The sequence below is a fragment of the Streptomyces sp. AC555_RSS877 genome (genome assembly GCF_019049245.1).
Classification (GTDB): Bacteria; Actinomycetota; Actinomycetes; order Streptomycetales; family Streptomycetaceae; genus Streptomyces.
In genome coordinates, this window is sequence record NZ_JAGMUK010000040.1 from 469,942 (window position 1) to 527,612 (window position 57,671).

At 70.2% G+C, this 57,671-nt stretch carries 47 protein-coding genes and 4 pseudogenes (1 of these 51 running past the window's edge); 19 read left to right on the forward strand and 32 right to left on the reverse strand.

Annotated features, from left to right (window positions below; genetic code table 11):
- Positions 1-724, forward strand: the 3' portion of a protein-coding gene (locus KUM49_RS19490) for an RNA polymerase sigma-70 factor (RefSeq protein WP_217238129.1). 200 nt of this gene lie to the left of the window's left edge; only the last 724 of its 924 coding nucleotides appear in the window; its start codon lies off the left edge, out of view; its stop codon occupies positions 722-724.
- An 81-nt stretch (positions 725-805) separates the two neighbouring features.
- Here the strand turns inward: KUM49_RS19490 and KUM49_RS19495 are convergent, their stop codons facing one another.
- Together KUM49_RS19495 and KUM49_RS19500 are read right to left on the reverse strand one after the other, a co-directional pair.
- A complete protein-coding gene (locus KUM49_RS19495; protein ID WP_217238130.1) occupies positions 806-1,996 on the reverse strand; it encodes an MFS transporter in 1,191 nt (396 codons plus the stop codon).
- A gap of 80 nt (positions 1,997-2,076) precedes the next feature.
- On the reverse strand, positions 2,077-3,135 hold the full coding sequence (locus tag KUM49_RS19500) for a helix-turn-helix domain-containing protein (RefSeq protein ID WP_217238131.1): 1,059 nt from the start codon (positions 3,133-3,135) through the stop codon (positions 2,077-2,079).
- A 261-nt stretch (positions 3,136-3,396) separates the two neighbouring features.
- Between KUM49_RS19500 and KUM49_RS19505 the strand changes: the two genes are divergently transcribed.
- A complete protein-coding gene (locus KUM49_RS19505) occupies positions 3,397-4,023 on the forward strand; it encodes a hypothetical protein (protein ID WP_217238132.1) in 627 nt (208 codons plus the stop codon).
- On the opposite strand, the pseudogene KUM49_RS19510 reads toward KUM49_RS19505, so the two are convergent.
- From KUM49_RS19510 to KUM49_RS19520, 3 genes and pseudogenes are all read right to left on the reverse strand, one after another.
- A pseudogene (locus KUM49_RS19510) lies at positions 4,013-4,868 on the reverse strand (flotillin domain-containing protein); the annotation flags it as partial. The gene KUM49_RS19505 and the pseudogene KUM49_RS19510 overlap by 11 nt on opposite strands.
- A gap of 211 nt (positions 4,869-5,079) precedes the next feature.
- Positions 5,080-5,613 carry a TerD family protein gene (locus tag KUM49_RS19515; protein WP_217238133.1) on the reverse strand — a complete coding sequence of 178 codons (534 nt, stop codon included), beginning with the start codon at positions 5,611-5,613 and terminating at the stop codon, positions 5,080-5,082.
- Between the two features lie 152 nt (positions 5,614-5,765).
- On the reverse strand, positions 5,766-6,329 hold the full coding sequence (locus tag KUM49_RS19520; RefSeq protein ID WP_217238134.1) for a GNAT family N-acetyltransferase: 564 nt from the start codon (positions 6,327-6,329) through the stop codon (positions 5,766-5,768).
- Positions 6,330-6,504: 175 nt separating this feature from the next.
- Here KUM49_RS19520 and KUM49_RS19525 point away from each other — a divergent pair, with 175 nt between their 5' ends.
- Together KUM49_RS19525 and KUM49_RS19530 are read left to right on the forward strand one after the other, a co-directional pair.
- On the forward strand, positions 6,505-7,380 hold the full coding sequence (locus tag KUM49_RS19525) for a universal stress protein (RefSeq protein WP_217238135.1): 876 nt from the start codon (positions 6,505-6,507) through the stop codon (positions 7,378-7,380).
- A gap of 174 nt (positions 7,381-7,554) precedes the next feature.
- Positions 7,555-9,924, forward strand: a complete 2,370-nt coding sequence (locus KUM49_RS19530) for a glycoside hydrolase family 65 protein (RefSeq protein ID WP_217238136.1) — start codon at positions 7,555-7,557, stop codon at positions 9,922-9,924.
- A 101-nt stretch (positions 9,925-10,025) separates the two neighbouring features.
- On the opposite strand, the gene KUM49_RS19535 is transcribed toward KUM49_RS19530, so the two are convergent.
- From KUM49_RS19535 to KUM49_RS19545, 3 genes are all read right to left on the reverse strand, one after another.
- Positions 10,026-10,316: a hypothetical protein gene (locus KUM49_RS19535; RefSeq protein ID WP_217238137.1), complete on the reverse strand. Its 291-nt coding sequence runs from the start codon at positions 10,314-10,316 to the stop codon at positions 10,026-10,028.
- A gap of 427 nt (positions 10,317-10,743) precedes the next feature.
- Complete coding sequence (locus tag KUM49_RS19540) at positions 10,744-11,406, reverse strand: hypothetical protein (RefSeq protein WP_217238138.1); 663 nt, start codon at positions 11,404-11,406, stop codon at positions 10,744-10,746.
- Between the two features lie 437 nt (positions 11,407-11,843).
- A complete protein-coding gene (locus tag KUM49_RS19545; RefSeq protein WP_217238139.1) occupies positions 11,844-12,671 on the reverse strand; it encodes an NAD(P)H-binding protein in 828 nt (275 codons plus the stop codon).
- A 127-nt stretch (positions 12,672-12,798) separates the two neighbouring features.
- Here KUM49_RS19545 and KUM49_RS19550 point away from each other — a divergent pair, with 127 nt between their 5' ends.
- The 3 genes from KUM49_RS19550 to pgm all read left to right on the forward strand — a co-directional run bounded on the left by KUM49_RS19550 (position 12,799) and on the right by pgm (position 15,536).
- Positions 12,799-13,185, forward strand: coding sequence for a helix-turn-helix domain-containing protein (locus tag KUM49_RS19550; protein ID WP_217238140.1), 387 nt, complete (start codon positions 12,799-12,801; stop codon positions 13,183-13,185).
- Positions 13,186-13,314: 129 nt separating this feature from the next.
- The gene (locus KUM49_RS19555) at positions 13,315-13,755 is read left to right on the forward strand and encodes an OsmC family protein (RefSeq protein ID WP_217238141.1); all 441 of its coding nucleotides are present in this window, start codon (positions 13,315-13,317) and stop codon (positions 13,753-13,755) included.
- Positions 13,756-13,895: 140 nt separating this feature from the next.
- On the forward strand, positions 13,896-15,536 hold the full coding sequence (gene pgm, locus KUM49_RS19560; protein ID WP_217238142.1) for a phosphoglucomutase (alpha-D-glucose-1,6-bisphosphate-dependent): 1,641 nt from the start codon (positions 13,896-13,898) through the stop codon (positions 15,534-15,536).
- 96 nt (positions 15,537-15,632) lie between these two features.
- On the opposite strand, the gene KUM49_RS19565 is transcribed toward pgm, so the two are convergent.
- Both KUM49_RS19565 and KUM49_RS19570 read right to left on the reverse strand, forming a co-directional pair.
- Positions 15,633-16,493 carry a glycoside hydrolase family 16 protein gene (locus KUM49_RS19565; protein WP_254401412.1) on the reverse strand — a complete coding sequence of 287 codons (861 nt, stop codon included), beginning with the start codon at positions 16,491-16,493 and terminating at the stop codon, positions 15,633-15,635.
- Positions 16,494-16,797: 304 nt separating this feature from the next.
- Entirely contained in the window at positions 16,798-17,115 is a 318-nt protein-coding gene (locus tag KUM49_RS19570; protein WP_217238144.1) for a hypothetical protein, read from the reverse strand.
- 236 nt (positions 17,116-17,351) lie between these two features.
- Here KUM49_RS19570 and KUM49_RS19575 point away from each other — a divergent pair, with 236 nt between their 5' ends.
- Positions 17,352-17,915 (forward strand): snapalysin family zinc-dependent metalloprotease, encoded by a 564-nt coding sequence (locus KUM49_RS19575; RefSeq protein ID WP_217238145.1) that lies wholly within the window; start codon positions 17,352-17,354, stop codon positions 17,913-17,915.
- A 227-nt stretch (positions 17,916-18,142) separates the two neighbouring features.
- Here KUM49_RS19575 and KUM49_RS19580 read toward each other — a convergent pair whose 3' ends face one another.
- The 8 genes and pseudogenes from KUM49_RS19580 to KUM49_RS19610 form a co-directional block, all read right to left on the reverse strand.
- Positions 18,143-19,102, reverse strand: coding sequence for an N-acetyltransferase (locus tag KUM49_RS19580; RefSeq protein WP_217238146.1), 960 nt, complete (start codon positions 19,100-19,102; stop codon positions 18,143-18,145).
- A 289-nt stretch (positions 19,103-19,391) separates the two neighbouring features.
- A pseudogene (locus tag KUM49_RS50720) lies at positions 19,392-20,171 on the reverse strand (alpha/beta fold hydrolase); the annotation flags it as partial.
- Between the two features lie 491 nt (positions 20,172-20,662).
- A complete protein-coding gene (locus KUM49_RS19590) occupies positions 20,663-21,463 on the reverse strand; it encodes a hypothetical protein (RefSeq protein WP_254401413.1) in 801 nt (266 codons plus the stop codon).
- A gap of 514 nt (positions 21,464-21,977) precedes the next feature.
- Positions 21,978-22,052: a hypothetical protein gene (locus KUM49_RS50725; RefSeq protein ID WP_374200178.1), complete on the reverse strand. Its 75-nt coding sequence runs from the start codon at positions 22,050-22,052 to the stop codon at positions 21,978-21,980.
- 12 nt (positions 22,053-22,064) lie between these two features.
- Positions 22,065-22,697: a zinc-binding dehydrogenase gene (locus tag KUM49_RS19595; protein WP_254401414.1), complete on the reverse strand. Its 633-nt coding sequence runs from the start codon at positions 22,695-22,697 to the stop codon at positions 22,065-22,067.
- 276 nt (positions 22,698-22,973) lie between these two features.
- Positions 22,974-23,384 carry a (4Fe-4S)-binding protein gene (locus tag KUM49_RS19600; protein WP_217238147.1) on the reverse strand — a complete coding sequence of 137 codons (411 nt, stop codon included), beginning with the start codon at positions 23,382-23,384 and terminating at the stop codon, positions 22,974-22,976.
- A 39-nt stretch (positions 23,385-23,423) separates the two neighbouring features.
- Complete coding sequence (locus KUM49_RS19605) at positions 23,424-23,732, reverse strand: GNAT family N-acetyltransferase (RefSeq protein ID WP_217238148.1); 309 nt, start codon at positions 23,730-23,732, stop codon at positions 23,424-23,426.
- 112 nt (positions 23,733-23,844) lie between these two features.
- Positions 23,845-24,311, reverse strand: a pseudogene (locus KUM49_RS19610) (MarR family winged helix-turn-helix transcriptional regulator).
- Positions 24,312-24,850: 539 nt separating this feature from the next.
- Between KUM49_RS19610 and KUM49_RS19615 the strand changes: the two are divergent.
- On the forward strand, positions 24,851-26,590 hold the full coding sequence (locus tag KUM49_RS19615) for a pyruvate dehydrogenase (RefSeq protein WP_217238149.1): 1,740 nt from the start codon (positions 24,851-24,853) through the stop codon (positions 26,588-26,590).
- A gap of 222 nt (positions 26,591-26,812) precedes the next feature.
- On the opposite strand, the gene KUM49_RS19620 is transcribed toward KUM49_RS19615, so the two are convergent.
- From KUM49_RS19620 to KUM49_RS19630, 3 genes are all read right to left on the reverse strand, one after another.
- Positions 26,813-27,991 (reverse strand): DSD1 family PLP-dependent enzyme, encoded by a 1,179-nt coding sequence (locus KUM49_RS19620; RefSeq protein ID WP_308406665.1) that lies wholly within the window; start codon positions 27,989-27,991, stop codon positions 26,813-26,815.
- Positions 27,988-28,992, reverse strand: a complete 1,005-nt coding sequence (locus KUM49_RS19625) for an ornithine cyclodeaminase family protein (RefSeq protein WP_308406666.1) — start codon at positions 28,990-28,992, stop codon at positions 27,988-27,990. Before KUM49_RS19625 ends, KUM49_RS19620 begins: the two co-directional genes overlap by 4 nt.
- 409 nt (positions 28,993-29,401) lie before the next feature.
- Positions 29,402-31,204: a galactose oxidase early set domain-containing protein gene (locus KUM49_RS19630; RefSeq protein ID WP_308406667.1), complete on the reverse strand. Its 1,803-nt coding sequence runs from the start codon at positions 31,202-31,204 to the stop codon at positions 29,402-29,404.
- Positions 31,205-31,865: 661 nt separating this feature from the next.
- Here KUM49_RS19630 and KUM49_RS19635 point away from each other — a divergent pair.
- Complete coding sequence (locus tag KUM49_RS19635) at positions 31,866-33,785, forward strand: Dyp-type peroxidase (protein WP_254401415.1); 1,920 nt, start codon at positions 31,866-31,868, stop codon at positions 33,783-33,785.
- Between the two features lie 83 nt (positions 33,786-33,868).
- On the opposite strand, the gene KUM49_RS19640 is transcribed toward KUM49_RS19635, so the two are convergent.
- From KUM49_RS19640 to KUM49_RS19675, 8 genes are all read right to left on the reverse strand, one after another.
- Entirely contained in the window at positions 33,869-34,669 is an 801-nt protein-coding gene (locus KUM49_RS19640) for a bifunctional 2-polyprenyl-6-hydroxyphenol methylase/3-demethylubiquinol 3-O-methyltransferase UbiG (RefSeq protein WP_217238151.1), read from the reverse strand.
- Positions 34,666-35,862 carry a cytochrome P450 gene (locus tag KUM49_RS19645; RefSeq protein ID WP_217238152.1) on the reverse strand — a complete coding sequence of 399 codons (1,197 nt, stop codon included), beginning with the start codon at positions 35,860-35,862 and terminating at the stop codon, positions 34,666-34,668. The genes KUM49_RS19640 and KUM49_RS19645 overlap by 4 nt, the downstream gene beginning before the upstream one ends.
- 21 nt (positions 35,863-35,883) lie before the next feature.
- Positions 35,884-37,143 carry an acyl-CoA dehydrogenase family protein gene (locus tag KUM49_RS19650; RefSeq protein WP_217238153.1) on the reverse strand — a complete coding sequence of 420 codons (1,260 nt, stop codon included), beginning with the start codon at positions 37,141-37,143 and terminating at the stop codon, positions 35,884-35,886.
- Positions 37,140-37,547 (reverse strand): hypothetical protein, encoded by a 408-nt coding sequence (locus KUM49_RS19655; RefSeq protein WP_217238154.1) that lies wholly within the window; start codon positions 37,545-37,547, stop codon positions 37,140-37,142. The genes KUM49_RS19650 and KUM49_RS19655 overlap by 4 nt, the downstream gene beginning before the upstream one ends.
- Positions 37,544-37,990 carry a hypothetical protein gene (locus tag KUM49_RS19660; protein WP_217238155.1) on the reverse strand — a complete coding sequence of 149 codons (447 nt, stop codon included), beginning with the start codon at positions 37,988-37,990 and terminating at the stop codon, positions 37,544-37,546. The genes KUM49_RS19655 and KUM49_RS19660 overlap by 4 nt, the downstream gene beginning before the upstream one ends.
- Before the next feature lie 62 nt (positions 37,991-38,052).
- Positions 38,053-39,690 (reverse strand): type I 3-dehydroquinate dehydratase, encoded by a 1,638-nt coding sequence (locus tag KUM49_RS19665; protein WP_217238156.1) that lies wholly within the window; start codon positions 39,688-39,690, stop codon positions 38,053-38,055.
- On the reverse strand, positions 39,681-40,427 hold the full coding sequence (locus KUM49_RS19670) for a nitroreductase (RefSeq protein ID WP_217238157.1): 747 nt from the start codon (positions 40,425-40,427) through the stop codon (positions 39,681-39,683). The genes KUM49_RS19665 and KUM49_RS19670 overlap by 10 nt, the downstream gene beginning before the upstream one ends.
- Positions 40,414-41,940 carry a hypothetical protein gene (locus KUM49_RS19675; RefSeq protein WP_217238158.1) on the reverse strand — a complete coding sequence of 509 codons (1,527 nt, stop codon included), beginning with the start codon at positions 41,938-41,940 and terminating at the stop codon, positions 40,414-40,416. Before KUM49_RS19675 ends, KUM49_RS19670 begins: the two co-directional genes overlap by 14 nt.
- 738 nt (positions 41,941-42,678) lie before the next feature.
- Between KUM49_RS19675 and KUM49_RS19680 the strand changes: the two genes are divergently transcribed.
- The 3 genes from KUM49_RS19680 to KUM49_RS19690 all read left to right on the forward strand — a co-directional run bounded on the left by KUM49_RS19680 (position 42,679) and on the right by KUM49_RS19690 (position 45,676).
- Positions 42,679-44,076, forward strand: a complete 1,398-nt coding sequence (locus tag KUM49_RS19680; RefSeq protein ID WP_217238159.1) for a glycoside hydrolase family 43 protein — start codon at positions 42,679-42,681, stop codon at positions 44,074-44,076.
- A 125-nt stretch (positions 44,077-44,201) separates the two neighbouring features.
- Entirely contained in the window at positions 44,202-44,735 is a 534-nt protein-coding gene (gene cpt / locus KUM49_RS19685) for a chloramphenicol phosphotransferase CPT (RefSeq protein WP_217238160.1), read from the forward strand.
- Between the two features lie 200 nt (positions 44,736-44,935).
- Positions 44,936-45,676, forward strand: coding sequence for a hypothetical protein (locus tag KUM49_RS19690; protein ID WP_217238161.1), 741 nt, complete (start codon positions 44,936-44,938; stop codon positions 45,674-45,676).
- Positions 45,677-45,782: 106 nt separating this feature from the next.
- Here KUM49_RS19690 and KUM49_RS19695 read toward each other — a convergent pair whose 3' ends face one another.
- On the reverse strand, positions 45,783-46,730 hold the full coding sequence (locus tag KUM49_RS19695; protein ID WP_217238162.1) for a hypothetical protein: 948 nt from the start codon (positions 46,728-46,730) through the stop codon (positions 45,783-45,785).
- 601 nt (positions 46,731-47,331) lie between these two features.
- On the reverse strand, positions 47,332-48,537 hold the full coding sequence (locus tag KUM49_RS19700; RefSeq protein WP_254401416.1) for a PP2C family protein-serine/threonine phosphatase: 1,206 nt from the start codon (positions 48,535-48,537) through the stop codon (positions 47,332-47,334).
- A gap of 352 nt (positions 48,538-48,889) precedes the next feature.
- On the opposite strand from KUM49_RS19700, the gene KUM49_RS19705 reads away from it, so the two are divergent.
- The 5 genes and pseudogenes from KUM49_RS19705 to KUM49_RS19725 form a co-directional block, all read left to right on the forward strand.
- The gene (locus KUM49_RS19705) at positions 48,890-50,083 is read left to right on the forward strand and encodes a glutamate--cysteine ligase (RefSeq protein WP_217238163.1); all 1,194 of its coding nucleotides are present in this window, start codon (positions 48,890-48,892) and stop codon (positions 50,081-50,083) included.
- Between the two features lie 299 nt (positions 50,084-50,382).
- Complete coding sequence (locus tag KUM49_RS19710; RefSeq protein ID WP_217238164.1) at positions 50,383-52,167, forward strand: N-acetylglutaminylglutamine amidotransferase; 1,785 nt, start codon at positions 50,383-50,385, stop codon at positions 52,165-52,167.
- Positions 52,140-54,407: a prolyl oligopeptidase family serine peptidase gene (locus KUM49_RS19715; RefSeq protein ID WP_254401417.1), complete on the forward strand. Its 2,268-nt coding sequence runs from the start codon at positions 52,140-52,142 to the stop codon at positions 54,405-54,407. The genes KUM49_RS19710 and KUM49_RS19715 overlap by 28 nt, the downstream gene beginning before the upstream one ends.
- A 137-nt stretch (positions 54,408-54,544) precedes the next feature.
- Entirely contained in the window at positions 54,545-54,991 is a 447-nt protein-coding gene (locus KUM49_RS19720; protein ID WP_217238267.1) for an SPW repeat protein, read from the forward strand.
- 108 nt (positions 54,992-55,099) lie between these two features.
- A pseudogene (locus KUM49_RS19725) lies at positions 55,100-55,363 on the forward strand (ornithine decarboxylase); the annotation flags it as partial.
- Between the two features lie 295 nt (positions 55,364-55,658).
- Here KUM49_RS19725 and KUM49_RS19730 read toward each other — a convergent pair.
- The gene (locus KUM49_RS19730; RefSeq protein WP_217238165.1) at positions 55,659-56,660 is read right to left on the reverse strand and encodes an aldo/keto reductase family protein; all 1,002 of its coding nucleotides are present in this window, start codon (positions 56,658-56,660) and stop codon (positions 55,659-55,661) included.
- Between the two features lie 288 nt (positions 56,661-56,948).
- On the opposite strand from KUM49_RS19730, the gene KUM49_RS19735 reads away from it, so the two are divergent.
- Positions 56,949-57,395, forward strand: coding sequence for an SRPBCC family protein (locus tag KUM49_RS19735; RefSeq protein ID WP_217238166.1), 447 nt, complete (start codon positions 56,949-56,951; stop codon positions 57,393-57,395).
- Positions 57,396-57,671: the final 276 nt, after the last annotated feature.

Below are 57,671 nucleotides of genomic sequence, written 5' to 3' on the forward strand. Positions count from 1 at the left end.
CGCACGGGTGAGGCGGGAGGAGTACGTCGGGCCGTGGTTCCCCGAGCCGCTGCTCGCCGATCCCTATCAGGATCCGGCACGCTCGGCGGAACTGGCCGACTCGGTGTCGATGGCGGCGCTGCTCCTCCTGGAACGGCTCAGCCCGCTGGAGCGGTCGGTGTTCGTGCTGCGGGAGGTGTTCGGCTTCGGCTTCGACGAGATCGCCTCGGCGGTGGGGCGGTCGGAGGCGGCGTGCCGTCAACTGCTCGTCCGCGCCCGGCGGCACATGCAGGCCGGACGGCCACGGTTCGAAGCGAACCGTCAGGAACGGCAGGAGCTGGCCACCCGGTTCTTCGACGCCCTCCGCGAAGGCGATGTCACCGGCCTGCGGGACCTGCTCGCCGCCGACGTGTCGATCGTCGGGGACGGCGGCGGCAAGGCCCCGCAGCTGGCCAGGGCCGTCACCGGCGCCGAGAACGTGGCACGGCTGCTCGCCTCCGTCTTCCCCTGGATGGCCCGGATCGACGTGACCTTCGAGCCGCACGAGGTCAACGGCCAACCCGGAGCGATCTTCCGCGACCGGGACGGCAAGGTGCTCAACACCATGGTCCTCGACGTACTCGACGGGCAGATCCAGACCATCCGCTCGGTGATCAACCCCGACAAGCTCGGCCACCTCGGGCCGGTCGCCGACGCCTGGGCCCTCGACCGCGAACTGAAGCAGACCCGCGGACAGTCGAGGTGACCTCAGGACCCGGCGTGGGTCGGTGCGTTCACCGTCGGCTCCTGTCGGCCGCCCCGGGGGCGTCGCGCCCCCGAGGCGCGCTCACGTCCTCGCCGGCACCGGCCGCCGGAGCAGGTAAAGGGCCGCGATCGAGACCAGGACGGCCATACACGCGATGAACACCAGACCGGCGCCCTCCAGACCGATCGGACCCGTCAGTACCCCCACACCGATCACCGGCACCGAGATACCCGCGTAGGCCACGACGAACAGCGTCGAGATCACCGCCGCGCGCCGGTCCTCCGGAGACGCCTCGGCGACTGCGGACAACGCACCGCGAAACGCCAGCCCCTGTCCCGTCCCGCCGACGACCGCGCTCAGCACCACCAGCGGCAGCAGGTTCCACCACAGCGCACCGGCGAGCAGTGCCAGCCCCACGAAGAGCCCGGCGCAGCCCAGCGGCAGCGACCGCCGCACCCCGACTCGGCCGACGGCCAACTGCCCGGCGGTCGAGGAGAAGAAGGCCAGGGCGACGATCAGCCCGCCCACGGCATGGTTGTGCACGTTCAGGGACTGGGCAAGGAACGCCGGGCTCACTGACGTGAACACGCCGAACAACGCAAACCCCACGAAGGAGGCGGTCGCCGCCGGCCCGAACACCGCCCGCACCTCCGCGGGCAGGCCCGGCCTTTGCGGCCGTACGGTACTCAGTGGCCGCCGCTCCCGTACGGTCTCCGACAGCCGCAGCAGAACGGCGGCCGAGCAGGCCACCAGGGCCAGGTGTACGGCGAACGGCAGATGCAGCGGCCAGGCGGCGTACTGAGCGAGTGCTCCGGCGAGCAGTGGACCGCAGCCCAGCCCGCCCATGTTGGCGGCGGTCGCCACGAACGTGGCCCGGGAGGCGCCGCCGTACGGTGCCAACTCCATGACGTAGGCCGTGGCAGCCCCGGTGAACAGACCGGCCGACAGCCCCGACAGCAGCCGGCCCGCATAGAGCCAGCCCAGCCCTTCCGCGCACAGGAAACAGACGGCGCTCGCCGCCGCGAAACCCAGGCCCCACAGCAACACGGGCCGTCTGCCCAGGGCGTCCGAGGCGTTGCCCGCCAGCAGCAGCACGCCGATGACCCCGAAGGCGTACACGGCGTACACGATGGTCACCGTCAGCTCGGAGAACCCGAACTTCTCCTGGTACAGGCCGTAAAGCGGAGTCGGCAGCGTGGTGCCGGCCATGCACACGGCGAACACCGCCCCGCTGAGCAAACACTGGCGCCACCCTCGGCGATCACCGTCCATGCCGCCGACCGTAACCCCGCAGGCCACACCGGTCCGGCCAGGCGTGCCGGACGAGCCGCCGGCACCGGCCGGCCGAAGGGTCAGAGGTCCTTGGCGGGCCAGTCCAGCAGGCGAGCACCGATGACCGCCGTCTGGAGCATGTAACGGTGGGTGGCATCGGCCGGGTTGGCGCCGGTGAGTTTGTGGATGCGTTCCAGGCGGTACGTCAGCGCACGCACGCTGAGGGTGAGACGGCGGGCGGCCTCCGCGGCCACGCAGCCGGAGTCGAAGTACGCCGTGAGCGTGTCGAGGAGGGGCTGGGCGCCGCCGCGGGCCGTCGTGAGCGGGCCCAGGGCGTTCACGACGAGGTCGGCCATGGCCTGCCGGTCGCGGGTGAGGACGGGGTAGACGAGCAGGTCGGCGGCGCGCAGTACCGGGTCGTCGAGATCGAGTCGCTCGGCCAGTTCGAGGGCGTTGAGTGCCTCCTCGTAGGAGTGGACGACGCCGCCGGGGCCGGGCTGGGGGCGGCCGACGGCGACCCGGCCGCCGCCGGTGGCGGCGTGCGCCTGCTGGGCGAAGTACGTGAGGACCTCGTCCTGGTGGCCCGGGGCGATGCACAGCAGGCGGCCGTTCTTGGTGGTGAGCAGGACGTTGCGGTCGCCGAAGCGGGCGATGAGGGCGCGTTCCACCTGCCGGGGCACGGGGTCGCCCTCGTCGTAGGCGGCCGGGCCCTGCGCGACGGCGACGGCGTGGGCGTGGGAGAAACGCAGGCCGAAGCGTTCCGCGCGCTCCGCGAGGCGGCCCAGATCGCTGCGGCCGTACAGGAGGTCGTCGATGAACTCGCGGCGGGCGGCCTCCTCTTGACGCACGGCGAGGCGCTGGGCGCGTTCGTAACCTTCGGCGAAGGCGTCGATGACCTGCTGTACGGCGGCAAGCGCGCTGTCGGCCGAGCCCGACGTGCTCGGCCAGGCCGTGCGAGCGGCGGTCAGGTGGGCGCTGACGAGGGTGCGCAGCCCGTGACCGGCCTCCGCGGCCTGTTCACCCAGGGCCCGACGCGAAGCGATCTCGTCACGGGTGAGGCGCCGACCCGTGGCCGCTACGTCGGCCAGAATGCGGTCGTAGCCCTCGAGATACTGCTCGGGAATCTCCCGTACCACCACGTCGTCCCCCCGGATCGCTGACGTGCCAGTGACGATTCATTGACCGCGACCGGCATGCAGACCCTATGGAACACTGCCGGGATCCGGCAATGCGTGGCGGGGATCCGATCGGGCAGCATGGTCCGCGGGGAGCACGGATGATTCCCGGTGCCGGACACCGGCAGGTGCCGGCACCGGGAATCGAGACCGGTTCGCGTGCCGCGGGACGCGTCTCACGGGGGCCGTGGACGGAAGGCGCGGGGGTGGGGCATGCGGGTCTTCGTGACAGCTGCCACGGGCCTGCCGACGATCCTGCTCACCGCCGCTCTCGTCGTGATCGTGTGCTTCTGGCTGCTGGTCGCCGTGGGCGTCGCCGCCACCGACACCTTCGACGCTGACGCGGATCTCCGGGCGTGGGGCATGGGCGGAGTCCCTGTGTCGGTCGCCTTCTCGGTGCTGACGGTGCTCGCCTGGTCCTCGAGTGTCGCAGGGGCGGTCGTCGCGGCCGTGTTCATGTCCCCAGGACCTGGCGCCGAACTGCTGCGCATGACCGTGCCGTTCGCCGCGCTGCTCGTCGCCTGGCGATCGACCAGCTTGCTCGTACGGCCCCTCCGCCGCCTCTTCCCCGCCGGTCCCGGCCCGGACCCGCTCTCCGAGGCCCGCATCGGCGAGGCCGGTGTGCCGCCGGGTGCCGATCACGAGGGTCAGGATCCCTTGCAGGGCGCGCCGTACGACGACGGCGGCCCGGGTGTTGTCGTCACCCCCGGCCCACTCGCCGACCGCGTGGCCGCCGTCGAGCCGGCGAACAACCGCCCAGCCGGCCCGCGCCGCCGAGTCGTGGGGCGGGCCCGGGCGGTCGGAGGACCGTCCGGGCCCGCTGCGCCACTCGACGTCGACGTCAGCCGGTGACCTCGATCTTTCCGTTGGCGGCGGCGGATGCCGTGGTCGCGCCCTGCGCGCCGCCGGTCCGTCGGGTGATGTTCCTCAGCAGTTCGGCAAGGTCGACTCCCGTGGTGGAGCGGAGGAGTTCGACGCCCTGGGCGACGTTGTCGGCGACGGTCCGCGACAGCTGGCTCGCGCCGTCCGTCGAGATCACCGTCATCTTGTCGATGGCGCTCAGCGGCTCGGACGCCTTGGCGACGACCTGCGGCAACACCTCGACGAGCATCTGGAGCACGGCCGCGTCGCCGTACTGGGCGACGCGTCGGCCTTCTTCTGCATCGCCGCGGCCTCGGCGGCACCCTTCGCCCCGATCGCGGCGGCCTCGGCCTCACCCTCGAGGCGTACCGCGTCGGCGAGCGCGGCGCGGTGCGCCTTCTCGCCCTCACCGGTCAGCCTCGACCGCTGGGCGTCCGCCTCGGCCTGCTTGACCAGGGCGATGCGGCGGGCCTCGGCCTCCTGCTCGGCCTGGTAGCGGGCGGCGTCGGCGGGCTTGCGGACCTTCGTGTCCAGCTCGCGGTCGGTCAGAGCGGCCTGCCGCTCGGCGACCTTCTCCTGCTCGGCGAGGACCTCCTGCGACCGCTCGGCCTCGGCCAGCGGACCGCGGCCGCGGCGCGCGCGGCGGCCTCGTCGGTCTCGGCCTTGATCTCGGCCTGCTTCAGCGCGAACGTCCGCTGGGCGACGGCGATCTCCTCCTCGGCCTTCAGCCGCGCCTGCTCGGCAGCCCGCCGGGCCACCGCCTCGGCGATGTCGGCTTCCTGCTTGGCGCGGGCGGCTTCCGGGCGGCCGAGGTCCTCCGGGTAGGAGCCCTCGGTGGGGAAACAGAGTCACCAATCTTCACCCCCTCGCGGTCGTTGCCGACACGCCGTGGGGATGGTCCCATGTGCCCACTGCACCGGTCATTGCCGGATTCCGGCAGCCTTTACGCGCTTTTTATGCCTGCCTTGCGCGTCTGCGGACCGCGTCCCGAGTCGCTTCGGGCGCGGACGGCGACATCGGCTCAACACGCCCCTGAAGGCCACCTGCTCACAGCCGCGGGGCGTTGCCCATCTCGACGGCGAACACCATCGGGTCACAGTCGAAACCGCGGATCATTTCGTGGAACTCCCACCTGCCGGAGGCATCCTTGGTGAACTCCGCGACCGTCGTGGCGGTGGATCCGGCGACTTGCGCGAAGTCGTCCTTCAGAAGCTCCGTATAGCCGTCGAGGACCAGAACTCCCGCATTCGATAGGTCACCGAACGTCTTGGGACCGCTGTTCTGATGGATGGCCACCCCCACGACCACCCGGGCGAAGGAGGGCGCCAGGCGGTCGAACTCCAGCATCATCGCCTCAACGAAGCCGAAGCCCTGGCCGGTCTGGCTGTGCCGGCTCATGTTGATGGTGCCGTCCGGTGCGCGGCTGTCGAAGTGGACGACGTACACCGGCTGTCCGTAGGGCTCGTCCGATGAGTACGTCGTGGCGATGATGTCGAGATGATGAGGCGGCCGGTTCCAGTCGCTCGGGTCCCACTTGAGTTTCACTTCGGCCTTGCCGAGTCCCCTGCTGACGCTGCCCACTGGCCGCTTCCTCTCTCGCACCATGCCACCACGGGACGATTCCCCCGCACTGTCAAGTATGGCTCCCGGTCAGCCCGTTGAAGCCCCTGATCCCGCTTCCCGCGCATGCCGTCGCGGTGTCGTGCGGCCCTGAGCCCGCCCTGGACGACTGCCTACGCCGTTCCGCCAAGGCCCGGACCGGTCGGCACCCTCGGACTGCCCTCGAGGATCTCGCCGGCCTCCCTTGCCGGGTCGGGCGGAACGAGGAACTCCAGCTCGGGACGGTCCCACACCACGGCGGGCGGGTTCGCGGCCGCGGTCCCGGTGCGCACCGCACCCACGCTGCGGTAGAAGCCCTCGGCGGGAGGATGCGAGACCACTCGGACGTGGTCGAGCCCGGCGGCGCGGGCCTCGGCCTTCATGTGCGTGACGAGCAGCCGTCCGATGCCACGTCCCTGTGCTCCGTCGGCGACGAACATCAGGTCGAGCTCCGGCGGGGCGAGGACGAGCGAGTAGAACCCGAGGACACGGCTCTCGTGTTCGTCGTCGGCGACGGCCACGAAGACACGGTGGGTCTCGATGTAGTCGGGACCCACCCGGTAGGCCGCCACCATGGCCGCGTACTGCCCTTCATAGGCCCGCGAGCCACGCACGAGGCGTGTGAGCCGTTTGGCGTCCCGCGCGACGGCCCGCCGTATCGTGATCGGCCCGCTCCCAGGCGTAACGCTCGAATTCATTGGGAGAGTATTACGTACCGGGGAGTGGCTTCCCGCAGCGGGTCCCGCTCAGGCAGATCATTCCCCGGAAGAGTGCCGGGTCACCCCCTCCCTCCCGCCCGGTCGCGGTGCGACGCTGACGGTAGAGCCCCTTGGCTGTGAGACCCACGCAGCCGTACGAAAGGCGGTGGGGACGATGGAGCTGCCCCTGATCGTAGGCGTCGACGGATCGGACTCCAGCCTCCTGGCGGTCGACTGGGCGGTGGACGAAGCGGCCCGGCTCGGTCTGCCGTTGCGGCTCGTCCATGCCTCCAAGTGGGAGCGCTATGAAGGTGCCGCTTCGCCGGGCACCGTGGATCGGCCCTCCGCGCAGGCGATGGCGCAGAACATCGTCGGATCCGCCGCCGAACGTGCCAGGCGCCGCAACCCGGGCGTGCCGGTGTCGGCCGAGCTGCTGGCGGACGAGGCCGTGGACGCACTACTGCGTGCGGGCCACAACGCATCCGCCCTGGTGACGGGGGCACGCGGCCGTGGCGGGCTGAAGGGAGTCCTCCTCGGCTCGGTCGGCCTCGGAGTGGCGGCCCGTGCCACCTGCCCGGTGATCGTGGTCCGCGGGGACAAGGCGGCCCTGGAGGGCGCCCACGAGCGCATTCTGTTCGGTGTGGGAGAGGCCGACACGTGCGGTGAAGCGGTGCGGTTCGCCTTCCGGGAGGCCGCGGCCCGCAAGTCCACTCTCGATGCCGTGCGCGCCTGGCGTTGCCCCGCACACGTCAGCATGGGCCGTCCCCCGCCCGCCGGCGAAGCGGAGCGCTACCACGAGGAGCGGGCATCGGCCCTGCTCGACGCGGCCCTCCAGGACGCGGAGACGGAGCACCCGGGTGTCGAGGTACGGAGGACCACGGTCGAGGGCCCGGCCCGCAAGATCCTGCTGCACCGGTCGGCCGCCGCGGACCTGGTGATCATCGGGGCCAGACGCAGGCATGGCTACTTCGGTCTCCAGTTGGGCCGAGTCGGCCACACCCTGCCCCATCACGCGGACTGCCCGGTGGCGATCGTGCCGCAACGGGACTGACCCACATCGGCGCCGGAAAGGTGCGGCCGGCGGGCAGCGGGCCGTAGTGGTGGCTTGGCTCTCCTCGTCGGCGTGGACCGCGCCGCCGGCTCCGACACGAGAGAGACTGCTGCGGCACGGTGCCGACATCGTGGTACGCGATCTGAGCGAGCCGCTCGCGGGAGGTACGCCGAAGTGACGCACTGGATCTGGGAGTACGACGGCTACCTCCCCGCGGAGGAGAGGCTTCGGGAATCCCTGTGCACCTTGGGCAACGGTTACTTCGCCACCCGCGGAGCGCTGCCCGAATGCGACGCGGACGACGTGCACTACCCGGGGACGTACGCGGCCGGCTGTTACAACCGGCTCACCTCCGAGGTCGCGGGCCGCCAGGTCGAGAACGAGGACATGGTCAACCTGCCCAACTGGCTGCCACTGCGCTTCCGCGTCCGCGGCGAGCAGTGGCTCGTCCCCGACACGGCGGCCGTACTCGAGCACCGACAGCTCGTCCATCTGTCGTCGGGGATGCTGGAACGCATGACGCGGTACGACCTCGGGAAGGGCCGCACCCTGGCCGTGCGCCAACTGCGCATCGTGCACATGGCGGACCCCCACCTGGCCGCGCTGCGCACCGAGTTCACCGCCGAGGACTTCTCCGGAGAGGTCGACGTCGAGGCGGCCCTCGACGGAGCCGTCACCAACGCGGGAGTGGCGCGCTACCGGGAGCTGGACGGCCGCCACCTGACCCACGTGCACACCGGCACCGCCACCCCGGACACCGTGTGGCTGCGCTGCCGTACCCGTATGTCGGACATCCGCGTCGGCATGGCGGCCCGCCTGACCACGGACGAGCCCGCATCGAACACTCACGCATCCGAGTGCGCCGTCCAACGGGTACGCCTGCGCCTGACACCGGACCGTACCGTCACCGTCGACAAGACCGTCGCCCTGCACACCTCGCGCGACCCGGCGATCAGCGACCCGCTGCGGGCCGCGATCGACCGGGTGAGCGGCGCCCCGGGCTTCGACGACCTGCTGGAGTCGCATCTCACGGCCTGGGACCAGCTGTGGCGCCGCGCGGAACTCGACGTGCCCGGCGACGCGGGTGCCATTCTGCGGCTGCACCTCTTCCACGTGCTGCAGACGCTCTCCCCGCACACCGCCGACCTCGACGCTGGGGTACCGGCGAGGGGACTGCACGGCGAGGCCTATCGCGGACACGTCTTCTGGGACGAGCTGTTCGTCCTGCCGTATCTCAACCTGCACTTCCCCGAGGTGTCCCGGGCCCTGCTGCACTACCGTCACCGGCGCCTCGGGCAGGCCCGCGCAGCCGCCAGGCGCATCGGCCGCCAAGGCGCGCTCTACCCCTGGCAGAGCGGCAGCGACGGCCGTGAGGAGACCCAGCAGCTCCATCTCAACCCACGCTCGGGGCGCTGGCTGCCCGACCACACCCACCTGCAGCACCACGTCGGGTCGGCGATCGCGTACAACGTGTGGCAGTACTGCGAGGCGAGCGGGGACGCCGAGTTCCTGCACACCAAGGGCGCCGAGATGCTGCTGCAGATCGCCCGCTTCTGGGCCGACTCCGCCACCTACGACGACCGTCTGGGGCGGCACCGCATCCGGGGCGTCGTCGGCCCGGACGAGTACCACGATGCCTGTCCCGGCGCGTCACAGCCCGGCCTGGACGACAACGCCTACACGAACGTCACGGCGGCCTGGGTCCTCACCCGCACCCTGGACGTACTGGACGACCTGCCCGAACCGCGCCGACGCGAACTCGTCGAGCGGACGGGGCTGGACGGTGGTGAACTCGAACGGTGGCAGGACGTCTCCCGCACGCTCCACGTGCCCTTCCACGATGACGTCGTCAGCCAGTTCGCCGGTTACGGCGACCTCGCCGAGCTCGACTGGGACGGCTACCGCGAGCGGTACGGGGACATCCGCCGCCTGGACCGGATCCTGGAGGCGGAGGGGGACACCGTCAACCGCTACCAGGCGTCCAAGCAGGCGGACGTACTGATGCTCGGCTATCTCTTCTCACCGGCCGAACTGCAGGGCCTGTTCCACAGACTGGGCCACCGGCTCGACGAGGACACCTGGCGGCGCACCGTCGACTACTACCTGGCCCGCACGAGCCACGGCTCCACACTCAGCGGGCTGGTGCACGGCTGGGTGCTGGCCCGGGCCCGGCGGGCCGAGGCGTGGACGTTCTGCCAGGAGGCACTCAAGGGTGACATCGCCGATCTCCAGGGCGGCACCACGGGCGAGGGCATCCACTTGGGTGCCATGGCTGGCACCCTCGACCTCGTCCAGCGCGGACTGACCGGGCTGGAGACCCGCCGGGGCGCTCTCTGGCTGGACCCGGTGCCGCTGCCGGAGCTGTCCTCCTACGGATTCGCCCTCCAATACCAGGGGCACTGGGGCGTGCGACTGCGCATGGAGCGAGGGAGTCTGGAGATCGCGGTCCCGTCGTCCGGCCGGTCACCCATCGACATCCGGCTGCCCGACCGCTCGGTCTCGGTGCAGCCGGGGGAGACATGCCGACTGCTGCTCCCGGACTGACCTGAGACCGCCCGGGTTGATGCCACAGGCGGTGTCCTGAGGGCTTGCGGAACTGCTCGATCATCGCTGCGTAGCTGTTGCCGCCGTGTTCGATGGTCGCGTCAAAGGCCGGGTATGTGCCGCCGTGGACCTGCTGCGCGTAGTCGTACAGCGTCGTACAGCCGGCCGGTCACGGTCTCGATGCCCTGCTTGGCTGGCGGGACGAAAGCCGCGGCGTCCACGCCCGCCGCGCCCAGCAAGGCGGCGCCCTGCAGGAAGCCGTTCCCGATCCCCCACATCAGGGCCCAGCACGTCGTTCCCGCGCCGAGGCTCCGCAGGGTCTGCCCGTGCAGGTCGAAGGCCGACCGGCTCCCGCTGTAGACGATGACGGCGTCCGCGGCGCCGATGCTCACGGGCCTGCGCCGTGGTGCCCGAGGTCAGGTTCACCAGGACCCGGCCGTCGAGGACATCGCCCAGCGGACGGAGGAGTGCGCACCTCGAGCCCTGCCCCGAGCTCCTGACCACTTTGCGAGCTCGCCTGAAAGGGCTGGACGAACAGATCGACCTGCTCGTCCGCTCGCGCCAGGTCCTCCACGACTGCATCGATGCCACCGAACCCCATGCGGCGCGGCAGTAACGGAGGGGGCAGGCCAGGTCCACGGATGGGAGCTGCGAGATCCGTCCCTCCAGGCGACACGACAGGCGACGAAGCTGCGTCGGTGTCCGGACGGACCATGCGCACGTGGTCCCGAAAGTCGTCCGGACAGCATGGTGCCGATACGCGGCGGCGGTCAGGACCAGGCGGATCACCGACCGCCTGCGCGGATCGGCGGTGTCGGCTCAGGCGTCGGCTGAGGCGGGCTGCTTCTTGTCCTTCGGCGATGCCGCCTGCTCCGACGCGTCGGGCGCGGTGTAGTAGACGGACGCACCCTGCTTGCTGCGCTGCGCCTGGGTCCTGGCGACCAGCCCTTCGAGGGTGGTACGCACCACGGTCGTCTTGATGTTGCGGTCGGGATGGCTCTGGCCGAGGGCCGTGGCGATCTCGGCCGCCGAGCGGGGTTCGCTCTGTTCGGCGAGGTGGCTGCGGACCAGGTCGACCAGGGTCGGCTGTGCGGTCTTGGCGGCTTCGGTCGTGTCTGCGCGCTTCTCGGCGGCCGGCTTGTCCGTCGCGGCGCGAGGCTTGGAGGCGGTCTTCGTCGTCCGGGCGCGCTTGCCCGGGCCGGACTTGGCGGCGGTCTTCTTGGCGGTGGTCTTCTTCCGGGGAGCGGGCACCGCGACACTGTCCGACGGGGCCACAGGCTTGGCCGAAGGCGGCTCGGTGCCGATGGCGCGCTGGATGCTGACCAGCACCTCGTGGTCGCGCTGCAGGGCTGTCAACTGCTCCTGCAGGGCGGCGATCTCCGCGCCGACTCGTTCCTGCTCCTTGGTGTTGCGCTCGAGGTCGGCACTCACCTGAGCGGTGTACTGCGATGACAGTTCGGTGGCGGAAGCGTTCTCAGACATGGGACGCACAACCTTTCCTCGGCCGAAGGCCGAAGTCGACGGGCCTGACACAAGCGTGTGCTGTTGTCCTGGGGTATGTCTGCGGAGGGCAGTCATACCCCATGCACAGTGCCCTGCCGTAGCGATAGTACGGACAACCGGAAGCCGGGTGTCCTCCCTTGAACAGTCTGAGACGAGTTCACCCCTCACCGTGGACCGCCTCAAGCCTGCGGTCGGCGAGCCATGTGTGCTCCTGAGGGACGGTGCCGTGACTGTGTCTGCGGCACCCAAATACCCTACTCGGAGCGGGAGTTGACGATGAGCCGATGTCAGTGGCGGATGTAGGCCTGGTGTCGAGTGGGCATCACGACGGGTGTGACAGCAGATGCCGTGAATTGACAGAGGCGGACGTGTGGACGGAACCTCAATACGGGCACATCACCGATGGGCGCCGTCATCTACTTGAAGGCTGCGATGTTGCGGGCAGCCCATTCGGTGAACGTGCGGGGCGGCCGGCCGAGGATTCGCTCGACGTCGGGGCTCACCCGCTGCTCCGTGGCTTTCGGCATGCCCAGGATGTCAAGGGTGGCTTCCACGACGGGCTCGGGCATGAACCGCAGCATCTGCGCCCGGGCTTCCGCTCGGCTCTGCTCGACGTACCGCACCGGTTCCCCCAGCACCTCGGCGATGGCCATGGTCTGCTGCCGAGGCGAGATCGGTGCCGGCCCGGTCAGCTCGTAGGCCCCGCCGACATGACCGCCGTCCAGTAACGTCACGGCGGCGACCTCGGCGATGTCGGCCGGGTCGATGGTCGGCAGCGCGACATCACCGAACGGTGCGCGGACCACCCGTTGGGTGCGGACCATGTCGGCCCACTGCAAGGTGTTGGAGTCAAACCCTCCCGGCCGCAGCAGGGTCCATTCCAGATCCGACTGCGTCACCGCGTCCTCAAGCGTCGCAGGGTGGCTTCCCGTGGCGACACCCTGGGAGGACAGCAGCACAACGCGGCGGATCCCCCCTGCCCGCGCGACATCGAGGACGCCGCTGACACTGCCGCCGGCGGATACGAAGTCGCCCGAGGTGAGCAGGAACAGCGCGTCAGCACCAGCGAGAGCGGGCGCGAGGCCGGCCGGCTCGGCCAGGTCGGCCTGATGGTGCCGTACCCCCGGTGGCATGTCCCGCGCGGAGATCCCTCGGGACACCGCGGTCACCTGTTCACCAGCCGTCACGAGCGCCCGCACCAGCGGCTGCCCGACGTTGCCCGTGGCTCCAGTCACCACAATCATGTTCGCTCCCGTTGTCGGTTCTTCTGTGGACACACGGAAGCTAGCAACGCGGGGATAGTAGGTACCTAGAGGAAAGTAATGGAGAGAAGGGCTCACTGTGACCCACAACACAACTCCGGTTGCTCGTATGGACGTTGTCGACGTCGCCCCCGAACAGGCATGCCCGATCGCCCCGGTGGTCGACATCGTCTTCAGCCGGTGGACCACTCCGATCCTGTGGGCGCTGCACACCTACGGGCGGCATCGATTCGTGGAGTTGGAGCGCCGCATCACCACCATCACACCCAAGGTGCTGACGGACCGGTTACGGCAGTTGGAACGCGACGGGCTTGTCGTGCGCACCTATCACCCCGAGGTTCCACCGCGGGTGGAGTACGAGATCAGCGAACTGGGCCGCGGCCTGGCCCCGCTCTTCGCGGCCCTCGCCGACTGGTCGGTCAACCTGGGCGAGGTGGAGCAGGCCCGGCAGGAGTACGACGCCAAGGAACGGCCTCGCGGCCGCCGCACCCGCTGACAGCCGGCGCGGCTTGCGCCGAGTTCGCCGCCTGTGCGGCGATGTACGGCCACCGTAGGGGCCGGGGCCGTTGTGGCGGAACAAGCGACCGTCCAGCGCTCGGCTGACTCGCACTCTAGTGTCGGCGGCATGACCGACGACTCTCTGCGCTCCGTCACCATCGAGCGAACCAGCACCGGCCACTTCACCGCGACGAACGCTCGCGGCGGCACGATCAGCTTCGGCACCGGCTCCGATCCTCACGCGGACGCCGAGTTCACCCCGGTCGAGCTGTTGCTCGCCGCGCTCGGAGGCTGCACGGCGGTGGACGTCGATGTGGCCACCAGCCGGCACGCGGAGCCCCTCAGGTTCTCCGTCGCGGTCACCGGCCACAAGACCAGTGACGAGTTCGGCAACCGGATGACCGATCTCGCGGTCACCTTCTCCGTCGCCTTCCCGGACGTCGACGGCGCGGATCGTGCCCGAGCGATCCTCCCGCGGGCGGTCAAGACCTCGCACGACCGGCTCTGCACGGTCAGCCGCACGGTGGAGATCGGCACGCCCGTCACCGCGGCGGTCGAGGACGCCTGACGTCAGCCTGGAGTGGCCCTGGACGCGCCCGCTGTCACTGCGGGCCGCGCCTCTCGGGGCCCGCCGCCATGGCGAGAACCACGCGCGACGAGGAAAGATGGGACGTCGAGCGTCGGAGCAAGTTATGCGGAGGAACGGACATGCAGCATGAACGAGCGGGTCGGCCGGCCGGTCCGGAGGACCTCGTCGACATCGCGCGGCTGGTCACCGCGTACTACTCGCTGCACCCTGATCCGGCCGACCCGGGGCAGCGGGTGGCGTTCGGTACGTCAGGACACCGCGGGTCGTCCCTGAACACGGCGTTCAACGAGGACCACATCGCCGCGACCAGCCAGGCCATCTGCGAGTACCGCAGCGCTCAGGGCACCGACGGGCCTCTCTTCCTCGGCGCCGACACGCACGCCCTGTCCGAGCCCGCCCGGGTCACCGCGCTGGAGGTGTTCGCCGCCAACGACGTGACCGTGCTCATCGACGTCGCCGACGGCTACACGCCCACCCCGGCCGTGTCGCACGCCATCCTCACCCACAACCGCGGCCGCGGCACCGGCCTCGCGGACGGCGTGGTCGTCACCCCCTCGCACAACCCGCCCGCCGACGGCGGCTTCAAGTACAACCCGCCCAGCGGCGGCCCCGCCGGCTCCGAGGCGACCTCCTGGATCCAGGACCGCGCCAACGAGATCATCGCGGCGGGAATGAAGGACATCCGCCGCATCCCGTACACCCGGGCCGTCAGCGCCGCCGGCACCGGCCGCTACGACTTCCTCGGCAGCTACGTCGCCGACCTGCCCGCAGTCCTGGACCTGGACGTGATCCGGTCCGCCGGCGTCCGTGTCGGCGCCGACCCGCTCGGCGGGGCGTCCGTCGCCTACTGGGGCCGGATCGCCGAGGAGCACCGGCTCGACCTGACCGTGGTCAACCCGCTCGCCGACCCCACCTGGCGCTTCATGACGCTGGACTGGGACGGCAAGATCCGTATGGACTGCTCGTCGCCGTACGCGATGGCCTCCCTCATCGATCAGCGCGACCGCTTCCAGATCGCCACGGGCAACGACGCCGACGCCGACCGGCACGGCATCGTCACCCCGGACGCGGGCCTGATGAACCCCAACCACTACCTGGCCGCCGCCATCGCCTACCTGTACGCCCACCGGGAGCAGTGGCCCGCCCACACAGGTATCGGCAAGACCCTGGTGTCCTCCTCCATGATCGATCGCGTCGCCGCCGACCTCGGCCGGCGCCTCGTCGAGGTGCCCGTCGGCTTCAAGTGGTTCGTGGACGGTCTGGTCGACGGCTCGCTCGGGTTCGGCGGAGAGGAGTCGGCCGGCGCGTCGTTCCTGCGCCGCGACGGCTCGGTGTGGACCACCGACAAGGACGGCATCATCCTGGCGCTGCTCGCCTCCGAGATCACCGCCGTCACCGGGAAGACCCCGTCGGAGCACTACGCCGCCCTGACGGCCCGCTTCGGCGATCCCGCCTACGCCCGCATCGACGCCCCGGCGACCCGCGAGGAGAAGGCGCTGCTCGCCAAGCTCTCGCCCGCGCAGGTCACGGCGGACACCCTGGCCGGTGAGGCGGTCACCGGCGTCCTCACCGAGGCTCCCGGCAACGGGGCGGCCATCGGCGGCATCAAGGTGACCACCGAGAACGCGTGGTTCGCCGCCCGCCCCTCGGGCACCGAGGACGTCTACAAGATCTACGCCGAGTCGTTCCAGGGACCCGACCACCTGCGCCGGATCCAGGAGGAGGCCAAGGACGTGGTGATGGCGGCCCTCGGCGGCTGACCGCCTGGACGCGGGCGGGCTTCAGGCGACGGCGCAGCGGAACGCGCCGGCGCCCCCGCCCGGCGTCAGCCACACCTACCGCTCCTGCCCGGCACCTCACTTCCAGTCGTACGCGTAGGCCGCGACCCAGGTGATGTCGAGCTGCGCGCTGCTGCCCGGAGCCGCGCCGGGCCCCTGCAGTGCGCTTTCGTTCTGCAGCACCCAGGACAGCGGGTGATCCGGCACCTTGCGGGTGTCGTGGCCCGTCTGCCGGCCGTCGACGAAGAACCGCACGTTGCCGGGGGTCCACTCGGTGGACACGGTGTGCCACTCGGTCCAGTCGTCGCTTCCCGGGAAGTAGCCCTGCTTGCCGCCACCGCACGGATGGTGAAAGGCGGTGAGGGGGCCGGTCCACTCGCCTTCGGGGTGGTCCATCTCGCAGCCCCGGCCGTAGTGCAGCCAGGCGGACTTGTAGCCCGGAGCCAGTGTCGTCACCTTGATGCGGGCGCTGTACTTGCCGTACTTCATCTGCATGACCGCACGTGGCACCACCGCGGCGGCATGCACCGGGCCTCCGTTGCCGGGTCGCCACATCCGTATGAACATCCTCCCGTCGCCGTTCGCCGCAGGGCCGACGCTCACGGTGTCTTCCGGGTGGTAGACACCCACCACATCCCGGCCCCGACTGTGGGCCGTGTCAGGCCAACCCGTCGGATAGGCCCACCAGTTGTCGCGGAACTCCCCGCTCAGCCCGCCGCAGTAGGCGGCGGAGGTGTCGACGTGGTGATCGCAGTCGCTGAACGCGCCCAGCGGCACCCGGTCGCCGTTGAAGTCCTCCGCGAGGACCTGCCAGAAGGGACCGCAGTCGCCGCGGGGCAGACTCGCGCCCGTACTGCGGCAGGCATCGGTCGCGGCGGGCGCCGCGTCGGCCCGTGGGAACCCCAGGACCGCGGCCACGAGCATGAGCCCCACGGACATCAACAGAATTCGCTTGCTGTGAGGGTGTGGCGCTGCGTGTGAACCCATCCCAAGGCTCCCTCGAGGTTCAGCTGCCGGCCGTCGTCCGTCGTCCCCGCAACGGGCTCCGGGATACGGTCCGGAACCGCGCGGGGCCGCACTCCGCGAAGGAGCAATCCTCGCCCGCGGGTCCGTGCGGCGCCACCCCGTGAACGAGCCGTGAACCGGACGGCCATGCTCCGTCGTGGCCGTGCCTGAGGGGCAGCGAGCCTCGGGGGTCTCACGTTGTCCGGGACGGCCCGGAACCTCCCTTCAGGACACCGCTTCAGAACTCGCGGTCGATGCCGGTCACGATCGCCGCGCCCAACGCGGCGTCCTCCTCTGCGAAACCACTGTCCCGCAGGGCCCGGGAGACCAGCCGCACCGCTTCGTCCTCGGCTCCCGACTGATCGGCGGCCTCGACCTCGACCCGGGCGGCGAACATGCCGTCCTCCTCCACCGTCAGCAGACGCAACTCCTCGCTCTCCCCGAGATCGGTGTTCCTGGGGTCCTGAGGTCGAAGCCTGCGCTCGATCTCTGAGCGGACGTCGCCCGGAACTCCTCGGAGGAACGTGCCAGGGACGGTGATGACATAGGTGGTCACCGGGACTCCTTTCGGCTCTGTAACTCGCGTCCTCTTGACCCTTCCGCACCCTCAACCGTCACATACTCCCTGCGCGTCTGCCCGGTCCGCGGCCGTGAATACATGACGTAGAGCCACGGCTCGGCGAGTCGGTGGAGGTGCGGTTTGACGGAATGAGGCCTGTGCCGTGTGGGCAGGGAGCTGGCAGTGTGTGGCATGAGCATGACTTCCTCAACTCCCCCCACAGGAGGCCGACCATGTACTCGCGCGCGTTCGTCCATGGCTTCACCGCTGCCTTGACGGCGGCTCTCACCCTGGCCGGTGGCCAGGCCTACGCGGCCGCGCCGGGCTCCGGCGATCAGCTCCTCGCGGCCCGTGTCGTCACCTACGACGCCGGCGCCTCGGCCGAGTTCAGGACCGCCGTCGAACGGGGCGCGGCGATCTGGAACGAGAGCGTGGACACCGTCGAGCTGCGCCCGGCGGCCGCCGGGCAGCGCGCCAACATCCGGATCCTGGCCGACAACGGCTGGCCCCGGGCCCAGACGACCTCGCTCGGCAACGGAACGGTCTACATCGGACGACAGGCCGTCAACGAGGGCTACGACACGGTCCGGATCTCAGCGCACGAACTCGGCCACATCCTCGGCCTGCCGGACCGCAAACCCGGCCCCTGCAGCAGCCTGATGTCGGGTTCCAGCGCCGGCGTCGCCTGCACCAACCCATACCCGAACGCGGCCGAGAAGGCGGAGGTCGAGGACAACTTCGGTACCGCGCTTGCCGGCCCGGGACGGGCTGCCCGCAACGTGCTGGTCGTGGACTGATCCAGGGACGTGCGCGGGGACGGGAACGGGGACAGCCCGTCGCCGCGCACACCGGTCGATGACTGCGGTCACTGCCGCCCTGACCCAACTGCCGCCCTGACCCTGGGCGGCTGCCTGGCGTCGGTGCCTTGGTGGTCGGGCTGTGCGGGTTGTTCGGGCTGCTCGATACTCACCGTCCGAAAACATGCGACGGTCGCCCGGCCCGTGACCGCCCGAACGGCCAGTCCTCAGCCCGTCGTCGTGGTCGTGGTCTTGATGAGCGGCGCGTCCCGCGTGAGTTCCCGGAACCCGACGCTGTAGTACAGCCCGCGCGCCTGGGGATGCCCCGGAGCCCCCAGGCAGGCGACCGTCGTATGAGTGGCCCCTGCCGCCCGCACCAGACGCATCCCGTGCAGAAGCATCGCCCTTGCCAGCCCCAGACGCCGGTAGTCCGGATGCGTCCCGACCGGCTCGAACTCAGCGGTCCTGTTCACTTCGTCGAGCCACATGATCGTCGAAGATGCCATCGTTCCGTCCGGCGCCTCCACCAGGAGGTGCAGGTCGCCGCGATACGCCGCCGTCTGCCGGACGCCCTCGTAGGCCTCGGCCGTGTACGGCGAGGGAGCCCAGGCGTCCAGATGGGCCTGGACCGCGGCCTTCGGCCCGGCCTCGTCGGCGGTGCGGAACCGAAAGCCGTCTGGCAGTACCGGCTGTTCCACGTCGGTGAGGTCCCGCTCGTTGAGCTGAGTCCAGGACCCGGTGTCACCGAAGGAGGCCGGGTCGGCCTCGTAGCCGTGCGCCGCCCATCGCTTGAGGGCGAACTCATCGGCGGCGCTCGGCATTACCGTGCGCTCGATGCCCGCCGCCGTGCCGTCGTACCAGTCGATCACCTCGTCAACCAGTCCGGCGTGGTCGGGATGGACCTGATACGCCAGGTAGGCGCCCGTGACGTCCTTCACGGACCCGTCGCTTCGCCACACCCGGTGCGGAAGGTGGGCCCAGCCCCATGCCACGAGTTCCCCGCCGGAGAACCACAGTTGACGTGGCCGGCTTGCCCCGTCGACGGCGTGCCCCTTGCCCCAGTTCCAGGCCAGCTCGCCGAACGTCGCGTCGCTGTTCAACAGGTCCGGGCGGGTGGCGGTGACACGCTGTGCCAGACCTTGCATGAGGTGTACGTCCGCGGCGGTCACCCGCTCGACATTCGCCATAGTGCGCCACTGTGTCAGGACTCCGCAGGGCAGTCGAGCCGTTTTCGACGTGGGTCACGACCCACAAGGCGCGAACATCGCCTGCCACGGCCCACGACGGAGGACACCGGCTAAGGAGCCGGGCTGACGGCGCCTTTCTCGTCCATGTCGAAGCGGCCTCGGTCTTGCCGTCGACCCTCATGTGCTTGAGCCAGAACTTCGACAGGTCGTGAAGGTTCTTGTGCTGCCCTTCCCAGGGCAGCGAGTGTCCGGCGCAGGCCATCTTCACCAACAGCTTGCGGGACCCCGTGATGGCGTCGTAGAGCGCGGGGACGGAGAAGTTGAGCGCGGGGTTGGAGCTGGGCGGAGTCGTGTTGGCGGTGGTGTCGTGTTCGCCGTACACGATCAGTACGGGCACACTTCCGCCGAGGGTGCCACCCTGCCCCGCGGTGGTGCGGTTCCAGCCCCAGTTCAGACCGTTCCGGAACCGGCTGACGCCCTCTGGCCTCCCGGACGGAAGGATCTTTCCCCAGGTACGGCCGATCGGGTCGTTGTCCATGAGGGCCTTCCACACCACGTCGACCATGCCGGGCTCGCGCTGGGTCGTGCAGCGCACCTCGTCGTCCCAGCCGTCCTCGAAGCCCTTCCGCGTGAGCAGGTGGGTGGGGAAGCTGGGCGTCGGCGTCGTGGTCGGCGGATTCGAGTTGCCCTGGGGAGGGAAGATCGGCGCGAGCAGGAGCAGGCTCTCCACCTTCGTGGGATTCTTGACCGCGTACGGCCCCATCGAGAAGGCGGCGGCGGACCAGCCGACGAAGGCGACCTCCGGGACGTTGCGCAGGTCCCGGATGTACTCGACGACGGTGCTGAGCTCGTCCTGTTCACACTGGTTGTTTTGGGCGTCAGCACGGTCGTGTGGAGGGCGGGATTGGCGTTGCAGGGGTCTCTTGCAAGGGCGCGGCGACCGGCCCGAACCCTGGAGATCCATCATGAAGACGTCGTAACCGGCCTGGGCCACCGCCTCGGCCCACCCGTACGAGGAGTGCTGGAGATCGAAGCCCGCCAGCACCGGCACGCTCCTGCCGTGCAGCATGAGGACGACCTTGCGGGCCGACGGGGGGCCGGGGGGAGTGCCGTCGTGTTCCCGTACGAAGAGCTCGACCTGCTGGTCCTTCGTGGCGGAGAGGGTCGACTTGTGTGTGACCCAGTGGTCGGTCGTGGTGACGGCAGCCTGAGCGTCCTTTCTGCCGGCCCGTTCGCAGGTGAGCTCGCCGACACCCCGGTCCGAGTCCAGGTGCTGTGCCCCGGCGTTGTGGCAACGGAGTGGAACAGCGGCGCCGGCCACAGCATCCCCTGGGCGATGACGCCCGAGGACGTGGCGTCGGCAAGCCTTGCCGGGCTGCGCCTGGGGGGACCGTCTGTGCCCCTGGTCTGGAGGGTCAGGACTCCGCGCTGGAGGCCTTGCTCACGGCGGAGACCGCGTTTGTCACGGGCGGCAACCAGCCCACACTCGCGGCTCGCTACACGGGTCCGCGAGTCTAGGAAGGTCATGGGGTGCGCCCTGCCGAAGGGGCCAGCCTGTCATCACGCACCACGGGCGGTACTCGCCCTCCGGTGCCGGTGGAGCAGCCGGGCCGTGCACGCCACGACCGGTACGGCGATGGTGGGCACGATCCACGACGGGACGCCGAGCCACACGGCGGGCAACCCCACGGCAGCACAGGTGACCACCATGGTGATGAGCAGCGGTTTGCCGTAGGGGCGCCAGGTGAAGGGCTCGTGGCCAATGGGCCTGGCCATCCGGACCCCGCCGAACCAGAGCCCCATCACCGCCAGGAGACCTAGGAACGTGCCGACGGCGACTGCCATCTGAGGCTCGTTGCGTGGTTCTTCGGAGGTACTCTGCCGGACGTCTCCCTTGCTGACCGTCATGACCTGCCCGCGCCAGACGGTGGCGGTGACCCGGTCCGCCGGGCGAAGTCGCTCCAGCAGCGGTCCTTGATCGCCGAAGGCCACGGTTCCGTTCCAGAAGGGTGTGCCGGACAAGGCCGCCTGGTAGCCGCCGCTTCTGCCCCGCTCGATCTTCGTGCTCCCGACGGTGAACGAGACCGTGCGCAGGCAGTCCTCCCACGCTTCCGCCGACGCGCGGTCAGGGCACGGCTCGGCCGCCGCGTAGTCCTGGTATCGCTTCGTTTCGGAGGGCAGCCACGCGGTGAACACGAGATAGCAGCCCAGTGCAGGGATCAGGGACAACATGACCAATGCCGCGCCCACGAGCCGCGGCCCGCCCGGTGACCGTGGGGCGGGCAGGTGCAGGTCAGCGCCCGGCGGAGGCAGCGGCGGCCCTGCCGTCCCGTGGGTGCCGTCCGTGCTTGGCACTGTCATCGCTCACCTCTCCTGGCCGGGCTGAAAAAGGCCCCTCCGCCGAAGTGGCGCTGCAGACCCGTCGCCATAGCTTCGTCCAGTCAGAAGCAGGCGGACAACGAGGAGATCAGGCAGCCTGAGCTCGTCCTTCCTTTCCGCAAGCGGGCAATCCCGTGGTCGGTCCCGGCCCCGGCCGCGCAGGCCCGACTGCCTGGCCTGGTCACGGTGGACCGCACTTCACCCAGCCCTGCTCCGCCCTGGGCACGAAAAGCGTCCCGCCGGCCACGACTTCGGGGCACCGCGGCGCCGAGAGACCAAGGCATGGACCGTCGTCGCTGCGGTGCTCGACGCCGGACTGCGTTACGAGGGCCGTGAACCGTGCGGCTGCGGCAAGGAACCCAAGTTCCGCCCCCGCACCAGAGCGCAGGTGCGTGCACGTCGCATCGCGGCGGCACGAACCGGTACTCCGCTCGCCGACATGTTGGGACGAGCGGATCCACAGGCATCCGGCTTCTGACGCGACTGGGGCATGCGACTAGGGCAACAGCACGATCTTGCCGCCGACGTGACCCGTACGGCTCAGGTCGAGTGCGGCGGCTGCCTCCTCCAGGGGGTAGGTGCGTCAGACCGGGACTTGCAGCCGGCCTTTTCCGATGAGAAGGAGGATGTCGTGCAAGGCCCGGACGCCGTTGCCGCTCGGGCCGTCCGTGTGGACCTGGATGCCCAGGGGTGCGGCGTCGAAGGCCACGAGGGTGAGGACGCGTTCGGGGCCTCCCGCGAGCTCGATGGACAGCGGGATCTCGCCGCGGCCGGAGGCGTCGAGTACGGCGTCGACTCCCTCGTGGGCGATCGCCCGTACCTGACCGGCGAGGTCCTCGCCGTGGCCGACCGGCAACACGCCGAGCTCGCGCAGCCGTTCGTGGTTGGCCTGGCTCGCGGTGCCGATCACGCGCGCACCGCGGGCCACGGCGAGCTGGGCGGCGAACGTGCCGACTCCACCGGAAGCGGCATGGATCAGCAGCGTCTCGCCCTGGACGGCCTTGAGACGTTCGAGGACCGTCCACGCGGTTCCGCCCGAAACCGCAAGAGCTCCGGCGACCTCCCAGGGAATGGCGGGCGGCTTGGCGACCAGCGCGCCCGCGCCCGCGTCGGCGACCGCGGCCTGGGCGTAGGCCGGAGTCAGTGAGGTCCCGAGGACCTCGTCACCGACGGCGAAGTCGGTCACTCCGTCCCCGACCTGGTCGACCACTCCCATATGTCCGACCCGAGGCCCGCTGGAAGATCGAGGGGCATCATCTGCCGCATGAACCCCTGTATGACCTTCCAGTCGAACGGATTGACGCCTGCCGCCCGTACCGCGAGCCGGACTTGTCCAGGGCCCGGGGCGGGCGCCGGAACGTCCACGACGCGCGGCACTTCGCCGCTGCCGTATTCGGAGAACTGCACAGCAAGGGACATCCTTGTTCCACGCCATGTCTTGCCTGGGCAAACGGTTCGGGAAAACGGGGGGAGGCGGCGGTCACCGCCGATGTCACTGGCCGCAGGGGCCGGAGTGATCGCAGTGCGGCTGGAGCCGGCTGCTTCCGCAGCCGCACAGCACGGCCCTGGTCTCGGCGCGTGTCCCCTCCTCCGTGTCCAGCGACAGTTCGCCGCGAACGAGCAGTTGTCCGGCAGGGGTCCGGGTGATCCGGGTGGGCCGGTCCGGGGTCTCTCTCCCGCCCTCCGCCAGTTCGTACTGGAGCGCCCCCGACGGGCAGTGGCGTACCACCTCGGCCAGCCGATCGGCCGGGGCGGCATCGGGCTGAATCCACGGACGCCGGCTCGCGTCGAAGACCTCGGGCAGGCCCCTGATGCACTCGGTGGCGTGCAGACAGCGCCTCGCCTCGAAGGTGACGGTGATCTCCGGCGCCTCGTAGGCCTTCTTCTCGGGTTTGCCGCTCATACCGATCTTCCTCACTGCTTCAGGGGGCCAGCGGCCGGGTCAGTCGCTGACCTTGCTCCGGGACTGGTACAGCAGGTCGGCATACTCGGGGTGGCGACCGATCCAGGCTGCGTAGAAGGGGCAGGTAGCCAGCACCCGCAGACCTGCGCCGCGTGCCTCGTCCAGGGAGGTCCGAACCAGCGCGGAGCCGACCCCCTTGCCCTCGAACGCCGGATCCACCTCCGTGTGCAGGAAGGCGATCAGTTCCGATGTGCGAAGGTACTGCGAGAAGCCCGCGACCTCGGTTCCACCGTCCACGGTGGCCTCGTAGCGGCGTGCTTCAGGTACGTCGATCACCTTGACGGTCACTTTTCCTCCTAAAGTTGATATATCAACAAAATACCGAATGGAGTTTGATGTGTCAACGTTCGACCGGTGAGGTTGGCGAGCGGAGGGGCGTGCCGCATATCGCGTTACTTGCTCACCCGCAGTCCTTCTCCAGCCCTTCGAGGACGAGACCGGAGATCTGGGCGAGCATCGCGAGCTCCGCCGGGCTGAGCGGGTCGATGAACAGGCGGCGGACTGCGTCGACATGCCGGGGGGTGGCCGTCGCGAGGGCTTCGCGGCCGGCGGGGGTGACGACGACGAACGCCACGCGTGCGTCGGTGGGGCAGTCCTCCCGCAGGCAAGGCCGCGCTTGGCCATCCGGTTGATGTGGTGGGACATCCGGCTCTTTTCCCACTCCACCGCCCTGGCCGGCTCCAGGACGCGCAGCCGTCCCTCGGGGGCCTCGGCGAGGTGGACGAGTACTCCGCAGTCCGCGGCGGACAGGCCGGACTCGGCCTGCACCCCGCGGCCCAGTCGGTCGACGAGCTTGTCCTGCATCCGCACGAAGCTGCGCCAGGCATGCTGCTCCGGCTCGGTGGGCCAGCGCGGGGTCTCGGTCATACGTGCCAGTGTAATCGGATTGTTGACGCATCACCTGTAGTCATGCCTGGGCAGGGGGTGGCACCCTGCCGGTCGTCGAGCGGGCCGAGAGGGCGAACGAGCAGGGTGAACGGGTAGGCATGTCGGACCACGTCGCCCGTGGTCATTGCTCGGAGCCGGACGGTTCGGCGCCGGTCTGGCGGTCGATGCGGCAAGGGTCGTCCGCTGAGGCGTTCATTCAGGCGGTCACCGCATCGCATATCGCGCCGCGACCCCCCGGGGGTGAATGCCGATGCCGTCGTCCTCGCCGCCTGCGTGCAATGCTGTCCCTGCCCGCCATTCCCGTGGCCGAGCCGCGACTTGGCCGGCCGATCGGCATCGCGGCCGAGGCCACCCTCCTGGAAGGAAGGGGGTCGTGCACCCACGACGCCGAGTTGGTCGAAGGTACGGGTGACGATGGACTGGGTGACGTTCACCCGGCAAGCGGGCTCGTCGCCCCTCCCGCTTCCACGACCCAACGGGGACCGGAACTGTCGAGAAACCGTTCGAGGAGGACCCTGGTGCGTAACCCGACCGTGGCACAGCAACTGATCGACGTCCTGCGACAGGCAGGGGTGGAACGGATCTATGGCGTCGTCGGCGACAGCCTCAATCCCGTCGTGGACGCGATCCGGCGTACCGACGGCATCGAGTGGATCCATGTGCGCAACGAGGAGGCGGCGGCGTTGGCCGCTGCGGCCGAGGCCCAGGTGACGGGACGGCTCGCGGTGTGCGCGGGCAGTTGCGGCCCGGGCAACACCCACCTGATCCAGGGCCTGTACGACGCGAACCGCTCCGGCGCTCCGGTGCTCGCGATCGCCTCACACATCCCGTCGAAGCAGATCGGCACCGGGTTCTTCCAGGAGACGCACCCGGAGCGGCTGTTCATCGAGTGCAGCCAGTACTGCGAGATGGTGAGCCAGCCGTCGCAGATGCCGCGGATGGTGCGGATCGCCGTACAGCGCGCGCTGTCCGACCACGGAGTGTCGGTGCTCGTCATGCCCGGCGACCTGTCCCACGCGCCCGCCACCAACCCCACCGGCTCGAGCAACTTCGTCACCGCCCGCGGCCGGGTCGTCCCCCCCGCCGAACAGGTGCGGCAACTCGCGGCGAAGCTCGACGCGGCCGAGAAGGTGATGTTCTTCTGCGGAGCCGGCGTCCGGGACGCGCACGCCGAGGTGATGGAGCTCGCGAGCCGGGTGAACGCGCCGGTCGGGCACACACTGCGCGGCAAGGAGTGGATCCAGTACGACAACCCCTATGACGTCGGCATGAGCGGACTGCTCGGCTACGGCGCCTGTTACGACGCCATGCACGAGGCCGACCTCGTGGTGCTGCTCGGCACCGACTTCCCGTACGACGACTTCCTGCCCCAGGCTCGCACCGTACAGATCGACCACGACGCGGGGCGGATCGGGCGGCGGACCGTGCTCGAGCTGGGCGTGCACGGCGACGTGGGCGAGACGGTACGCGCGGTGCTGCCGCTGGTCGAGGCCAAGGGCGACCGCTCATATTTGGACCGGACGCTGCGCCACCACGCCAAGTCCCTGGAGAACGTGGTCTCCGCCTACACCCGCAACGTCGAGCACCACGTACCGATCCACCCCGAATACCCGGCCGCTGTCCTCGACGAACTCGCGGACGACGACGCGGTGTTCACCGTCGACACCGGCATGTGTAACGTGTGGGCGGCCCGTTACATCACGCCCAACGGCCGCCGCCGTGTGATCGGTTCATTCCTGCACGGCACCATGGCCAACGCGCTCCCGCACGCCATCGGCGCCCAGTTCGCCTACCCCGGCCGTCAGGTGATCTCGATGTCGGGAGACGGCGGACTCGGCATGCTCATGGGCGAGTTGCTCACGGTGAAGCTGCACAACCTGCCGGTGAAGACGATCGTCTTCAACAACTCCTCCCTCGGCATGGTCAAGCTGGAGATGATGGTCGACGGCCTGCCCGACTACCAGACCGACCACGAGGCCGTGGACTACGCCGCCATCGCCGCGGGCGTCGGAATCCACTCGATCCGCATCGAGAAGCCCGGGCAGATCCGCGAAGGCCTGAGGGAGGCGCTGTCGTACGACGGACCCTGCCTGGTGGATCTGGTCACCGACCCCAACGCCCTGTCGATCCCGCCGCACATCTCCGGCGAACAGGTCAAGGGGTTCGCCTTCTCGGCAGGACGCACCGTGCTCAACGGGGGCGTAGGGAAGATGCTCGATCTGGCCCGGGCCAACCTGCGCAACGTTCCGCGGCCGTAGACCCGCGCGACGGGTCCGCTCGTGTGGCTGGACCACACGGGCGGGCCCGTCGGCTTCGTCGACGTGGCGTGCGACGGACGTCCGCGTAAAGACTCAGGCCGTCCGCGCCGGGCGCGAATCCCGTCCCTCACCTTCGCCGGACACCGTCCTTGGCGCGGTCGTCGCCGCCGTCTCGGGAAGGCTCTCCTAGTTGGCCGCCATTCACGTCGCCGCCCCGTTCGGTCACCAGCCGGTGACGCGTTCCCAATAGGCCTGGATCGCCGGCGCGGTGTCCGTGGTCCGCGTTCCGTCGATGACGTGGTAGCCGTGGTGCTGGGCCGCGGTGGCGCAGGCGTGGTTGGGCAGGATGCGCAGGCGGGTGCCGATCCGCAGCTCGGGAAGGCGGGCGCCGTCGCGGGCGGTGAGGGTGCCGTGTTCCTGGCTTGCGGCCGTCATGACCAGACCCGGGATGAGGTTGCCGTCCAGGTCGGTGACCAGGCCGTAGCCCTGGTCCTGCGCCTGGGCCGCGGTGCCGCGGTCGCGGGACATGGCCATCCAGCCGCCGTCGGTGATGATCCACCCGTGTTCGGGACGGTGCCCGATGACGGTGACGACGACCGACAGCGCGAGGTCCTCGATGTGGCAGACGCCGAGGCCGGCCATCACCAGGTCGAAGAAGACGTAGTTTCCCGCGCGCAGTTCTGTGACTCCGGTGAGGTCGTCGACCGCGTGGGCGGTGGGGGTGGAGCCGACGCTGACGGTGGCCACGGGCAGGCCGGCCGTGCGCAGGCGCTCCGCCGCCGCGACTGCGGTGTCGCGTTCGTTCTTCGCCGCCAGGCGCTGTTCCTCGGCGGTGGTGGCGAAGTACGACTCGCCCGCGTGGGTCAGCACGCCGTCCAGGCAGCCCGCGTCGTGCAGGATGCGGCCGATCTCGGGGAGCGCGGGGGCGTCGGGCCTGACGCCCCCGCGGTGCCCGTCGCAGTCGATCTCGACCTGGGTGGGGATGGGAAGGCCGGCCTGGCGGGCGGCTTCGGCGACGAACGCGGCCTGCTCGGTGCTGTCCAGCAGGACGCGCAGGGTGACGCCGCGGCGCAGCAGTGCGAGGACGCGCGGGAGTTTGTGGGGGTCGATTCCGACGGCGTAGGTGATGTCCGTGTAGCCGCCGTCGGCGAACGTCTCGGCCTCGGCAAGGGTGGAGACGGTGACCGGGCAGGGTGTGTCGTCGTGCAGGAGACGGGCGACGTCGAGGCTCTTGGCCGTCTTCACGTGGGGGCGCAGGGCGACCCCGAGCCGGTCGGCCCTGGCTGCCAGACGCTCGACGTTGCGCCGGGTCTTGTGGATGTCGACGACGGCGAACGGGGTGTCGGGGTCGGCCAGAGTCCCTGCGAGGTCAGGGCAGTTGGCGCTTGCGGGGATGTTCACAGGGTGATGTCCATCTTCTTCAGGAGGGCCAGGCCCAGAAAAAGGTCCTGCAAGCCGATTCCGGAGCTGTCGAAGAGCGTGATGTCGCTGTCGGCGGTGCGTCCCGTGGCCCGGTGGGTGAGGACCTCGCCGAGTGGGGTGAGGACCGTCTCCGCGGGGGCGTGCTGGCTTTCGCCCATGCGGCGGGCCTGCTCGGGAAGGTCGCAGAAGACGCGGGCGCGGCTGAACAGTTCGGGTGGGAGTTCCCGCTTGCGGGGGGCGTCGGAGCCCATGCAGGAGATGTGCGTACCGGGGCGGACCCACGCGGCCTCGAACAGCGGCGGGGTGTCGGTCGTGGCGGTGGTGGCGGTGACGATCACATCGGCCTGGGCGCAGGCTTCCTCGGCGCCGACGCCACGGGCGTCGTGTCCTTGCGCACCCAAGGCCGCGGTCATCCGCTCGGCACGCTCGGCGGTGCGTCCCACGACCAGGACCTTGCCGATGGGCCGGACGCGGCTGACGGCCCGCACCTCGTGTGCCGCCTGGTGCCCGGTGCCGAAGACCGCCAGGGTGGTGGTGTCGGCGCGGGCCAGCAGGTCGACCGCGAGAGCGTCGGCCGCGGCGGTCCGGTAGGCGTTCGCGGTGCCGACCTCCAGGACGGCCGCGATCCTGCCGATCGTCTGGTCGAAAAGCAGCAGGGTGGAGTGGTGGCGCGGCAGTCCGTGCTCCGCGTTGCCCGGCCAGTAGGTACCGATCTTCACCCCGGCGTGCGTCGCGGACGCGGACGGCTTGAGGGTGAACCGGTTGCGGGGGTCGGACCCGTGCACGGCGAGACCGGGAAAGAGCGTGCCGTCCACCGTCGCGGCAAAGGCGGCGCGGGCCGCTTCAAAGGCCAGCTCCTCGTCCACGAGCGCGGCGGTCCGCTCCTCGGTGATGTGCAGCAGGCGGCGCGCAGCCGGTGGCGGGCCGGAGCCGGACAAGGGAGCGGGTGCGGGGTCGGTGGTCGGTCCGGCGGCGGTCACGAAACGTCCTTCACTTGGTGTGGTGTAGGGCGGTCACCCGGGACACGCCGAGCAGGTCCGCGATGGTCCATGGCGGTATCGCGGCATCCCGCGAGTCGAAGTGGCCGTCCTGGTGCGGCTGCCGTGCGAGTACGAGTGCCTTCTTGTCCGCCCTGCTCAGCGACCGGGCGGCCGTGATTGGATAAATAGTCCAGCTCTGGAAAATGAGTCTAAGTTGCCTTCCCGGTGGTTGTCCAGGGGGTCGATCGACGAAGCGACCCGGAAGTGGCAGTGACGGCTGTGCCGAGTCAGGGTGGACGGGACCCTGCCGTCGCGACGGCAGGGTCCCCGGGAGCGGTTCAGGTATGTCCGGCTCAGCTCCTGCGGCCGGTACGGCCGGCTGCCGGGGCGAGGTCCGGGTGGGGAGCCGTTAGTGGTTGCCCGACGCGGCCGTGCCCCGGGCGGGCTCGAGCTTCACCCACTTCGCGACGCTCGGCACCCCTCGCTCGTCCAGCAGGAACAGCATGTGCCACCCGGGCGGGGCGTCGGCCGCCGTTGCCGGGGTCTGCAGGCTCAGCGTGTTGCCGTCACGGTTGTTGATCTTCAGCTTCAGGTGGCGCTGACTGGGGTTCGTCGAGTGGGTGGCGGTCGTCGGCGCCACCAGGACGGCACTGGCGACCCGTCGCGGCGTGGAGGTCTGCACCGTGAAGGCGGAGTCGTAGTGCAGCGCACCGGCCGGGGCCCTGTTCAGCTGGGGCCGGTTGCCGACGTGCAGGTACCACGGCTCGAACATCTCGATGCTGCCGTGCATGTCGTCCTTGATGTCCGGGTCGTTGGCGATCTGCTGGGCCTCGTCGCCGGTGACCAGGATCCGCCCGTCGGGCATCAGGACCGCGTTGGAGTGGTAGCCGCGCGGCAGTCGCTGCACCGGACCGAGCGTCCAACTGCCGTTGTCGTCGCGCGATTCGGTGTGGCGGTACTTCGGCAGGGCGTTGGGGTTGTACAGGCCGTTGCCGTAGTTGCGGATGTGGAAGGAGCCGTTGACGGTGAACAGCTTGCCGTCCGGCAAGGTGAGGGTGCTGTCGTTCGCCCGGCCGAAAGCCCGGGGTTCGCGCTTGTTCCAGCTCTTCCCCTTGGTCAGCTCGTAGGTGTTCGCGTCGTCCCGATTGCCGCCGAGGACCAGGACCGAGTCCGGACCCCGGAAACCGTTGGGGAGGGCTACCGCGGAGCCGTAGATGCGCTCGGGGTTGCAGCCCTCACCGTTGCCGTCCCTGGTGTCCTTGCAGGGGACGTTGGGCCGGTCCGGCAGCTTCGCGCGCGTCTCCGTGTCCAGGTCGAAGACGTACTGTTCGTCGAGCATCCGGCCGAGGCCGTGGACTTTGCCGTCGCGCAGCGTGAACAGGTGCGGATAGTCCTTGGTGAAGGGCGCCCGGGCGCGAAACGTGTCGACCGGTACGTTCGCGGGCACGTCGCTCTTCTGCCACGGCACGGGGTGCGACCTGGCGGGGAAGCGCTCGACGACGGGTGTGGGGGTGCCCCAGCCGAGCTCCGACTGGCCAGACATGATGAGCAGCCGGCCGTCGGGGCCCTCCACGACTCCGGGGTACCACCGGCCGACCGACATGTCCGCGTTGCGGTGCCAGGTCTCGGTCCAGGGGTCGAAGACGAGTGACAGCTTGGCACCGCTGCCGCCGTTGCCGCCCAGGTTGCCTCCGAACACCCCCAGCATGCCGTTGGGCAGAAAGGCGTGGCCGGAGCAGAAGAACGGTGCCGGGCGCGCCTCGTTCTTGCCGTCCGGCATCACGACCATCGGCGGGGGGACGTTCTTGAACGCGTCGCGTCCCGTGCCCTTGGCCGGATCCCACAGGTAGGCGCGGCCGGCGTTCTCCTTGCCGATGACGTCGGTGGGGGCGGTCTCCTTCTGGGGGTTGTCCTCGACCGGTTCGAAGGAGAAGAGCAGCACCTTGCCGGTGGGCAGCATGGCGATGTGGTCGCCGTAGTCCGGTGAGGGGAAGTACTCCGCGAACCGGCCGAACTTCTCGGGTGCGTACCGCTTGTTGGTCTCCGCCTGGGACTCGGTCAGCTCCTTCAGCCTCGCCGTGCGGGTCGACTGGGGGTACTCGCCCAGCGCCTTGGCCGTGACCCGGAGACGGGCGTGCTCCTTCGCGTGCGCCTCGCCCAGGGTGGCGGCCTCGTCGTCTCTCATCTCCTTCTTGACCTGCCGCTCGGTCACACGGACCTTCTCGGATTCGCCCGCGTCGGTGCCTTCGCTGTGATGGGCACCGTCATGTGCGTACGCGGATGGCGCGGTCAGCACCGTCGCGGCGGTTACCGCGCAGACGACTGCGCGCGCCAAAAACGCCGCAGAAACTTTTTGTGGGGACATGGTTCTCCTTGCCGTCCGAGGGCGTGAGGGAACGGAATGCAGTGAAGAGAAAGCGGAAAGGTGGAGCGGAGAATCCGAAACGGAGAATCCGAAACGGAGAATCCGAAACGGAGAATCCGAAACGGAGAACGCGAAGCAGGGAACGCGTAACGCGGGACTCGAAACAGGGCACGTGAAACCGGGGAGAGAAAGGCGAAGGTGAACGAGCCCGGCGGGCATGCCTGAAGGGGCATTACCCAGCCTTTCCATCAATCGGCCCGCAGTAACATCCGAAAACGCTTGCGAGTCGTCACTCACTCCTTGCGCAGGAGTGTGTCACTACGGCTCAGTTGGTGGTGAATCGAGGCATCGGGGCAGGTGAGTGGGTGCGTGACGACCATGCGCTCCGCCATACAGGTGAACCCTGGGGGTTTTTATGGGGTCGATTAGAGCGCTTCCCTATCGTCAATTTCGACGGGGCAGCAGGAGTCGACATCGTTCCGCCGAATTCTCCGGAGGAAGTGCACGCATGGCCACAGCAACGACCGACCCCCACAACCTTTTCCTGCGCGAGGACGCCGAGACTCAGGGCGACGTGCTCGCCGGGTTCAAGAAAGACCACATGCAGCTGCTGTTCCTGCGGTTCGAGAGCCAGGAAATGGCTCGTACCTGGTTGAAGCAGTTGCGGCCGCTGATCGCCACGACCAAGCAGGTGGCGACATTCAACAGGGAGTTCTCCCGGGCCCGCTCGTACTCGGGCGGCGACGACCCGCGGAACCTGAACGCGCTCTGGTACGGCCTCAGTCTCACCTTCGAAGGCCTGAAGTTCCTCACCGGCCACAACCCGCTGCCCGGCGTCGACGGCAACAGCACCGACGGCCCGCTCAAGGCCTTCGTCGAGGGGCCGGCCAAGCGGGCGGCGGTGCTCGGTGACACGGGTCAGAACGCCCCGCAGAACTGGCTCTTCGGCAACTTCGGCGACGGACGGGTCCACGCGGTGCTCACCCTCGCCGCCGACCAGGCGCACGTACTGCGGGCCACTCTCGGAGACGTCCGGCAGGATCTCGCCCGCGCCGAGATCGTCACCGTCTACGAGCAGGAGGGCGCCACCCTGGAAGGCCCCCGCCGGGGCCGTGAGCACTTCGGCTTCAAGGACGGTGTCAGCGAGCCGGCGATCAAGCACCTCGATGAGCCCGACCCGGAGAACCCCGTCTACGAGAAGGGCCATCCCGGCACCATCCTCGTCAAACCCGGCGAGTTCGTCGTTGGGCTGGAGCGGGAGCGCCCGCACCCCCTGCCGTACCCGGAGTGGGCGCAGCACGGCTCTTTCCAGGTGGTGCGCCGGCTGGCCCAGGACGTCCCCGGCTGGTGGGCCGGCGTGGCCGCCCAGCTGAAGGTGCTGAAGGAGGCGAAGGGTGCGCCCCCGGAGGCCACGACCGAGTGGCTGGCGGCCCGGCTCGTCGGACGCTGGCGCTCCGGAACTCCGGTGGCGAAGTGCCCGCACGCGGACATGTCGTACAACGCGGAGTCGTCCAACGACAACCTGATCTCGTTCAGGGACGACCCCAGGGGAACGACCACCCCGCTCTGGTCACACCTGCGCAAGACCAACCCCCGCGACGGCTTCCCCGACCGGGACAAGAAGGGAGAGTTCCACCCGGACACCAAGTTCAACCACCGCCGGATCATGCGCCGCGGCATCCCGTACGGCCTGCCGTTCGACCCGTCCGCCTCGGCGCTCAACGGTCCGGACGGGCCGCGCGGCCTGGTGTTCGTCTGCTATCAGGCCGATCTCTTCCGGCAGTTCGAGTTCATCCAACGGGACTGGATGAACGACGAGACGTTCCCCAAGCCCAACCCCGACACCCACCACGAGCAGGTGGACCCGGGCCCGCTGCCCAACGGCGCCGACCCCGTGGCGGGCGAGGAGACGGTGGTCTGCTGGGAGCGCCCCCAGGGTGGCGAGCCGGTCGCGCTGAAGTTCGCCCAGTTCGTACGGACCGAGGGGGCGGTGTACGCCTTCGTGCCGTCGGTCTCGGTCATCGACCAGCTGGCCGAGGGCCGGATGAACACCAACATGGTCGTCTCGGGCCTGACGATCTTCACGGTCAACAGTTTCGACAACACCGAGCGTGACACGGTCGACTCGGGCACGGTGCGGCTGGTGCTCCGGGACGACGGCAACCTCGTGGTCATCGACAACAGCAACGACAGGATCCTGTGGGCCACGGACACCGCCAACCCGGCCGGCGCGAAGACACAAGCCAGGTTCCAGGACGGGGAGTTCTTCGTCTGCACCGTGAAGGAGCGCAACCAGATCGACCAGAAGCTCTGGACCTCCGGCACCGCGGGCCGACCAGAGGCGAAGCTCGTCGTCCAAGCGGACGGCAACGTGGTGATCTACCACCATGGTGAGGCGATCTGGCACACGGACACGGCACTGCGCTGAGACCCACCGCGCGCGTCGGCCCCCTCGGCAGCCCACCCGCCCCACCAGGGGCGGGTGGGTTCAGCGTCGGCCCGCCGGGACCGTCAGTCCGTCGGACCGAGGAGGCAGCAGTGCTGCCGTTCCGGCGCGACCGGCGGACGTATCTCGGCGGTAGGGAAGAGCGATCTCGCGTGGTCCGGACTCCACAGCACGTCGTACCGCCCGCACGGGCCGATGGGGGCGCGGGCGTCGAACAGCAGGGTGTGGTCCACGACCGCGCACCAGGGCGCCTCCTGCGCGTGCTCGACGGCGGCGTCCAGGTGCGCCGGAACCGGCCGTGGCTCCGACGTGCTCCCCAAGGAGCGGCTGTTGAGCCGCCACCGCACGTTGGACTCCTGTCCCTCGCCCCGTGGCGCCCAGTTGGGGGCGATGAAGGTGAAGGCGAGCACCCCGCCGTCGGCCAGCAGTGACCGCAGCGCACGCACGAGTTCCACGGTCTCGTGGTCCGGTGTGTGGGTGAAGACGGAGTAGGCGAGGACGTAGTCGAAACGCGGCGTCAGTGCGGGCGGGTCAAGCCCGGGGACCCCGCCGGGATGGAACTGCGGGTTGTACCGGTCGTAGAAGATCCAGTGCGCCTGCGGTCGGCGTCGGCGTCCCTCCTCGATCGCGGTCCGGGACACGTCCACGCACCAGTACAGCGACGGCTGGACGCGGCCCGCGGCCTCCTCCAGGAACGTGCCGACGTTCCCGCCGAAGTCCAGCACCCTGCGCCCGGACCAGTCCGGCCGGCCGAGTTGGGCATCGAAGTAGGCGAACTGGCCGGTCTTCGTCGAGATGGAGGACACCCGCCGGGGCCGGGCGTCGCCGCGGCGCGGAAGGGGCTGCCGTCCGGGAAGGGTGCTCACCAGGTGACGGGAAGGGCGGCGACGGCCTGGATGCGCTGGTGCTCCTTCCAGCCGGCGGACGCTTCGGGCGCCGCCGGCCGCAGGTTCGGAAAGCGGGCGAGCAGCGAGGTGAGGGCGATCCGCAGTTCCGCCCGCGCCAGATGGGAGGCGAGGCAGCGGTGGATGCCGTGGCCGAAGGCCACATGCGGATTGGGGTCACGGCCCAGGTCGAGGCGCTCGGCGTCGGTGAAGACGTCCGTGTCGTGGTTGGCGGAGTTGATCGAGACGACGACGGACTCTCCGGCACGGACGGTGATCCCGGCGATGTCCACGTCCTCGGTGGCCACCCGGATCTGACCGTCCCTCAGCACCAGGTGATACCTCAGCAGTTCCTCCACCGCTCCCTCCACGAGCGCGGGGTCCTCCCGCAGCCGTGCGAGGTCGGCGGGCCGGCGCAGCAGTGTGCCCAGGGCGGAGGCCAGGACGGCGGTGACGACCGTGTGGCCCGCGAACAGCAGACTGACGCCGACGCCGGTCAACTCGGCGTCGGAGAGCGCACCGTGCTCGTCGTGAGCGGTGACCAGGCTGCTGAACAGATCGTCGCCGGGCGCCGCGCGCCGGGCGTCCATCAGGGCGGCCAGGTAGTCGCACATTTCCCGCTGAGCCGCCGTGATGCGCTCCAGGGGGCCCTTGCCGTTCATGGTGTCCGCCAGGGTCAGGATCCGGTCGCTGTCCCCGGCCGGGACGCCCAGCCAGGCGCAGATCACGGCCACGGGCAGGGGGCGCGCGAAGTCGGCGACCAGGTCGGCGGGCGGGCCGGTCTCGGCCAGGGTGTCGAGCAGACCGTCGGTGATCTTCCGGATCACCGACAGCGACCGGTGGACCTGCCGCGCCCTGAACTCCGGCATGACCAGCCGCCGCAGCCGGGCGTGGTCCGGCGGCTCGGTGTCCCGGAGGAGGGTGACACCGGACGGGAAGGGGGTGGTGAACAGCCGGGGCGCGTCGGGCCCGGTGTGGGCGGTGACGCTGAAGCGCCGGTCACGCAGTACGTGACGTACGTCCTCGTACCGGGTCACCAGCCACACCTCGTGTCCGCTGGCGACGACCACACGGGTCGCCGGTTCGTTCTCGCGCAGATGGGCCAGCCTCTCGAACACCTCGGCGTGGTCACGGGTGTCGAAAGGAAAAGCCACGGGCGGGCTCGGGACGGGCATCGAAGCCACTCCTCACGCGACTCAGGGTTTGTGGAAGGACGGGTCGTGGTGCTCACCGAGTGCGGCACGGCCGATGGTGGCGAGGATGTGGTCGTCGTTGTCGTGGCGCTGGTAGAAGGTCAGGTCGCGCAGGATCCGCTCCACCGGGCTGGGGCGGACCAGGCTGCGGGCACCGCAGGCACGGATGCAGTGGTGCACGGTCTCCTCGGCCAGGTGCTCGATGACATGGCGGGCCTTGCTGCCGGCGATCCTGGCCTCGTCCGCCCGGCCCTCGTCCCACAGCGCGGCGACATGGCGCAGCCACAGACGGGCCGTGTCCACGTTGACCGCCATGCTGCCCGCCCGCTGCCGGACGTACGGGTCGGCCCCCTTGTCCTGCTTCTTGATGTACGCCAGCCCGTAGGCGCACGCGGCCTGGGCGGCGCCCAGGAAGCTGGAGGCGTAGTGGGGGACGAAGGCGGCCTGCCACTGTCCGGTGAGATAACTGCCGGGCGGGCCGATAAGGCGGTCGCGGGGGATGAACGTGTCGTTGAACCGCACCATGTGGCTGACCGTCGCGCGCATGCCCACCGGGTCCCACCACGCACTGTCGACGGTCACGGTCGGGTCGGACAGATCGCAGGCGAGCATGAGCAGTTCGCTGCCCGCGATCCCGCCGCCTGCGGCTGCCGGGACGTTCGGGGCGGGCCGCGCGTGCCGGGCTCCGCCGGGTCCGGCCGGGTCGACGAACAGGATGGCCCACTGGGCGCCGGTGGCGCTGGTGGCGAACGCCTTCGTGCCCCGTACCGTCCAGCCGCCCTCGACCGGGGTGAGCACGGTGCCGAAACGGCTGGTCTCCCCGGGCTTGGGGGCCCGGGGCTCGCCGCTCCAGGCCACCCACTTCTCCCCGCGCTCGACCACGCCCGCGAACCAGCGCCGCTTCTGCTCGGGCGTTCCCAGGGCGTCGATGAGCACCAGGGAGTTGGCGTGCCCCTCCCAGCAGCGCGCCAGTGACAGATCGGCCGAGGCGAGGGTGGTGGTCAGTTCCCACAGGGGCAGTGTGTTGCGCTGCTGCGGGCCCAGGCCCAGTCCGCCGTACTCGCGCGGTACGGCGGCCGCCAGCAGACCGGCCGTGAACAGGTCGTCGAAGTCCTCGGCCGGGAAGGCGGCCCTGCGGTCGTAGTCGTCCGCGCGGGCGGAGAACGTCTGCGTGGCCAGCTTCTCCGCGCGGTCGAGGGCGACTTGGTCTCCGAGGACCGGACCGTGCGGATGGTGAGGGCCGTGCGCCAGGTCGGCGGTCATGGGAGAGGTGCCCCTTCCGGTGGTTCGGACGGCTGGGGGAGTCCCGGACGGTAGTAGTGGGCCCGGTACATCACAGGCGGCACCCGCTGGTCGTCGGGGTGGGCCGTGTGGATGTCGATGGTCAGCAGGCCGCGGTTGAGATAGCCGCACAGGACGGCGGCCCGGACGCCGAGCCGCCCCTCGGCGAGGAAGCCCACGGCCGGGCCGTCGCCGCCCGCGTCGACCAGTGGTGTGGCGGCGAGTGCGGTGTGGGTGTCGGGGACGCCGGGGCCGCCCTCGGCGATACTCAGCGCGAGCCGGCCCTCGTCCTCCACGGCGTCGACGAGCCGGATGCCGGTGGCGGTGGTGTCGAAGTTGACCCAGCCGCCGGTGAGGTCGCCCAGGCCGGTGTGCGGTGCCGTCATACGGCCTCCTCCGCCCGGTGGAAGAACGAGCGGGTCCACTCGCCGGGGCCCCCGCCGTCGAGGGGCACGCTGGAAGCGGTGGTCACCAGGATGCCGGTCTTGTAGTAGGCGGACAGGACGGTGCGGAGGTCGCCGAGTTCGTAGACGGCGCAGAAAGACCAGGCCACGGATGGCGCGCCGGGCGCGGTGTAGACGGCCGCCGGTGCCTCGCCCCAGTCGCGCGGCTGCCGGCCCGCCGGGGAGCGGCCGGCCGCCGCCGGGCTGCCGAGGGCCCGTACGGACAGGCCCTTTCCGCACTCGGCGACGGTCAGCCGGAGCGGGCCCTTGGACACCGCTCCACGGTCGGTGTTGAGCCAGTCGCCCAACAGGGCCGATACGTCAGGGCCCTCCGGTGCGGGCGGCTCGGCCGATGACGGCGTACCTGCCGTCGAGCGGATGGTCATGACCTGGTCTCCTTCCCCAGAGGTTCACCCTGCGGTCTTCCGACAGGGGTGTCCTGGCCGTGTCATGGGCCGGGTGCCAGTCGTAGGCCGTCGGCCGGCCCGAGGGAGGCGCCGGTGCCGGTCTGTCCGGGCGGGCCGACCGCCCGGGACCGCGCACGGTCGGCGCACAGGGCGCGCAACGGCACTTCGGGAGGGATCCGATGCCCCGTCAGCAGCCGGAACTGCTCCTGGACCTCGACGAGCAGCACCTCCCAGCCGTCGATGCCCAGCAGCCCGCGGGCGCGCGCCGCCTCCATCAGCGCGCTGGGCGGGTCTCGGTACGCCATCTCCAGCACGGTGGCCTCGGGGTCGGCCGTGGCGACGTGGAAGGGCGGCCGCTCCACCAGCGGTGTGGCCTGTACCAGTACGCCGTAGCCGGCGGCGCTGAACTCGGACAGCGGTACGTACGGGACGCGCATGCGCCGTGCGCAGTCCCGGCCCCGTGCCTGTCCCCGGTTGACGAGGGTCACCTGAGCCCCTGCCTCCAGCAGGGCCAGGGCGACCGCTCGCCCGGCCCCGCCGCATCCGACGACCGCCGCCCGAAGGCCCGCCGGGTGGATGCCTGCCCGGGCCAGGGTGTGCAGAGCCCCGACCGTGTCCGTGGTGTCGGCCCGCCACAGCCCCTCCTCCTGCCACAGGAGGTTCGCCGCACCGCACTGCCGGGCAGTCGGGCTCGCCACGTCCGCCAGCCCGAGGGCGGTCTCCTTGTGGGGGGCGGTCACGGTCAGCCCCCGCACGGGCAGTCCGCTGTCCTCGCCGAAGCGGACCGCGGCCCGCCAGAACGGCGCCAGAGTCTCCGCCTGGAACGGGAGATACAGCGCCGGTATGCCCAGCGTGCGCAGCGCGGCGTTGTGCAGGCGCGGCGACAGCGAACGCCCCGGGTTGCGGCCCGCGATGCCGAAGAGGCCACGCAGCCGGGGCAACTCGGGCAGCCCGTAGTCGGTCACCAGTTGCTCGACGCTCGGCATGCCGTCCGGGCCCGGTGCCGAGACCCGGCCGAACACCACGGGCGCGCCCAGCCAAGGGGCCAGAACGCGGGTCCAGGTGCCGGCCGGTCCGGACGCGAACGCGGTGACATCCCCGCGCCCGAGGCCGGCCAGCAGCGAAGGAGCCGCCGTGACGCCGTCCTCCGGCGCATGCTGTGGCCGCGCGCCCAGGGAGCGGACGTCGAGGAGGTACAGCGCCGCGGATACGGCCTGCAGCGCGGCGAACCGCCCCCGCAGCGCGGCGTGGCCGTCTGTGCCCTGCCCGGCGTCCTGTCCGGTCGGAAGGGTCCCGTGCCATGAGACACGGCGCCGTCGGGCGGGCACGGCGGCCAGCAGCTCCGGCCGCGCCAGATCGTGGGGCCACTCCAGATCGACCACGTCGTAGTGGTCGGCCGCGCGCAGCAGACGCGTGAACCGCTCGACCGGGACGAGGTCGCGGCCCTCGCCCCGCGCACGGGTGCGCAGACAGTACGTCAGGGTGCCCGTGAAGTGCTTGCGCAGCTGGGCGGGATCGGGGTCGCCGAGCAGGTCGGCCCGTACTTCCAGGGAATCGGCCACCCCGTCGAGGGAGCGCAGACGAGTGCTGTCGAGGTCGTCGGGTTCGGTGGCCACAGCCACCAGTCGGGCCCGGCGCACCGCACCAGAGCGGACGCTGCTCCGATCGGTCAGCTCCAATGAACGTACTCCTCCAGTCGAGCCCGTGTCGGGACGAACCGGTTGACCGGGGCCGCCTCGTCGGGGTATCCGACGGCCATGGTGCAGACGATGATCCGGTCGGCGTCGATGTCCAGCTTCCGTCGCAGCGCGTCCGCGTAGCCCACGACGCTGAACTGCGGGCAACTGCCGAGTCCTCGGGCCACCAGGCCGAGCATGACGTTCTGCAGGAAGAGTCCGGCTTCCAGGAACGTCCCGGGTACCGCGTCGCCGGAAACGTGGCAGACCAGGGCGGCCGGCGCGCCGTAGAAGCGCAGGTTGTCGCGGAAGTGAGCCCGGGCGGCCGAGGCGTCGTCGGGGGCGTGACCTTTGGCGCACAGCACTCCGGACAGGGCCGTGCGGGCGCGTTCGGCCGCGGTGTCGTCGAGCGTGGGCGTCCGGTTCGGGCAGTCCGGCCGTGGACGCTCTCCGCGGTCGAAGCCCTCGCAGAGCGTGCGGGTCAGCGCGTCCAGCGGGCTGCCGGTCACCACCGTCATCCGCCACGGCTGGACATTGCGGCTGGAGGGCGCCTGACCTGCGGTGAGAAGCACCTCGGCCAGAACGTCCCGGGGGATTGGCCGTTCGAGGAAGGCGCGCTTGCAGTGGCGGGACGCGATCAGGGACAGGCCGTCGTACGGCGGGCCGCTGCCCGCGACGCCGTCGTACGTCACGGCCTCCCTCGCCGGGTCCTGGTACCCGGGCTCGTCATGGACCGTCATGGGTGACTCCCTCCCTCGCGCCTCGACCGAGCCCGGCAGTGCGGACGTCGGGTCCGGGATCACAGTCCAGGAACTCGTGCAGACGGGTGCGGACCAACTCCTGGATGCGGCCGGCGCACTGGAGGTAGACCTCGGGTGGCTGCCCCTCGGGGTTGGGGACGTCACCGTGCGGGTCCAGGCAGAGAGTGCGGCTCTCCGCGTCGGGCGCCAGGGCGACCACCGCGTCGCGGTGCGAGCGCGTCATGCAGTAGATGACAGAGCTGTCGCGACACAGCCGGGGGGTGATCGGCCGCGCCCGGTGCCGGCGGGGGTGTACGGGGCCGGGCACCCGCCGTATGCCGAGCTCGGCCAGAGCGGTCCGGGCGGCGGGGACCAACGGTGCTCCGGGCCGTGCGGGGGAGACTCCCGCACTGGCGAAGCGCACGCCCCGCGCGCCGGCCCCCGCCTGCCTGGCATGGGCACGGGCGATGACCTCCGCCATGGGCGAGCGGGAGGTGTTGCCACCGCAGACGAACAGCACCCGCCGGGTGGGTGTGTCGTGTTCCCGCCACCAGGACACCGCCGCCGGGTAGGACAGGGACGCCATGGCGGTGACGATGAAGACGAGCGCGAGAAGCTGAGCGTTCCCCGGCACCGGGAGCCCGGCCAGCCCTGCGAGGGCGTACGAGGCGACGAGGCCGGACAGCAGACTGGCGCACCGGTTGGCCGGGACACACCAGGTGTACACGCGGGGATCGAGGTAGATCAGCGTGCCGAAGACGAACAGCACCTCGTAGGCCATGCCGATGCCGACGGCCGCCCAGGCGGTGGGAGTGCCGAGGAAGGTGGTGAACCCGGTGCGTAACTCCGGTTGCCCGGCCAGGGCCGCTGACGCCAGGATGCCGACCAGGAAAACGGGCGCGGCTGCGTGCTCCTCCACGAAATAACGGCGATCGGTTTCCTTCACTCCGGTCTTGGCCACGCGGCTCATGATCTCGAACCGCCCCACGTACCCCACGAGATAAGTGAGCACACTCAACACCGTCGCCACGGTGAGGTGATAACTGGCCACATCGCCGAGAGCCACCGAAACAGCCAGCAGACTGAAAGCCAGTCCGGCCCACGCCGAACCGGGAACCTTCCGTTTGCGCGCCGAGTCGACCAGTGGGGAAAGGATGAGTACACCCCCGCGCATAAGAAGCAGCACGAGAAGGATGGAGACACCGGCGAAGGTGAAATTCAGCGTTGTGGTGGCGATGATGAGCGAGGTGAAGAATCCCGCCAGCAGCGTTGCCCGTACCGGTGTGCGGACGCGGCCCGTCCCGGGAATCTCACGCTGCCGTGCGTAGCGCCACCAGCCGCTAGCCATAAGGAAGAGTGGCATCACGGCGAGTTGGCCAAGGGCGGCGGCCGGCAGTAGCACCAGACCGTCGACCGGTTCCCCGGCCAGCGGCGAGACCCCGCTGGACACCGCCTTCACGAGTATGGCGTAGGGAATATAGGCAAGAAAGTATCCGAGTGCGAGCCAAGCCATTCGCGTGACCCTCCGGGAGTTCCCCAGCAGTCATGCCGGTATTTCTCGGCGAAATATGCGGAAGAACTGTGTCGAAGATTTACGTCCCCGCCGGTCCATGCGTCGATCAATGCGCCGACCTTGACGAGTGTGCAGGGATCCCGTGTCCTGCGCAAGAGCCCCGCCTTCTCCGATCTGCAGGAAGGTTTCATTCAGGACACGGAAATCGGCGTATTATCTGACGTCGCATGGGCGCCCGATTTCTCTGTTATGGCGTGCGCCCCTCTGTGCGCCGGTCGAATGCGTCCATTCTCTGCTCGTGCTACTTGCGTGCCTGCTGGAGGGCCCGTAAAGAGCGGAAAAGGAACGTGGTACTCAGGTGGAGATCGAGGCGTCCGGTGGTCTGACTGAGTGGTGAGCCATGGCCGGCCGGGCGGAGCGAGGCCTGGTTGCGTGGAAGAGGGCGGCGGCCGGAACCCGCTCAGTGTTGGCGGCCGGCGGCCGGCGGTTGGCGGTTGGCGGTTGGTCGGCAGGGGGCTCCGCTGAGACGCCCCCTTTCCACGCCCCCTTTCCACTGGAATCGGGGAGGAACGTCAGAACCGTTGACGCGCACTCGCCTCACCTCTACCTTCTGATCGATTCACCGAACTGGGTTCGAAATATCGATCACATGGTGTTGTACGTAGAGGTCCTCCCACCCGCCGGTCCTCCCGCTCGGCGCGGCCACTCACCCGCCCCCGCACGCACTCTGGAGAGCACATGAGCGCAAGTCCCAGCCCCGGTTCCCACCCGTCGCGCCGACTGTTCCTCGGCATGGCCGCGACCGTGCCGCTGGCCGTGACCGGAACGCTGACCGTCGGCGCACTGCCCGCCTACGCCGCGGACTCGGCCTACGTCATGGGTTACTTCACCGAGTCCACGACCATGCTCGAGGCCGACTATGGCCTGCACCTGGCGGTGAGCACCGACGGACTGCGCTGGATGCCGCTGAACCAGAACAACCCCGTGGTCACCCCCACCGAGGGCGCGGGCGGTCTGCGTGACCCGTTCATCATGCGCAAGCAGGACGGCACCTTCGTCGTGCTCGCCACGGACCTCAAAGGCACCGACTGGAACTACAACAGCCAGTACATCCACGTCTGGGACTCCGCGGACCTGCGCACCTTCACCGGCTACCGCCGCGTGAAGCTGCACGACATGGTCACCCACAGCTGGGCGCCGGAGGCATTCTGGGACGCCGGCCGCGGCCAGTACGGAATCATCTACTCGTCCGTCAACTCCAGCGGACACAACGTGATCATGGTCAACTACACCACCGACTTCCGGACGGTCACCTCCCCGCAGGTCTTCTTCGACCCCGGCTACGACATCATCGACGGCGACCTCGCCGTGGGCGTGAACGGGGTCAACTACCTGTACTACAAGAGGGACCAGAAGCTCGTCGGCGCGCGGTCCACCACCCTCGCCCCCGGCAGCTTCACGCCCTTCAGCACCCCGGTTGCCCACGGCGGCACCGAGGCCCCGACCCTGGTGAAGTCCCTGACCTCCAGCACCTGGTACCTGTGGGGCGACACGTACACGCCCAACGGAGTCTTCTACGTCTGGCAGAGCAACGACCTCGCCGCCGGCACGTGGACCGCACTGGACCAGCGCGCCTACACCCAGCCCCTCAACTCCAAGCACTGCGCCATCGAGACGATCACCACGACCGAGTACAACAACCTCGTGGCGAAGTGGGGCTCACCCGCCTGGAACCGGCTGAAGTCCTACAACTACCCGGCCCGCTACGTCCGCCACGCCAACTCCGTCGGCCGTATCGATGCCTACCCGTTCGACCCGTACCCCGACTCGCAGTGGAAGCTCGTGCCCGGCCTGGCCGACAGTGCGGGTGTGTCCTTCCAGTCGGTCAACTACCCCACCCGCTATCTGCGCCACTACAGCTACAACCTGCGACTCGACGAGAACGACGGCACCTCGACGTTCGCCGCCGACGCCACGTTCTACAAGACCGCCGGCCTGGCCGACGCCTCCTGGTCGTCCTTCCGCTCGTACAATTTCCCGACCCGCTACATCCGGCACACCGACTACGTCCTGCGTATCGACCCGATCTCCACCACCACCGAGAAGGCCGACGCCACCTTCTTCGTCGGCTACTGACGGGCGACTGACCAGCCGGACGTCATGCGGTGGCACTTCGGGACCACGCGGGGGCGGATTCCCCGGCCCCGAAGTGCTGCCGCAATTCGATTGGTGCCGTGTCGAAGACGCCCTACTGTGGCGCGGTGACGACTCAGGTGATCATTCTCAACGGTGGTTCCAGCTCGGGTAAGTCCGGGATCGTCCGGTGTCTGCAGGCCGTACTGCCCCATCCGTGGCTGGCGTTCGGGGTCGATTCGTTCGTCGACGCGATGCCCGCGCGGATGCGGGCGTCGGACGAGGGAATCACGTTCGCCCCGGACGGCCGAGTGAGCGTCGGAGCGGACTTCCGGGCGCTCGACGCGGCCTGGATCGAGGGCATCGCGGCAATGGCCCGTGCCGGCGCCAGGGTCATCGTCGACGACGCGTTCCTCGGCGGCGCGGCATCCCAGGAACGGTGGCAGAAGGCTCTCGGCGGACTGGACGTGCTGTGGGTCGGCGTCAGGTGCGAGAGTGCGGTCGCCGCAGGCCGTGAGGTCGCACGAGGAGACCGCGTCCAGGGAATGGCCGCGTTGCAGGCGGATGTGGTGCACCAAGGAGTGACCTATGACCTGGAGGTCGACACGACGCACACCGAATCCCTGATGTGTGCGCGGGCCATCGCCGCCCATGTCGGCTGATCGACGGAGCCGCACCCTCGGTCAGTGTGTGAGCCCCAGAACGAGCACCCAGCCACAGCCGGCTCGAGTCGGCACGGTCTTCCTGTGAAGTGGCAGTGAAGATTCGGGACTTGGGGGTATCCGGGGACATACGTCCGGACTTCACGGGCGTCACACAACACGGCATGGCCGGCGCAAGGACCGGCCGGAAGGGCGGAAACATGGTGGTAGCCAGGACGCGGACCACTTGTGTGCTCGGTGCGCTCCTCGGGGGCGCGCTCCTTGTCTCCGGGTGCGGAGACGATTCCTCCGACGACGCCTTCTCGGGGCAGAAGGCCGATGACATCGCGGCCAAGGCAGTTGCCGCCACCGACAAGGCGTCCTCTGTCCACATGAAAGGGACCGCCAAGGTCAAGGGGGCAAGCACAGTCGGACTCGACATCCGAGTGGACGACCAGGGCAACTGCACCGGAACCATCAGCGGCGACGGCGCCCGGGCCCAGTTGTTACGCAGTAAGGGCGGCGACGTCCTGATCAAGGGCGACCGTGCCTTCTGGACCAACTCGGCGCGCGCGGGCGGCGGTGACGCCAAGCAGGGCGAGCAGCTCGCCGGCAAGTTGGCGGGCAAGTGGGTCACCGCTCCCGCGGACGGACCGGACGCCGCCTTCTGCGACAAGAAGCGGTTCTTGGCCTCCATGGACCAGGACAAGACCGAACGGCAGGGGATGAAACGCGGGACAGAGACCGAGGTCGATGGCGAGGATGCCCTCACCCTGGAGAAGGAGCAGGAGGGCAACCGCATCAGCATGCATGTCGCCACCGAGGGGGAGCCCTACATCCTGAAGGCCGCGACCGCGGGCTCCGAGGACAGCACCATGACCTTTGACGACTACGGCGAGAAGGTCAAGGTGCAGCCGCCGTCCCAGGACGAGATCGTCGACCCGGCGGACACGCAGGCATAACCACCGGGCTCCACTTCCCTTGACCGAGGATGCGCTCGGGGGCGCAGCCGCGCCCGCACACAACGAAGAGGCGACCGTCGCGGCGCATGCGTTCGCGGTACGGCGCTCATGTGCCAGGTGCGTCGAGGCTGTCCACCTCCTGGGCGGCCTCGCGTGCTTGTCGTTCGGCGCGGGCCAGGGCGTCGGCCGCCGCCTGCCGCCGTTCCTCGGCTTCCTGTTGCTCCTGCTCGGCTTGCTGGAGGGTTTCGCTTGCCTGTTGCAGTTGTTGTTCGGCCGCGGCCACTTGTCGACGGGCCTGGACCTGACGGTCCCGCGCTCGTTTCAGCTGCGCATCCGCGTCCGACTCGGCTGTGCGTTGATGACGGAGATGCTGCTCGGCCGCTTTGGCCGCCTTTCGCGCTCGGGTCAGTTCCTCCTGTCGGCGGCGGCGCCGGTCGGCGAGTTCGTCCTTCGCCTTGGGCCGCGCCGACGGCTGCGCGGCCTTTCCCTGGGACCGCTGGGACGGCTTGGGAGGCCTGGACGGCGGGCCGGCCGCCGCGGGGGTGGCGGTGGGAAACGTCGATGGCGGGACGAGAGCGGATGTCAGGCGGCCGGTGGCCCACTGGTCGGCCGCGTCCTGGTCGGCGAGTACGGCGCGCAGGGTGGCTTCGACGTCCTGCTGAGCGGTGTCCGACAGCCGGTGACCGGCGTTCCGGGCGAGCTGTGCGGTCTGCCGGGACAGGGCGGAGACGACACTGCGGCGCTGCTCCGAAAGCTCCTTGACCCCGTCGGCGTCCAGGGTCTGGTAGGCGTCGCGCAGCGCCTGCCCCAGCTCGAGGAAGCGCCGGCTCTCGTCCGGCTGGGAGCGCAGCAGCAGGTTGGCCGCCCAGGCCGCGAGGGTGGGGCGGCGGGCGGCATGGATGCGGCGGGCATCCTCCACGTGGCCGCCGGTCCTGGCGGCGGCGGCAAGGACCTCCCGGCGGGCCACGAAGTCGGACGGCGCCGTCGCGTACAGCTCGTCCAGAGCGGCCTCCACGTCGTGCCCCGCGCCGCCCCGGCCGCTCTTACGCTGCATGCTTTTCAGGGTCCACCGAGCCCGGCCACCGCGCACCCCGGCAGGCAGTTGCTCTGCCCTCAGCCGCTGACCGGCACCCGAATCGGTGATCGTTTCGCTCAGTCGGTGTGCAGCTCTCGGACCCTGCCCGCTGCCAGATGGAGCTCGTACGGCCCCAGCAGTCGGCGGCAAGTGTCGCGACCAGCACTCCGCAGGTGCATGCCTGGTTCATCCCACCGTCCGCGCTGGGACCGCAGCATGCCATCCCGCTGCTCGGACGCCTGACGAGATCCCGGGCGTCCTCCGGGTGGAGGACGAAATTGCCCCGTGGGCCCGCCGAGGTGAGCGGGCCACGTTCGTCGTCCATCCATGGACCGTGCGGGTCTGCGGGTCCTCCGTCTCGGCCGGGACGAGGGACGGCCCCCACGGCTCCGTCTCGACCGCATAGCGGCCCCTGGGCATGGTCGCCGGGGCACGCCGGTCTTCCGCGGTCACCGGGTCCGGATTCGGGGCGGGGGCCTCGGGGACCGCAGACAGCACATGCAGCGTGCCTGTGCGTTCCTTGTCGCATTCCCGGCACGCGAACAACGTCATGACGGCTTCCTATCCCGTGAGGGCGCGGTCAGGGAGCCAACTGCGTGTTTCGCGCGGGCCCGTGCCATTCGAGGAAGAGGACGGTGGCGTCGTCGGAGAGATGGCCGTGGTGGTGGTCGAGGACGGCCTGCATGAGACGGCGCAGTGTCTCGGGGACGGGCAGCCCGTCGGCGTGGTGTCGGATGATGAAGTCGGTGAACCGGGCGAGGCCGAATTCACGGCCGCGCAGGTCGCGGGCTTCGGTGATGCCGTCGGTGTAGAGCAGCAGCCGGTCACCGGGCTGCAGTTGTTCGGTGCACAGCGTGACATCGAGTCCGAGACGGGTGCCCATGGGGTGTGCGGGCGGGCATCGCAGGGTGGTCGTCCAGCGGCCGTCACGGATCAGTACGGGGGGATGGTGGCCGCGGTTGACCCAGGTGAGGGAGCCGGTGGCGGCATCGAGGTCGGCGAGGATCCCGGTCACGTAGCGCTGGATGCCGAACTCCCGCAGCATGACCTGCTCGATGCGTTCGCTGATGGTCGCCAGGCCGGTGCCCTGGCGGCGGTCGGCCCGGCAGGAGGCGACCGCCAGGTTGGCGGTCAGGCCGGCGGCGGTGTCGTGGCCCATCGCGTCGAAGATCGCCAGATGGACGGTGTCGCCGGCCACGGCGTAGTCGAAGGCGTCGCCGGCGATGTCGTACGCGGGTTCCATCGCGGCCGCGATCACCACGTGACGGTTGGCGTGGGTCAGGGGAGGAGTCAGCTTCCACTGCATCTCGGCGGCGATGTTCATGGGACTGCTTCGCACCAGGCGCGCGTAGGAGTCGCTGAAGGGGCGTTTGCTGACCAGTAGGTGACCCATCAGTGACGCGAGGTGGCGTATCGCCGCGTCCGATCCGACGGCGGCCTCGACGCGGAGAACGGCCAGGCGTTCCGTGCCGTCCAGCACCGGCACCCAGTACACGTGGCGCCCACTGACGGACGCCGGGCCGGTCAGGGTGCGCGTGGACCGGAAGGCCCGCCCCGGCAGGGAGGAATCGACCGGGTACTCCTGGCCTCCTTCCCACGCGTCCAGGCCCCGCCCGGTCAGCTCCCGCAGCATCACCTGGCGCAGGTCGGCCACATAGAGCCGGGCGTCGTCGAGGCCGGCGGCGGAGGCGTGCTCAGTCAGAAGATCAGGCAGGTCCTCCAGCGCGGCCAGGTGCGCGGCGTCCAGAAGGCCGCCCAGCATCCGGGCTGTGCCGTCGCCGGTCATGATCACCGCCTTGGCCGCGTACCGCGAGGGTGGATACGCCGAGTCTCCCGCAACCAGGAGTTCATTCCCCGAACGGGAAAAACGACGGCCACCCTCCGCGTCGCGGGCAACGGCCCGTATCTCCCCCTCTGCCTTGCCCTGCCGCAGGCGGGGGACGGCCGGCACATCCCTCGGCGGACTTTCCAGTACGAAAGGGATGGCCGCTCATCTGTGATGAGCCTGCGACAGACGCTCGTCGCCGCGCTTACGCTTCGCTGTCCTGGGCACTTGGAGGTCATCACACGCCGCCGTATCCCCCGGTGAGGGACCGTACCCCGGGCGGGAAGGCGTTCAGGCATCCCAAGGAGCGACCGTGAGCATTCGTATCGGAGTGGAGGAGGAGTTCCACATCCTGGAGGTGGAGAGCGGGCTGCTCGTGCCGCGTGCCGACCCCGTACTGCGACGGCTTCCCCAGCGGAACTTCACGACCGAACTCCACCAGTCCACCGTGGAGTCGAACAGCGGAGTGCACGCGTCCTTGCACGACCTGTACGCCGACCTCACCAGAACCAGACGGCGGCTCGATGCCGCCGTCTCCTCACTGGGGCTCGCGGTGGTGGCCGCGGGAACGGCGCCGCTGGCACCCGGTGCCTCCGCGCACCCCACCGCCGACGCGCGGTACCTCCACATGGTCGAGGAGTACGGCAAGGTCGCCGACGAGCAGCTCATCTGCGGCGCCCAGGTCCACGTCGACATCCCCGACCGGGACACGGCGGTACGGGTGATGTGCGCGGTCTCTCCCTGGCTGCCCGTGCTCCTGGCGATGTCGGCCAGCTCACCGTTCTGGCAGGGATCCGACACCGGCTACGCCAGCTGGCGCACGCTGCTGTGGCAGCGCTGGCCGACCGCGGGCCCGGTCGGCTGCTTCGCGAGCGCGGCCGACTACGACGCCGCGGTGCGCGATCTCGTCCGGGCCGGGATCATCAGCGACGCCGGAATGATCTACTACGACATACGCCCGTCCGCGCATCTGCAGACGCTGGAACTCCGCATCTGCGACGCCTGCCCGCGCGTGGAGACCGTCGTGCTCATCGCCGGACTGTTCCGCGCTCTGGTGACCGAGGCCCGCGAGCGGCTTCGCACGGGCGAGGCACGGCCCTGCGAGGGACGGCACGAATGGCTGCGCGGCGCCGCCTGGCGGGCCGCCCGGTCCGGCCTCGAGGGCACCCTGGTCGACCCCGAGACCCACCGCGAAACACCTGCGCCGCAGGTCGTACGGAAGCTGCTCATGCGACTGCGCCCTGCGCTCGAGGCCCACGGGGACTGGCAGACCGTCGGGGCGCTGACCGAGGCGGCCCTCGCCGACGGCAGTGCCGCTCGCCGTATGCGCCGGACAGCCCAGGAAGAGGATCTGCTCGCCTGTGTCGACATGCTGATCGCCGAGACCCGAGGTGAGCGCAGGGGACGCAGGTCGGCACCCGCCCGCCGTAAGAACGGGCTCTCGTCCGGCAGCGGCATGACGGCCCCGCCTGTGGGATCCGGAACACCGGAGGCCATCGGCCGCTGAGGCACCGGTGAACGTCATGAGCCCAGCAGCGCACCCCAAGGCCTCGGGGGTGAGCCGCGTCCACTCGCGGCAGCCGGCCGTCGGCAGGCTGCGTTGCAGCAGCCGACGCGGCGAGGCCCCGGTGCCGCGGACCGGTCGCCTCCCCTCTCCGCAGCCGTACCGCATCCCATCCTTCACTCACCCGTCAGGAGGGCGTTCGTCATGTCCAGCAGCATCGCCCGGGTCGTGACCGGCAGGCGCGACCTGGGACCCCCGTTCCGGCACGCGGCCAAGGACGCGCGTGAGGGAGGCGGCCCGTCATGTGCGGTGTGAGCGGGGAGATCCGCTTCGACGGCCGGCGGCCCGATCTCGCGGCCGTCGAGCGCATGAGCGACCGGCTGGCCGCGCGGGGACCCGACGGCGAGGGCATCTGGACGCGGGGCGCGGTGGCGCTGGGACACCGACGACTGAAAATCATCGACCTGTCGGACCACGGAGCACAGCCGATGACCGACGCCGCGGGCGAACTCACCGGCGTCTTCAACGGCTGCGTGTACAACTACCAGGAGCTGCGCGAAGAGCTCCGGGGCCTCGGCCACCGCTTCACGTCGACGTCCGACACCGAAGTGGTGGTAAAGGCCTACCAGCAGTGGGGAACCGCCTGTGTCGAGCACTTCTACGGCATGTTCGCCTTCGCCCTCGTCGAGCACCGCACCGGCCGCCTGGTGCTGGGCCGTGACCGGCTCGGAATCAAGCCCCTGTACCTGGGCCGGACACCCGGCCGGCTCAGGTTCGCCTCCTCGCTGCCGGCCCTCCTCGCCGCCGGGGACGTGGACACCTCGCTCGATCCGGTGGCCGTCCACCAGTACCTGAGCTGGCACGCCACCGTGGCGGCGCCGCACACCGTCCTCCAAGGCGTGCGGAAGCTCCCCCCGGCCACCGTGCGCGTCATCGAGCCGGACGGCACCCACCGCGACCACCGCTACTGGCAGCCGCCCTACACGCGACAGGCGGAGTACGCCGGCATGGGCCCGGACGAATGGCGGGACGCCGTACTGGAGGCGCTGCGCACGGCCGTACGCCGTCGGATGGTCGCCGACGTACCGGTCGGGGTCCTGCTCTCCGGCGGTCTGGACTCCAGCCTGATCGTCGCGCTGCTGGTCGAGGAGGGCCAGCGCGACCTGATGACGTTCAGCGTCGGATTCGAGGCGGAGGGCGGGGAGGAGGGCGACGAGTTCCGGTACTCGGACCTGGTCGCCCGTGAGTTCGGCACCGACCACCGGCGGCTGATGGTTCCCTCCGACCGGGTGTCGACGGCGCTGGACGGGGCGGTCGCGGCGATGAGCGAGCCGATGATCAGCCATGACGTGGTCGCCTTCTATCTGCTGTCCGAGCAGGTGTCCAAGGACGTGAAGGTCGTCCAGAGCGGTCAGGGCGCCGACGAGGTGTTCGCCGGCTACCACTGGTACCCACAGCTGGCCGCTGTCGCCCGCGAGGAGGAACCGGACCGGTACGCCGAGACGTACTTCGACCGCCCCCATGCCGACCTCGCCCGGATCCTGCAGCCCCACATGCTGCCCCAGGACGACATCTCGGGCCGCTTCGTCAAGCAGCACATGGCGGCCCCGGGAGCGCAGACCGCCCTGGACGCGGCCCTCCGGCTCGACACCCACGTCATGCTCGTGGACGACCCCGTGAAACGGGTCGACAACATGACCATGGCCTGGGGCCTGGAGGCCCGAGTGCCGTTCCTCGACCACGAACTGGTGGAGCTGGCGGCGGCCTGCCCGCCGGAACTCAAACTGGCCGACGGCGGCAAGGGAGTGCTGAAGGAGGCGGGCCGCAAGGTCCTGCCCCGCGAGGTCGTGGAACGCCCCAAGGGCTACTTCCCGGTCCCGGCCATCAAGCACATGGCGGGCCCCGTCCTGAACCGGGTGCGCGAGGCGCTGGAGGCACCCGAAGCGAAGCAGCGCGGTGTCTTCCAGGAGCCGTACGTGGCCGACCTCCTCGCGGCGCCCGACGAGCACCGCACCAAGCGCGGAGCCAACGCCCTGTGGCAGGTAGCTTTGTTGGAGATATGGCTGCAGACGCACGGGATCAAGTGACCGACGAGCCGAGCACGTGGGCCTCGCACGAAGCGGCGCCCGCCCGGCCGCCCGTCGCCGCTCAACGCCGGACGCCCGCCGCGGCCCAGGAGGCCGCGCAGTCGCCGGACCCCCGCCCGCCGGACGCACATGGTTCTGCCGCCGCCGCCGCTGCCGCCGCGGCCCCCTCCCCGGTGCCCTTGCCCGAGGCGGGAGGCCCACGGGATGCCGTGACCCGGTTGCACGCCCACGGCTGCTGGTATCCCTCGGCCAACTCCGACGGCACCCAGGTGGCCTTCATCTGCGACCGGGGCGGCGTCCCCCAGCTGTGGGCCGGGCCCGTCGACGGTGACGACGTGCGCCTGCTCGACTCCTCCCCGGATCCCGTCAAAGAGGTGTCCTGGTCACCGGACGGCCACTGGATCGCGTACACCACCGCACCAGGAGGCGGCGAGCACACCCGGGTGCTGTGCGTACGGCCCGACGGCACCGGCCGCCGCATCCTGGCCGGAGCCGACCCGGCCGGCTCCGCCTACCTGGGCTGCTGGGCGCACGACGGCTCGGCCGTCGCGGTCACCGTCGCCGCACCCGTCGCCCCCACCTACGGGGACGGTACGGCGCAGCCGGCACAGCTCGTCCCGGCCGACAGCCACCCCGACGGCACCCGCCTGCCGGCCGACTGGGCCGAGCGCGACGGCCGTGCCACCCTCCTGGGCTCAGCCACCTACGACGTGGGACCGGGCACGGGGCCGGACGCGACGCCGATCGACCTCACCGCTCCCGCGGCACCGGCGATCCGGTCCGGTGGCGGCTTGTCGGCCTACCTGATCGATCCCGACGGCCTGGCATCGCCCGTCCTGCTCGCCACGGAGACGCACGCCGCCACCCTGCGCGTGTGCGACCTCAGCCGTGACGGCGCGCTCGTGCTGCTGCGCCGAGGACCGCGCGGTCGCCGGGAGGCGGTTCTCCGGCGCACGGCCGACTCGACGACGACCTGCACGGTTCCCGTGGCCGATGGCGATCCGTGGATCGGCCGGTTCTCTCCCGACGCAACGACGCTGTGGCTGCGCAGCAACGCCGACCGCGAGTACGCGGCACTGTTCGCCGTCGCTCTCGGCGCCGACGGCGAACCGTGCGGCAGGTCGGTCGTGGCGGAGCGCGAGGGCAGCGACCTCGAACTGCTGGCCTTCGCCCACGACGGCCGCACCGCCGCGCTGGCGTGGAACGTGCTGGGCGCGAGCCGGCTCGAATCGCTGGAGACCTTCCCGCAACACGAGGCTCCGGACGGCACCGGGGCGACCAGGCCGATCCCGTTGCCCCACGAGGTCGTCACGCGCATCAGGGCGGCCGGCCCGGGGCGACTGCTGCTCGCGCTGTCCGGGTCCCAACGCCGGCCGGGAGTGTGGGCCCATGACGGCGCGTCCCCGCTCCGCACCCCGTGGTCCTCCCACGACGAGGACGCCGTCCCGCCCGGCCGCCCGCCCGTGCGCCCCGTCCCCCTGCGCCTCACGGCACGCGACGGACTGCCCCTGAGCGGCTGGTACTACAGGGCGCCGGGGCGCGCCCCGGGTGAGCCGGCACCCTGCGTGATCCACCTGCACGGCGGTCCCGAGGAACAGGAACGCCCCGTGTTCAACCCGCTCTACCACGAACTGCTCGGACGTGGACTCGACGTCTTCGCCCCCGACGTCCGCGGCTCCTCGGGGCACGGCAGGTCGTTCGTCGACGCCGACTTGGGCGCCGGCCGCTTCGCCGCCCTGAACGACGTCGCGGACTGCGCCGCCCACGCGGTCACGGCAGGCCCCGCCGACCCGACACGGCTGGCGGTCATGGGCCGTTCCTACGGCGGCTATCTGACCTTCGCCTCCCTCGTGTGGCACCCGGACCTGTTCCGCACCGGAGTCGCCGTCTGCGGCATGTCCGACCTGCTGACCTTCTTCGCCGGTACGGAGCCCTGGCTCGCGGAGTCGGCGGCGCACAAGTACGGCCACCCCGAGTACGACCGTGAGCTGCTGCAGGCCCTGTCCCCGATGAGCCGCGTCGATGCCCTGCGCGTTCCGTTGCTCGCCGTCCATGGCGAACACGACACCAACGTGCCCCCGGGGGAGTCCGAGCAGTTCGTACGGACCGCGCGCGAACGCGGCATCCCCGCCGAACTCCTCACCCTGCGCGACGAGGGCCACGACTTCCTGCGCGCGGACAACCGGCGACTGTTCCGCCGGGCCGCGGCGGACTGGATGGAGCGGCACCTCCACGTGTGAACCTTTTGTCAGTACCCGGGGTGGTTCGACTGCCGGGCGAGGGGGGTACTCGGGGAGCTCCACACACCGGTCGTGTACCGGCCGGAGCCCGGAGCTGCCAGGAGGTGATGGGAGTGGCAACCTCTCCCAGGTCGTCGATGGAAACCCATCCCGACATCGTCGACATGCGCAACCGTCATGAGATGGCGGAGCGCGCCACCAGTACACCCAGGGCACAGGCCATCGAAGCCATGGCCTTCCTCACCGGTGTGTATCTGGCGGCATCCCCGTGGATCGCGGGGTTCAGCAATCTGTCCGCTCTGGCGGTCAACAACCTCCTCGTCGGCATCGCCTACGCGCTGCTGATGAGCGGGGGATTCGGCCGCGCCTACGAGCGAACGCACAGCATGGCCTGGGCCGCCTGCGCACTCGGGGCGTGGACCATCGTCGCGCCGTGGGTCGTCTCCGGTGACGTCAGCACCACCAGGACCATCTGGAACAACGTCATCGTCGGTGTCATCGGCCTCCTGATGGGCCTGGCCGCCAGCGCGGTCGCCGGCGAGAAGCGGTCGTCGCGGGCCGGACGCGGTATGTCCGCCCCGTAGGCCGAGGGCAGTCGTAGCGCCACGTCTGCCGCACCCCTCCGAGCCCGGACCGGGCGTTCCGGTCCGGGCCGGGTCCGGTTCACGTATAGGCGTACGGCAGACCGAACGTCCACGCTGGAACTGGAGCAGGCCATGCTGCCCCGCGAGGCGTTCTTCGCCGAGGTGGACCACGTGCCCGCGGAGCGCGCCGCGGGACGGATCGCCGCGGAGATGATCAGCCCCTGCCCGCCGGGCGTCCCCGTGATCGCGCCCGGCGAAGTGATCACCGACGAGGTCCTCGACTGCCTGCGCAGCGGCGTCGAACACGGCGTCCTGATCCCGGACGCGGCCGACCCCTCGGTCAAGACGCGGCGCGTCGTCGCGCGGCACTGAGGAGTGGGCGGAGGCCGGGAAACAGGACTTCGACGCCGCCGCCTACGACTGGTGCGCAGCGCCGGCAGGGGGAAGCGGGCCGTCAGTGCGCAGCAGGCCGTCAGCACGCTGAGGCCCGGCGCGGGCCGAAGCTTCGGCAAGAGTCGCGCCGGGCCAGGCCCATGGTGGCCCGCCTTCTACGGTGCGGTGCTGCGACGCCTGCAAGGCCCCCCGGCCCGCACCGTGGCCAGCACCGCGAACAGCGGGCGTACCGGGGGGATCCGGGCACCCCAGAGCGCGCTGCGCTGAACCCGGCTCAGGGACGCTGCGCCGGCACGCTCTGATGCACGAGATGCGGATCCGTCACCGCCACCGGCAGCACGATCTCGTCGATGCGCGCCATCAGATCCGCCTCCAGCGTCACACCGGCCGCCTTCGCGTTCTCCGCCACCTGCTCGGGCCGGGAGGCGCCGACGATCGCGGCGGACACGTTGCTGTTCTGCAGCACCCACGCGACCGCCAGCTGAGCCAGGGTCAGGCCGGCCTCGTCGGCCAGCGGCTTCAGCCGCTGCACCGCGTCCAGCACCTCATCGCGCAGGAAGCGGCTGATCATCGCCGAGCCCTTGTCGTCCGTCGCCCGTGAGCCGGCCGGCGGCTGCTGCCCTGGAAGGTACTTGCCGGTCAGCGCACCCTGGGCGATCGGCGACCACACGATCTGCCCGATGCCCAGCTCCTCGCTGGTCGGCACGACCTCGCCCTCGATGACCCGCCACAGCATCGAGTACTGGGGCTGACTCGACACCAACGGGACGCGCAGCTCCCGCGCCAGCGCGTGCGCTCGCCGTATCTGATCGGCCGTCCACTCGGAGACACCGATGTAGAGGGCCTTGCCGGAGTGGACGACGTCGGCGAACGCCTCCATGGTCTCCTCCAGCGGCGTGAACCGGTCGAACCGGTGCGCCTGGTAGAGATCCACGTAGGAAGTCTCCAGCCTGCGCAGGGAGTTGTCGATCGACTCCATGATGTGCTTGCGCGACAGCCCGCGGTCGTTCTTGCCGGGGCCGGTGGGCCAGTACACCTTGGTGAAGATCTCGATCCCCTCGCGACGCTCACCCTTGAGCGCCCGCCCGAGCACCGACTCGGCGCGTGTCTCGGCATAGGTGTCAGCGGTGTCGAACGTCGTGATGCCCGCGTCGAGAGCGGCTCGCACACAGGCGACGGCGGCCTCCTCCTCGACCTGCGAGCCGTGGGTCAGCCAGTTGCCGTAGGCGATCTCACTGATGATCATGCCGCTGTTGCCGAGATGCCGGTATTCCATCGTTGAACCCCTCGTAGCGTAGGTGTCTCATGGTCCCGCCTGAGCCGGCCGCTGACGCGACCGGCTCAAGGAGATCATCCACCGAGGGACAGGCCGGGCGCGAGAGTGGCCTGCCATCTCGGTTCCGACAGACCGTGTCACCGTCCCGTCGCCCGCCACAACACAACGCCCGCCACAACACAACGCCCGCACCGACTACGACGCCCCGCGGACCGATACGCTGCTGGTGCCTGGCCCATCAGGCGTGCACTCAGCCGGAGCTCCAGCGACCGCAGCACAGGAGGAACCGTGGCCGGTCAGTTTGAGGCGACGACCGAGATCAACCGCCCTGTCGAGGAAGTCTTCGCCTTCCTCGCCGACGGCACGAACGACCCCGAGTTCAGCCCCAGGGTCCAGAAGATCACCAAGACGCCGCAGGGACCGACGGCAGTGGGCACGGTCTTCACGAGCACGGTCAAGGACGCCGGTATGAAGACGGGCCGAGAGTTCCGGATCACCGAATTCGAGGCGCCCCATCGGATCCGCTGGACGGAGATCTCGAAGAACCTCGTGACGGCTGACCAGGGTGGCTACGACCTGGAGGCAACCGGCCCGGCCACGACCAGGGTGCGGATCTTCAATGCCCTGGAAGGCCACGGCATCGGAAAGCTGCTGGTGGGCTTCGCGCTGGTTGCGGCACGCAAGGACGCGCCCGCGTTCGGGCAGCGGATCAAGGCGGCGGTGGAGGCGTCTTAGATCGACTGCCGGCCCCGGCAGGGCGCAGACAGGCGTCGCTCTGCCGGCAGAAAGCGCTTGTCGCGGTGGGTGGGAGATGGCAGGCTCACGGGCGTGATCAAGAGAATCGAGTCTTCCGTCCGCCTGTGAGCGTGACGCCCGGGACTGGACTGCCCGGAGCCCGGAACACGCTGTTCGGCCATGCGCTCCGACTGCATCGGCAGTGGCCGGACGGGCCCCTTCCCTGCGACGGTGAGCCGTATCCCGATGAGGAACGGCGCCGACGTGAACCCCGCC

Coding starts and splice junctions, on each gene's coding strand:
- KUM49_RS19520 (WP_217238134.1), bottom strand. CDS start 6,329: ATGAATTCGAGCGTTACGCCTGGGAGCGGGCCGATCACGATACGGCGG.
- KUM49_RS19525 (WP_217238135.1), top strand. CDS start 6,505: ATGGAGCTGCCCCTGATCGTAGGCGTCGACGGATCGGACTCCAGCCTC.
- KUM49_RS19660 (WP_217238155.1), bottom strand. CDS start 37,990: ATGACCATCCGCTCGACGGCAGGTACGCCGTCATCGGCCGAGCCGCCC.
- KUM49_RS19645 (WP_217238152.1), bottom strand. CDS start 35,862: ATGCCCGTCCCGAGCCCGCCCGTGGCTTTTCCTTTCGACACCCGTGAC.
- pgm (WP_217238142.1), top strand. CDS start 13,896: ATGCAGCATGAACGAGCGGGTCGGCCGGCCGGTCCGGAGGACCTCGTC.
- KUM49_RS19635 (WP_254401415.1), top strand. CDS start 31,866: ATGGCCACAGCAACGACCGACCCCCACAACCTTTTCCTGCGCGAGGAC.
- KUM49_RS19650 (WP_217238153.1), bottom strand. CDS start 37,143: ATGACCGCCGACCTGGCGCACGGCCCTCACCATCCGCACGGTCCGGTC.
- KUM49_RS19595 (WP_254401414.1), bottom strand. CDS start 22,697: ATGGGAGTGGTCGACCAGGTCGGGGACGGAGTGACCGACTTCGCCGTC.
- KUM49_RS19710 (WP_217238164.1), top strand. CDS start 50,383: ATGTGCGGTGTGAGCGGGGAGATCCGCTTCGACGGCCGGCGGCCCGAT.
- KUM49_RS19670 (WP_217238157.1), bottom strand. CDS start 40,427: ATGACGGTCCATGACGAGCCCGGGTACCAGGACCCGGCGAGGGAGGCC.
- KUM49_RS19700 (WP_254401416.1), bottom strand. CDS start 48,537: ATGACCGGCGACGGCACAGCCCGGATGCTGGGCGGCCTTCTGGACGCC.
- KUM49_RS19730 (WP_217238165.1), bottom strand. CDS start 56,660: ATGGAATACCGGCATCTCGGCAACAGCGGCATGATCATCAGTGAGATC.
- KUM49_RS19555 (WP_217238141.1), top strand. CDS start 13,315: ATGACCGACGACTCTCTGCGCTCCGTCACCATCGAGCGAACCAGCACC.
- KUM49_RS19720 (WP_217238267.1), top strand. CDS start 54,545: ATGGAAACCCATCCCGACATCGTCGACATGCGCAACCGTCATGAGATG.
- KUM49_RS19550 (WP_217238140.1), top strand. CDS start 12,799: ATGGACGTTGTCGACGTCGCCCCCGAACAGGCATGCCCGATCGCCCCG.
- KUM49_RS19680 (WP_217238159.1), top strand. CDS start 42,679: ATGAGCGCAAGTCCCAGCCCCGGTTCCCACCCGTCGCGCCGACTGTTC.
- KUM49_RS19540 (WP_217238138.1), bottom strand. CDS start 11,406: ATGTCTGAGAACGCTTCCGCCACCGAACTGTCATCGCAGTACACCGCT.
- KUM49_RS19545 (WP_217238139.1), bottom strand. CDS start 12,671: ATGATTGTGGTGACTGGAGCCACGGGCAACGTCGGGCAGCCGCTGGTG.
- KUM49_RS19590 (WP_254401413.1), bottom strand. CDS start 21,463: ATGACAGTGCCAAGCACGGACGGCACCCACGGGACGGCAGGGCCGCCG.
- KUM49_RS19675 (WP_217238158.1), bottom strand. CDS start 41,940: ATGGCTTGGCTCGCACTCGGATACTTTCTTGCCTATATTCCCTACGCC.
- KUM49_RS19575 (WP_217238145.1), top strand. CDS start 17,352: ATGTACTCGCGCGCGTTCGTCCATGGCTTCACCGCTGCCTTGACGGCG.
- KUM49_RS19715 (WP_254401417.1), top strand. CDS start 52,140: ATGGCTGCAGACGCACGGGATCAAGTGACCGACGAGCCGAGCACGTGG.
- KUM49_RS19580 (WP_217238146.1), bottom strand. CDS start 19,102: ATGGCGAATGTCGAGCGGGTGACCGCCGCGGACGTACACCTCATGCAA.
- KUM49_RS19565 (WP_254401412.1), bottom strand. CDS start 16,493: ATGTCCGTGGGGCTCATGCTCGTGGCCGCGGTCCTGGGGTTCCCACGG.
- KUM49_RS19600 (WP_217238147.1), bottom strand. CDS start 23,384: ATGAGCGGCAAACCCGAGAAGAAGGCCTACGAGGCGCCGGAGATCACC.
- KUM49_RS19695 (WP_217238162.1), bottom strand. CDS start 46,730: ATGCAGCGTAAGAGCGGCCGGGGCGGCGCGGGGCACGACGTGGAGGCC.
- KUM49_RS19495 (WP_217238130.1), bottom strand. CDS start 1,996: ATGGACGGTGATCGCCGAGGGTGGCGCCAGTGTTTGCTCAGCGGGGCG.
- KUM49_RS19655 (WP_217238154.1), bottom strand. CDS start 37,547: ATGACGGCACCGCACACCGGCCTGGGCGACCTCACCGGCGGCTGGGTC.
- KUM49_RS19690 (WP_217238161.1), top strand. CDS start 44,936: ATGGTGGTAGCCAGGACGCGGACCACTTGTGTGCTCGGTGCGCTCCTC.